Here is a 56,293-nt window from a genome sequence, read left to right on the forward strand (position 1 = left end):
CAGGCCCAGCGGGTTGGGCTTTTGCAGACCGGTCAATTGCACTTTGCCGTTGGACGATTGCGCCCCGGCGAACCACTCGTAGGCGTTGATGCCTTCTGGCATCGGGTAGTGCGTGTCGCGGAATTCAGCGGCACCGACTTCCAGCCCGCCGCGCGCGGCGAACTCCCATTCGACTTCGGTTGGCAGGCGCAGAAAGCCTTGCGCGCCGTCTTCCTTGGGCAGCTTGCCGGCGGCGTTTTTGCGCAGCCACAGGTTGTACTTGTCGGCGGCTTCGATGGCTTGCACCCAGCTGATCGCCGTTTGCGGCAAGCGCATCTTGGTGGCGGCGGTGGGGCAGGTTGCTTCGGTCAGCGCGGCGTATTGCAGTTGACTCATCTCGTACTTGGCCATCAGGTAGTAGCGGGATTTGTCGTTCTTGGCCCCGGTAAAACTGCCGGCGATAAAGGTCGGACGGGTCTGTTCGACATAGCCGTATTCCGCGCCGTCCTGACCGATGTTGATTGGGTAGTCATCCAGGGGACCTGCGACCGGAATGAACACCTTGCGAAACACCATAGAGCCTTCGCAGGGCATCGGCAGCACGACGTCGCTAGCCTCGGGCATCGGGTTGTAATACTTCTCTTCCCAGCCCGCCGCCGAGGCGTCGAGCAAGTAGCCGAGGCTCAGGGGTAACAGCAAGCCAAAACGTTTATAGCTCACGCAGACTCTCCGCAGGTTGGATGTTGATGGCTCGCAGGGCGCCGATCACGGCCACCAGTGCAGCGACCAAAAAGGTCAGGAGCAGGGCGGCCAGGCCATGCCAAACAGTGATGTGGCAAACAAAGGTACCGGTGGCCCGACTGCTGCCGAGCAAGTAGTCGAACAAATGACTGCCAACGGCATAAAACCCCAGCCCGCCAACGTAGCCGGCCAGGCTCAGCGCAAGCGCTTGCAGAATCACGAAACCGCCGACAGCCCTGCGTTTGAAACCCAGCAGACGCAGGACCGCCAGGCTTTTGCGTTTACGGTCGATGTTGGCCAGGAACGCACCGACCATCGACGCCACGCAGCCGATAAGTGCCGCCACAGCGATCACACCGAAGATCAGCCCCAGCACATGGTTGATGGCTTTGACGTTGTCGATGTCGGCCAGTCGACTCGAAGTTTCGATGTGTTGTTCGTTGAGCCAGTGTTCCAGCGGTGCGACCTGATCGATGTCGCGCGCATACACGCGGGCGCGGGCATACAGCGGTTGCAGATTACCCTGAGGCTTGCCGGTGTCAACGCCGAACCCACTGACCTGATAACCGTCGCGAAAGCGCTCCAGATCCAGCAGCAGCGGCGGGGCGACAAACCCGGCAGCGCGACCGAAGCGGGCACCGTCGAGCACGGCCAGTACCGTCAGCGTCATCTCGCCGCGTTCATTGACACCTTCCAGGCGGCGCAAGGCCCGCAGCTGCACGCTGTCGCCGGCCTTGGCCTGCAAGCGTTGCGCTGCGCTGGCGCTGAGGATCACTTGATTGCCGACGGGGTTGAGTGGTGCCAGGTTCAGTTGTGGGTCGCCGGGCTCAGTGGCGATGATTTCCGCGCCTTCGACAAACCGTTGCATGCCGATCAGCAGGTCAGCCTGGGTATTGAGCGAGCGGGTCTGGCCGAGGGCAAAACCGGTCTCGGGGCGCAGGCGTAAACGCTCGATCCAGGCCGTGTCGTAGTTGCCGTTGCTGAGCATCTTCACTTCAAGGTTGCGCGGGTCGCGCAGCAGTTCGTCCTGCAGCTGGCTGACCACCCCGTGTTTGAGCCCGAACAGCAACAACAACGGCGCGATCACCGCCACCAGGGAGGCGGCGATACACAGCGAGACCTTGCGGTCGTGCCAGAGGTCTTGCAGTGCCAGTGAGCCCAGCAGGCGCAAGCGATCAGTCCATCGGTTCAAACAGAGTCTCTCCCTGATGGCTGATAGCGCCGAGTCGCGGCAAGCCGAAATCCTTCAGCAGGGCCCAGTCATGGGATACAACGAGTGCACTCAGGCCCATGCTCGACACCAGGCTCAGGAGCAACTCGAACAAACGCCGGGCACTGTGAGGGTCGAGCGCGGCGGTCGGCTCGTCGGCCAACAGCAGCAGCGGTTCATGGGCAATTGCCCGAACGCAGGCAACGCGCTGGCGTTCGCCAATCGACAAGGCCTGAGGTTGTTTATCCAGCAACCCTTGCAGGCGCAACACGTCAACGGCGTGGTCGATGTGATCGCTCTTCGCCGGCATACCGAGCAAACGGCGCGGCAGGCTGATGTTGTCTCGCACGCTCAGGAACGGCAGCAAGCCGCCGCTCTGCAAAATGAATCCCAAATGCCGTGAACGCACCGCTGCAAGAGCAGGCTGGTCGTCAGTGGCCAGCAGTTGGGCGATATCCTGAGCGTACGTCGGGCCCAGCCGGAAGCGCTCGAGTTCCACCGGCGCGAGCAACAGGCCGATGGCTTCGAGCAACGTGCTTTTGCCGCTGCCGCTCTCACCGGTGATGGCGAGGATTTCTCCGGCGCCGATCCGCAAGTGCGGCAGTCGCACGTGATGAGCCTGTGCGCCTTCACCACGGCGCACCAGCAGGTTCTTGATATCGAGCATGGGCGTCTCGTTAAGGCATCATTTCCAGTGGCACGGGGTAGACGTTGTCCCGCGCATCGCTGTCTTTGGCTAAAGCTACCCAACGGTCGACATCGGCGTTGTAACGCTGGTAATGCCGCAGTTTGGTGTTCAGTGTGCGGATGAATTTTTCTTGTGCCAGACCATCCCAGCTCTTCCAGGTCTCTTCATCCAGGTTCAGCACTTCACTCTGATAGGGCAGGTCTTCGAGGTATTCACCGAGGACGCCCATGTCCGCCAGTTTGGCGTTGCTGTTCTGTTTGAGCTGATTGGGATCGGCGCCCATGGTCGCCGCCACCGAGCGCAGGCGATCGAACATTTCCGTCGGCGAAATCAGGCCTTCGTTGGCGGCATCGAGAATCTGCTTCATCACGTCGCTCAAGTCGCTGAGCTGTGACTTGGTCAGCAGCACCCGCACGTCGGTGGTCGGGATGTTCTGCTTGATCAGGTCGCGGTCGGTGATCCATGCCTTGAACACTGGCGGGGCTTTGCTGTTGGTCTTCTCGCCGAGATAGGCGAGTTGCATGGCGTGACCGATCAGCGCCGCGTCTTCGAGCATTTTTTTCTCGGCCGGGTCCTGCTTGGCGTTCGCCGCACTGCCGATGGCGTCTTCTCCCATGTAGGCGGCTTTGACTTGTGTAGTGATCGCCCCGGCCAGTGCGTCGACCTTGCGCCCGAATTCCTGCACATCGCCAGCGTTCACCGGGTAGTACAGCGAGGTGTTGGTGCCCGGGTAGGTCGACAGGTTCTGGTACTGCGCCTCGGCCTTGGCGTGGTCCTTGGCCCCGGCCGGGGTTTTCAGGTGCAGGGTGTAAATCGCCACGCCCGGGTTGGCGGCTTCGATACGCACCTGTGCGGCGCTCAAACCGGTCTTCGACAGCTTGTCGTCGCCTTCGATGGCGCCTGCATCGGTGATCAGCACCACGTAGCGTGCGCCGAACTGGCTCCAATCGACCTTGTCGATGCTCTCCATGACGCCGGCAAACGAGTCTTCATCGAAGGTGCTGCTCGACACGGTGGCTTGTTTGAGGTCGGCGATCTTGGCGAAAAAGTCGGCGCTGTCTTTCACCTGTGTCGGGTCGGCGTACATCTTGGTGGTGTATTCCAGCCCCGGCACCGCCTGGGTGTTGGAGCGGAAAGCCACCAGGCCGAATTTGACCTGTTTGCCGAGATTCTGCGCTTCGATCTTCTGGTAAACCTTGCGGATCGCCTCGCGGGTGCGGTCGATGTAGGGGTCCATAGAGATCGTCGAGTCGATGACAAATACTACGGCCGCACTGAATTCCTTCAGCTGGTTGGCCTTTTTCTCTTCGGCTTCCTTGCTGCCGGCAGCGCTGTTTGCAGCACCGCCCTTGGCGTTCTTGTCATCCGGCTTGCTGACGGAGGCGACGTTGAGCAGGCGCGTGCGGAAACCGCTTTCGGTCATGACTTCTTCGCCACTGAGCACCGGCAGCAGGTAAAACTGCTTTTGCAGGTCGACGAAGTATTCCGGTTCTTCAGCCAGTACGCCCGGTGCTTGCTGGCCCTTTTTCAGCGTGGCCCGCAGCGGCGCGACTTTGCTGACCGGGTCCGGTGCATCAAGAATGCCTTCGACGGTGGCGCGGTCCTTGAAGAACAGCAGGCGGTCGCGGTTGGCCGGGTTGGTGAAAGCCAGCGTCAGCTGCATCTTCCAGTCGGTGGTGCAGCTGGCAGGCAGCCAGCCAATGGTTTTTCCGTAGCTGTCGGGGCCGACTTTCAGCCACTCGGCGTTGTTTGCTTGCGCGCGCTCGTACACATAAAAGCGGCTGAAGACCGGTTGTGCGTCGCCTGACGCACCGCCCGCCGCCGGGCTGATTTTGCAGCCCGGCGTGGTCAGCACGCGTTGGAACAGGGTCTTTTTACCGGCCTGGATCAGCGGTTTGTCATCGGCCTGGGACAGCGGGCTGATGCACAGCGCCAGTAATGCGGCACCGCTCAGCAGGAATCGACTCATGGGCGAACGCATCACTTCTGCAACTCCTCGAAGCGCTGCTTGGCTTCGGCGTTGTTCGGGTCCTGGGTGAGGATGGTTTCATACCAGTAGGCGGCGGTGGCGTTATCCGCGGCCGGGAAGCACTCGCTGGCCTTCAGGTATTTAGGGTCGTATTCGCGGGCATAGGCGTTGGCGATCAGAGCGTCACCGGCCTGGGCACGGTTGGCGTACAGGCGCTGGGCGACGCCGCAGTGCTTGCCGGCCTTGGCCTGGTTGATGATCTCCAGCAACCTGGCACTGTCGGGCGCAGCCTTGATGCAAGTCTGGACGAAGGTCAACTCGGGCAGGCTGTTCATGCTGTCGAGGGTGCAGGCTTGAGCGTCGGCGCCGGCGGGTGCGGCGGCAGTGGCTGCAACCGCAGGGGCCGGGGGACGTTTGTAGAACCAGAATCCTGCGCCCGCCGCCAGCAGCAACACCACAATCAACAGACCGATCAGGCCTTTGTTGCTTTTCTTCACCGGTGCGGGAGGCCGCGTATAGGCGGGCTCGGTGAGTACCGACTCCAACTCCACTTCTGGCTCGGCGGTAGACAGGGTCAGTTCAGGCAGCTCCGGGATCTCCGGTGCAGGTACGCTCGGCGCCGTCAGTTCGGCACCGCCGTAAGTCGAGCGTGTCTGGCCGCCGGCCGTGGACGGCAGCAAGCCGACGCCTGGCCGAACCACGCCTTTGTCGGCGTGGCCTTGGCTCTGTTCGCGCAGTTCGATCTGGAATTGCGAGTTGGCGCCGCCTTCCAGCAGCGGGTCGACCACGCCCGGGCCGACCTGCGTTTCCAAAGCTTCGCCGTTGGCCGTGTGGTTGAAACGCGAGACCTTGAACCAGAATGGATTGTTGCTCCACGCCTTGTGGTCCTGAAGGTAAAAACCGTCCTGGTTGCGCTGAATGGAAAACTCCAGCTGTTCCTCGCCACCCTGCCATTTCTTCACAGTGAGGCGGGCCTGGCCAGGCACATTGGGCTCTAACGCGAGCAGGTCGACACGAATTGGCATTGCTTATCTCGCTGCGAAGGCTGTGAGCACTTGGCCCAGCCGTTCGTTCTGTTCAGGGGTGATTTCACGTCCGGCCCCATGGCCGGCATTGTCCTGCGTGATGTAGGCCAGGCCCGAAAGCCAGTCGCCGAGATACAGCTGTGCCTGATTGGCCGGTTGCGCCGGCAGCACGGGCACTTGTCCCGGGCCAATGTCGGCGTAGAACGAAAATAAAGGCGCCTTGGCTCCGGCGCGGCTGTTCGGGCGCTCGTTCACCGGCTTCTGGAGGTAGCCGAACCAGGACACGAAATCGCGCAGCACACGTTGCACTTCCAATACCTGGCGTTCGACCAGTTGATCGCGCCGCGCGCCACTTTGTGCACGCTTGAGGACGGCGCGGCTCAGTTGCCCCGGCAAGTCCTGGCGATAGCCGGCGGTGATCAGTTCATCGACCACCGCTTCCAGCAAGGCCTTTTCCAGCCCCAGCAGGTTGAGCAGGCTTTGCCGGGTGGTCAGTTCACGCAGGTGCGCGATCCAAGCCTTGAAGGCCGCTTTGGCAAAACGGTGCTCGTTGCTTTGCAGTTCGGGCGCCGGGGCGCCGGTTTTGCTGCTGACTGGCGCGTCGTGGCTCAGGTCATCACTGAAATCGAAATCGAAACCGGCGTCGTTTCCGTAGAGACTCTGGCTCGGTGTCGGGGCGATCGGTTCGTCGTTCACGGCCGGCTCGTCATCGGTTTCGTACACGCCGCTGAGGTACAGGTCGCGCACCTCTTCGCTCGGCATGTCGAGTTGATCGATCAATTCGCCAAGTACCGCCGGGCGACGGCCCAGGCCCGTCAGAATCATTTGCGCCTTGGCTTTCTTGGCGGCTGCGGCGCCGTCGTCATCAGCGTGGTACCAGGTGTTCAGACCGTGAGTGGTCAGGCCTTCGAGGCATTCGCTCAATTGCTCGCGGATACGCTGCAATTTGAATTCGATATTGGCCACACCTTTGAAGCTGCCGCTGAAGTGGCTGATGCCACCGTCATCGTTGCGCAGCATTTCTGCCCAGGCGTTGGCCGGGCTCTTGATGTGTTTGCACACCAGAGCGTTGCTTGCGAAGCTGGTGCCCAACGCGCTGACACGTTCCTGATAGATGTCATTGAGGCCGGTTTCCGCACCGGTCGCGTCTTGCCCGATGAACGCCGCGTCCATACGCGGTTTGCGCACCAGGTAGGTGTTCTGGAACGGTGTGCCGGCCCAGTCGTTCATCCAGCTCAAGCTGCCGAAGCGCTCCAGCATGGTCAGCTTGACCATGCCGTTCCAGCTCTCGTCGTACTGATCAGGCGTCAGGCTCAGGGAGTTGGTGATGCGCAGGTCGAGCATGGTCAGCGCCCAGATCAGACCGGTGTCGCGTTTGCTGCGAGCAGCCGAGTCGGCGCCCTGGGTCTTTTCGATCCAGCGGGTCAGCACCGGGCCCACGTCGTTGACGTCGCTCTGCTTGGTCGAGCCTGTGCAGACCACCAGCGCGTTCATTTCCTGGTTGTCGGTGTAGCGTTCGAACAGGTAGGCGACCTTGCCGCGCAGGATCAGCTGGGAAACGGAGTTGTCCTTGGTGGTGGATTGCGGGTCGTTGGAATCGGCGATCTCGTGCAGCTTCTGGCGCCCGCGATAACCGGGGAAATCCAGCAGGTCGACCTGATTGACGATGTCATCTACCGGCGCTTCGATCAGGCGGAAGGTCATTTCGGCGGTCAGTGCCGCCAGTTGCGCGACCGGAATCGCCTGACTGTTTTGCAGGCGATCGCCAACCAGCGGTCGAACATCGATCGGCAAGTCCAGCGGGCTGCCGAAGCGTTCGAGGATGTCGACGTTCATGATGCTGTCGCGCTGGCTGTAGGTGTCGTTTTCGAAACTCACCAAGGCCTTCAACGGTGCGAACACGGTCTCGGGCAGACCCAGCCTGTGCAGCGCGCCGGCCAGTTGCTGGTACACGCGCGTCAACTCGCTTTGCTCACCCCAGAGGATCGAAAACAGCTCGGCCCGTTCCTGGAAATTCAGGCGTGGCGCCAATTGCAACGCTTTTGGCCAGTACAGGTGCTCAAGCTTCTTCACCGAGTTGCGGAAGTTGTCGCGCAGGTAATCCCACAGCGACACCAGATCGTCAGCATTGACCCCCGTTTGCAGCGGGCCGGTTTCGCGGCCTTCGAGCGGTTTGAGCACGCGCTGGATGCGCTCTTCGTCGATCTCGTAGGAAATCCGCTCAAGGTCGAAATCCTTGAACCAGGCGTTGGCGAGAATCTTCGCCAGCTCGATTTCCTTGAACAGCGTGAGTTCTACCGGGAAGTCCTTGTCTTGACTTTCCGTCGCTCGACGGCTGAAGCGCGTCACCAGGCCGGTGGCTTCCTTGCCACCACCCACCGGGTTGATGTGCTTGATGAAGTCCAGGTGCTGGCCGCCGAAATCGGTTTCCAGTTTGCCGTTCTGACCGGCGGCGAGGGCCGAAATCAGGTAGGACTTGCCGGCCTGGGACAAACCGAAAAAGCCAATGGTCATCGGCGTGCAGGCCACGCGACCGAGGCTTTGAGCCAGGTTGCGGGCGCGGTGCAGGCGGATGTTCAGGTTGTCGGCTTCGCTGTCCAGGCGCGGCGCATTGCCGCGCGTCTGGCCTATCCAGTCCAGCGCCTGACCGGCGCCTTCATAAACAGCGGCCCAACTGGCAGAGAGCTGAGTTTGATCGGGGGTCAGGTCTTTCATTTGCGTTTCACACTTCCACTGTCGAGCCAGTACTTGGTCTCGCTCAGGCCGGCGTCGAGCATGGTGTTGAGTTCCAGCTCGAGGTCGCTGCGCGGGTTGAAGTTGACGTTGTTACTGTTGGATTCGATGTCGCGAACCGAGAGGCGGTCGCTGACCAGATCCTGCTTGCGCGTGTATTTGTCTGCCGGTTTGACCTCAAACCGCACCTTGAGCAGCGGGGCGCTGCCGTTTTCACCGATTGCGCGGGAAAACTTCTCCCGACCCGCCTTGGTGAACCGCAAGGTGTACAGCGGCGAGGCGGCCCAGCGGTCGGCGGCCAACTGGCGGAAACCGAGGCGCAGATCGCCGCGCATTTCCAGCTGTGGCGTGTCGGCGGCGTCGCCCGTGCCGATTTCCGGCAGCTTTATTTTGTAGTCTTCGGACTGGATGTCGCGGTACAGCACGTCGGCATCCTTGATCACGTTGTTCAGGTCGATGACGCCGATGTGCTTGACCGTCGAATACGGCTTGAGCGCCGATGCCCGGAAGTAGAAGTTCGGCACGCTGTGGTTGGCGCACAAAAGGCAGAGCATGGCGCCGACCGAGGCGGTGCTTTTCGGGTCGTCGATCCGGCCGTTCTTGTGAAATGGATACCAGCCGCCGGTGCGGTAGTTTTGCAGCGCCAGAATGCGCCCCGGTGGCAGCGGCAACACCTTGCGAATGAACGCCTGGATGCCGGGCAGGCGCGAAGGGCGGCCGGTCAGCAGCAAGACATCACACGGGTAATGCGCGACCACTTCACACAGCGCACCAAGGATCTTGGTGATGTTGATCTGGTCGTTGAGGAACGCGGCGTGGAGCTTTTGCAGGTCGAAGCTGATCGGCGCGGCATACAGGTCGAAACCGCTCTGACCGCCGACATCGCGACGCACGGCGGCATTGACGTAGTCGAGTACGGTCTGGCTGATTGCGTTGTCACCGAGCAATTGGCGGTAGCTTTGCGGGGTGACTTCTTGCGGGACCTGCGGATCGTAATGCTCGTACGCCTTGAGTAGCGCCAGGCCCAGCGGGGCGAACACCTGGAGGTTCAATTGCTGACGCAGGATCATGTCCTGGGCGCTGACCGATTCATCGCCACACAGCCGTGACATCAGCGAATCCGCGGCTTTCACGCCAGCGTTCTGCAAGGCTTTTTCGAAACTCGGCAGGACGAAGTCCTGAATCACGTCCAGCAGGATGTCGTCGCCGGCCACTTTGAAGCCATCGCGAAAACGCTGTTCGGGCACGATGTGCACGTTGCTGCCGCTGCCGGTATTACCCGCGCGGTCGAGGCGATAGTCGGTGATCACCAGGTCGGTGGTGCCGCCGCCGATGTCGATGGTCGCGAGGGTGATGCGTTGGCGGTCGACCTTGTCCGGCCGGGCGATGGTGTCAAAAAACTCCTCCGGGTGACCGGCGAAGTTCTCGTTGACCTCGGTGTACAGGTACACCAACTGGCCGCAGGACGCTTCGTCCCATTCCACGCGGATACTCGGAATCGGCGTGCACGGGCTGACGGCCTGATCCTGATGTGGATCTTCCTCGCCGGCATGCCAGCCGAGGCTTTTCCACACCAGGCCGATGGCTTGCAGCATGCGTTCGTTGAGGATGCTGCGCTCGGCCTGTGGCATGCCCGGCGGCACGGTCAGGGTAATGCTGTTGAGCTGGCGCGGCACGCGGGTGTGACCCTGGCGCGAGCGCTGGGCCGGGCTGTTGATTTGCGACAGCGCCTGGGCCAGCACTTCGGCGAGCATGAAGGTCATTAGCGAGCTGCGTGAATAACGCGGCATGAACACCGGCAGACGATCGTCTTCTTCGAGGCTGTATAGCGCCTCGCCGGTTTCGTTGATCAGATGCGAGAACGGCGTGGCGGTGGCGTACGGCTCGTTGTCGGTCTTTATGTACGAGCAGTTGAAACGCCAGCCGTGGCCATAGGCGTTTTCGTCCCACAGATAGCGTTTCGGGCTGGACAGGCCAGTGGAGCCTTCGGTGCCGCGACGACGACTGGCCAGACGACTGGCCTCATTGCCGACACGGGCAATCGTCGCCCATTGGAACGCATCGTGACGACCGCTCTTGACCGAGCAGTGGTCCTTGCCGAAGTACGCTTGGGAGAACTCTACGCGGCTTTCGAACGGCAGGTTGTAGGTGTGTTCGGGGGTGATCAGGTCGCGCAGTTCCAGCACGTAATTCTGCTTCAGCCCGGAGCCGGCCTGACCGTGGTTTTCGATCAGGATGCCGCAGGTGCGTGAGTTGCCGACATCCAGCACCAGGTCCACCGGAATCGGTTTGACCAGGCCATTGCTGTCGTTGGCGACCACTTTCAGCTCGGGGATTTCAACTTTCGCCCGGGCCTTCGACTGCTGGGCGGCTGACGGTTTGCTCAACAGGCTGAGCAAGTTGAGGTAGTGCGCCAGGTGATAGTTAGCGCGGATATCGATGTCCAACTCTGCGCGCGAACGGTGGGCATTGCCCTCATTGAACACTTCCAGCAACCACTCGTTGACCCACGGCTGCGCCAGAAACCAGCGGGTTTCGCTAGCCTTGGTCGCCAGTTTGAAAGACACGCCGGAGCTGATGTCTTCTTCGTTTGGCGCCAGATATGCAGTGCCGTCACGCTTGGGCATCACACGGCTGTCGAACGCCATCGTCAGGCGGTGGGTGTTACCGTCGATGTCGGGAGTCGCCAGTTTCACCAAGCGCATGCGCGACCAGTTGGTCGGGCCTTCGTCGAAGCGATGCGGCGGCATGAAGCGGAAAAATGGGGTCGGCAGCCAGATACCGTCGAGCAAATCGAGGCTGCTTTTCATGTCGACGCTGAACGCAGGTTTGGCTTTTTCGACCTTTTCCGGTTCGGGCTCGTAGAAAAAGAAGTCTTTCTCTTCGTTGTACGCCAGGCGGCAGATCAGCCCGCTGATCATCGGTGCGAACTCGCCCGCCGGTTCCTTGCGGGGATCCAGGCGCAGGGCGAAATCCATGAACTGGATGCCGGTGTCGCTGACCAGCGTGACGGTGTCTTCGAATTGAGTGACTTCAGGCAACATGTCGGGTTATTCCGTTTTTATTCGGCCACTTGCCGCATGGACATGGGGAATTGTTCTTTTCCGTAACCGCCGGTGCAGTCCGCGACAGTGGTCGCCCCTTTGCGGCAGTTGACCTTGGGCATGTCGTAAGTGCTGCCATCGCCGCAAACGGCCTGGCCCTGGCTGTCAATGGCCAGGCTGCCACCCTTCATAGTAGCGCTCACCGGCCCGCTACATTTCGAGCCGTCGGCCTGGTGTACGGTGACTTGGCCCTTACCGTCCTTGAGCTGGTATTCCAGACGCAGCGGTTTGCCGGTTCGGCGATCCTGAATACCAGCTCCTGCGCGGTACTGACCGTCGAGGAACTTGGCGGCACCGTCGGCGGCGTCTGGCGGGATGCTCAGGGGAGGGCCGGGTTTTGTGGCGGCGGATTTTTCTGCCTCGGGCGATGTGACATTCGGCGGCGCGGTTTTGTTTTCGGGTGGCGCAGTTCTGTTTTCGGCTGCCGGGTCTTTGGCTGGGTCTTTGGTCAAGTCGGCGGGTGCTGCGTCAGCCTCGTTACCCTCGACGGCCGGCGATTCCACGCCTTGGGCTCCGGTCACGGCGGTGCCCGTTCCAGTGGTGGAGCCTATAACGGAGCCTGTCACCGGAACGCCATTGAGCGTCGTGACATTGCCGGGCAGTTGCGGCTCTTCCAGTTGTTTTTCCACCGGAACGATGCCCTCAGGCAGCAGGTCCACCGCCACTAATGGAATCGGGACGCAACCGCGCAGGCCGAGCAACAGCCACAAAAGGAGCAGCAGGAGCGGCAGCAACAGCCACCACCAGCGACGCCACCACGGACGAGCCACCACCGGCACGACGGGCGCAACAACAGGCGCTTCAACCACGGGTGGCAGCGGCGGAGCCTGATAGAGGCAGTGCAGGGGATCGCGATTGAGGTCGGTACCGGCGTGCTCGAAACCCCAAAAGGTCAGCACCGGTTTGCCTTGCACCAGGTAGACGAAGTTTTCGTCAGGGATATGAATGACGCGCTTGAGCAACTTGCCGAACACGGCTTTGTCGCCTTGCTGCTGTTCACCGGGATCAGTGCCCAGGAAACGCTGGCTCAATTCCTCGAGTGCAGTCTTGAGGGCTTCAAGTTGGCGCCGGGCAGGGGCGCGCTCTTCTTCGGTCGCGCTGCTCCACGGGATCACATCGCCGTCGAGGGCGCTGTACCAATCGATCTGGTTGCCGAGTTCATCGCTTTGAGGGATGGCCAGATGATCGACCAAATCGGGGTTCTTGCGGCGAATGGCTTCGCGCAATTGCAGAGCCGCCCGGTAGACCGGTTGACCTGTTTCACCGAGGGCAGTGAATGACCCGCTCTTACCGCTGCGTAATAGTGCCCCGCGCATTCAAACTCCATACGATCCGTTGCGCAAAAATGACAGACAAATGTGTCTGTACTTGCTCCTGCATTTAGCGGGCGACCTTAATGTCATCATGATATCGCCGTCAATCTGCCGGAGGTTCAAGCCTTATGAGACTAACGTAAGCGTGCGGAGGTTGCATAAGGTCAATTTTAATTGGCTTGGGAAGGCTCGGGCGTAAGCTTTTTATGCTTGCTGAATCGTTTCATCGGCGCTATAAAAAATGCACAATTCCAAGAAAGGCTTTCCCCATGACCTCGCTCAAACTCCTCGTTGTCCTTGGCGCGCTGTCCGCCTCTCACGCCATGGCTTGGGATTACGTCCTGCTCGACAGCGACAAAGCCGCGCAAAACTGGCAGATCACCAGCCAGCAACTCGGTGTGAAAACCGACCAACCCTTCTCCGTGACACTTCGTAACTTGCACGGCGGTCGGCAAGAGGGCGTCAGCATCGTCGACATCGATAACGGCGCGATGAAACTCTCGGTGGTGCCGACTCGCGGGATGAACGTGCTGCAGGCCTCGGTCGGTAATGTGCGCATGGGCTGGGATTCGCCAGTCAAGGAAGTGGTCAATCCGTCCTTCATCGAGCTCAACGGCCGTGGTGGCCTGGGCTGGCTGGAAGGCTTCAATGAACTGGTCACCCGCTGCGGCTACGAATGGGTCGGTCACCCCGGCATCGACAACGGCGAACTGCTGACTCTGCATGGCCGCGCCGCCAACATCCCGGCCAGCAAAGTTACCCTGCATATAGATGAGAAACCGCCTTACGCGATCAGCCTGCGCGGCGAGCTGAAAGAGCAGGCTTTCAAGAAAGTCGACTTCTCGGTCGCGACCGAACTGGTCACCGAGCCCGGCAGCGTAGCGTTCGCCCTCAACGACACCCTGACCAACAACGGCGACTATCCGAAGGAATACCAGGCGCTGTATCACAGTAACTTCAGCACCCCATTCCTGGAGCAGGGCGCCCGCTTCGCTGCGCCGGTGAAACAGGTGTCGCCGTTCAACGATAAAGCCAAAAGCGATTTGCCGGACTGGCAAACCTATCGCGGACCGACCAAGGACTACGACGAAACGGTTTACAACGTAGTGCCGTACGCCGATGCCAAGGGCGATACATTGACCGTCCTGCATAACAAGGCCGGCAGCCTGGGCGTCTCGGTCGGTTTCAACACTCAAACACTGCCCGTGTTCTCCCTGTGGAAAAACACCGATACCCAAGGGCAGGGCTATGTCACGGGGCTGGAGCCAGGCACGAGTTTTTCCTACAACCGCCGGTATCAGCGGCCACTGAACCTGGTGCCAATGATTGGGCCGAAGGAGCAGAAGCAGTTCCGCATCAGCTACGGCTTGCTGGCGGATAAGACCGCTGTGGATAAGGCGTTGAAGCAGGTGAGCGAGATTCAAGGTGGGCGGGAGACTGAGGTGCGGCAGACGCCGTTGGTTGACCTTACCAAGGGTTGATTTTCGCCATCTTTCCGAAAAACCGCTTATTGGTCGAAAAAAACACTTAGAAATGACGTTTTTCTCAAAAAAACACTTACAAATTTGAGCTACTGGCTTGTTGGCCGATATTGCAGCGCTTCGGCCAAGTGCTCGCGTCTGATCTCATCGACTTGTTCAAGGTCCGCAAGAGTGCGCGCTACTTTGAGCAGTCGATGGGCCGCTCGCAGTGACAAGGTCAGTCGTTCACACGCCGTCTCCAGCCAGGTTTCGTCTGTTGTGGATAACTTGCAGTGTCTGCGCAGGCCCGGCAAGTCGAGAAAGGCATTGGCACAGCCTTGGCGCTTTTGTTGCCGTTCTCGTGCATCGGCAACCAACTCGGCGGCGGTGGCAGTGTCGTCGCCGGGTTTTAACGCAGGATTCAATGCCGTGGCTTCGCGAGCAACCGTCAGGTGCAGATCAATACGATCCAGCAGTGGCCCCGACAGTTTGTTGCGATAGCGCTGAACCATGTCCGGCGTACAGGAACAACGGCCACTCGGTTCGCCAAGATATCCACAGGGGCAGGGATTCATCGCGGCGACCAGTTGAAAGCGCGCCGGGAAGCGTACGCGGTCCTTGGCGCGGGAAATCACGATGTGGCCGGATTCCAGTGGCTCTCTCAACACCTCCAATACCTTGCGATCAAATTCCGGGAGTTCATCGAGGAACAGCACGCCATGGTGAGCGAGGGTGATTTCGCCCGGTTGTGGTTTCGAGCCACCGCCCACCAGTGCCGGTCCTGAGGCGGAATGGTGTGGTTGTCGGAAGGGGCGCTGTGGCCAATGGCTCAGTGGCACACAACTGGCGACGGATTGAATCGCTGCGACTTCCAGTGCTTCGCTCTCGGCCAGGGGTGGCAGCAGCCCTGGCAATCGGCTCGCCAATAGCGTCTTGCCTGTACCCGGTGGCCCGCTGAACAGCAGGTTATGCGCACCCGCTGCCGCAATCAGCAGCGCACGTTTGGCCGCCATTTGCCCCTGAACTTCATTCAAATCAGGATAGGGTTTGCTGGCGTAGAGCAACCCGTTGGAAACATAAGGTTCGATGGGTGTATGCCCATTGAAATGCGCAACGGCCTCAAGCAGATGATCCACCGCAATCACTTTCAGTCCCGAGGCCAGGCACGCTTCCTCGGCGTTAGCTCGCGGCACCATCAACCAGCGCCCGGCCTTGCGTGCCGCCAGCGCCGCCGGCAGAACCCCACGAACCGCCCGCACGGCACCTGATAACGCCAACTCCCCAAGGCATTCCGCATCATCGAGCGTCAACGTAGGCACCTGCACGCTGGCCGAGAGAATCCCCAGGGCAATCGCCAGATCGAACCGCCCGCCATCCTTGGGCAAATCCGCGGGCGCCAGATTCAACGTGATCCGTCGCGCCGGAAATTGCAGTCCCGAATTGATGATCGCGCTGCGCACCCGATCCTTGCTTTCCTTCACCGCCGCCTCGGGCAGGCCGACCATGGTCAGAGACGGCAAACCGTTGGCCAGATGGACTTCAACAGTAACGGCTGGCGCCTCCACGCCGACCTGGGCGCGGCTGTGGACGATGGAGAGGGACATTGTCGTTCCTTGAGCTAAACGGGGGCTGCTTCCTGCGGGTTTTTGAAGGGTAGTTGTGTATTGGCGTTTTAGCGTGACGGCAGGGGTCGGGAAACTATCGCAGGATATTGCCTGCGCTGAAGTGCGAGACGATCAATGAAGGCATCGTGGAGTCGAGCAGGTAGTCCTTTTCCTAAAATATTGAGAGGTCACTGAGGGTCACGCCCTCTTTGTTGCATTTGGCAAGTCAGCTTATACACTCAAGATTAATGCATAACGTTAAGCTTTAAATTATGATCGTTAGCTTTAAGTGTTCTGAGACCGAGTACTTGTTTCGCAACGGTAAGACTCGTATGTGGTCAGCCATTCTGAGCGTCGTGGAACGAAAGCTGACGATGCTTGATGCTGCTGCCGTGCTGATAGACCTTCGATCCCCGCCGGGTAATCGCTTAGAGGCGCTGGAGGGAAATCGAAAAGGTCAGTACAGCATCCGTATCAACGCTCAATGGCGAATTTGCTTCATTTGGGGTCCTAACGGACCAGAGAATGTCGAAATCGTCGATTATCACTGAGGTGAGTAATGACTAAGAATGGTATGCGCCCGGTTCACCCTGGCGAGATCCTCAAAGAGGAATACCTGGAGCCTCTGAGCCTTACGGCTGCAGCGTTGGCCAGGGCGTTGAACGTTTCGACACCCACGGTGAACGATATCGTGCTCCAGCGTCGAGGTATCAGTGCTGATATGGCTCTCAGGCTTTCTATTTGTCTGGACACGACCCCTGAGTTTTGGCTGAACCTGCAATCGACTTACGATTTGCGCAAAGCCGAGATTGAACGAGGGGCTGCGATCCGGGATCAGGTTGAGCGACTTGCGCACTGCGCCTGATTGTTGTCTTGGATTTATTGAACCCCACGCCGAAAGCGTGGGGTTTTTTATTCAGAATGCGTGAAGCATCTTCGCGGCTCTTTTCCACCAAGGCGCATTGATAGCAGGCCTGGGAGTAACCTGATCAGGCAAAAGCTGCGGCACATCCTGCAACCGAATCCACGGCTGGTTGTTCCAGTGCAGCAGGCTCAACGACATTTCCGGCCAGTTGAGCAGGCTCAGTTGCGGGCGTTCGGTTGTAGTGGGGTATTGGGCATCTCGCAGGGCGGGAACAACTTCGTGGGTGAGCCATTCGCGTAAGGCACGGTATTCGGGGCAGTAGTGATAGACCAGTAATGCGTAAACGCCGGATTCGCTGATCAGCAGGATGTTTTCGATGTGACCGTGGATGAGGGTTTTGGCTGTTTGGTATTGGTCGGGATCGAGTTTTCGGAGTTGGCGGTCGTTGAGGTAGATGCGTAGCAGTCGGCCTAGGTCGCGGCCGCTGAACCAGGGTTGGTTTTGTATTAGGAGGGCGTGGAGGTGGAGTTTGTGGCGGGTGAAGATGTGGGGGATTAGGTAGTTTTCTTCCATCGTGCAGTTCTCGGGGTCGAGTGAAGAGAAACTGCCTCTGATCGTCGCCAAACGAAAAGGGTGGCAGCTATGCGCGGGTTGGCGAACCGGTGACGCCCGAAAAACCGGCAGACCCTAAGGTCTCCCACGCACAGCTGCCATAACTCAAGAGGGGGAAAATTCCCTATTCGAATTTGGTCGTAGTGCGTCGGGGTTTTTCTAGGTCGCCAAACCCAGTGCTGAGCATTCAGCTGGGGATGAGCTTAGAGACCGGATACCTGGCGACGCAATCGGACGGCGGTGTGATGTTTGTAGGACGTTGCCGAGATTGTTGCGGGGCTGAAGATCAAAAGATCGCAGCCTTCCGCAGCTCCTACAGGTGAAGCGCAAGGTCGTTCCGACCTTCAATCGCGAGCAAGCTCGCTCCCACAGGGGGCTGCATTTCACATCAGAATTTATTCGGTCGGTGGATTCAGCTTCGCTTCAAGCTCCGCCACCTTCGCCTCAAGGCTCTCCAACCGCGCCCGGGTGCGTGCCAATACAACCATCTGGCTATCGAACTCTTCCCGACTCACCAGATCCAGTTTGCTGAAGCCACTTTGCAGCAACATTTTGAACTGGCTTTCGATTTCAGCTTTCGGCAGAGGTGTGTCGCCGCTGAAGAGGCGGGAGGCGGTGCCGGTGAGGGCGTCGAGGAAGTCTTTGGGCGCGAGCATGGGCAATGTCCTGGAAACAATGGCGGGCAGTGTATCACGCAGTGTCTATAGTCATTTCCGCAGGCGAAGGGTGCACGCTTTTCGCGCATGGGGACGGACGGCGTCGCACCGTTATTGTGCGTAACCCGGCGAGTGTTGTTGCGATATAGCGGACATCTGCCGGCAAAAGATTGAAAACTATGAGTTTTGTGGAGATGGCAAGCTTTCTGCTTAGATGCTGGTAACCCATGCACTGATGCAGTCGCTGTGACGAATGCAGTGCGCCAGGCGGAACGCGGGGAGTGTTTCGCAGGGAGCGGTTAGCTGGCGTCGAACGGGCAGGTAAGGCCGACGATGCGTTACAAAGCCAGGCACTGCGCTTAGACTTGAGTCGGGTTTGTTTTCCTGGGGCAAGTCCACCAATTCGGGAGAGAGTTTTCATGAAGCTAGTCACTGCCATCATCAAGCCGTTCAAGCTGGACGACGTACGCGAGTCGCTGTCCGAGATCGGCGTGCAGGGCATTACCGTCACTGAAGTCAAAGGCTTTGGTCGGCAGAAGGGTCACACCGAGCTGTATCGCGGCGCGGAATACGTGGTCGATTTCCTGCCCAAGGTGAAGATCGACGTCGCTATCGACGACAAGGATCTGGACCGGGTAATCGAGGCCATCACCAAGGCTGCCAACACCGGCAAGATCGGTGACGGCAAGATCTTCGTGGTCAATCTGGAACAGGCGATTCGCATCCGTACCGGCGAAACCGATACCGACGCAATCTAAGCCGCCACAAACCCAACGCCCCAGGAGAAAACAATATGACTCTGCGTAAATTCGCAGGGCTAGGAGCCCTGTTGTCCCTCGTAATGCCCAGCCTGGCCATGGCGGCAGACGAAGTGGCGGCCCCAGTCCTCAACTCCGGCGATACCGCCTGGATGATGACCTCGACAGCTCTTGTGCTGTTCATGACCATTCCCGGCCTTGCGCTGTTCTACGGCGGCATGGTCCGGTCGAAAAACATTCTTTCCGTGATGATGCAGTGCTTTGCCATTACCGGTCTGATCAGCATCCTGTGGGTCATTTATGGCTACAGCATCGCGTTCGACACCACGGGCATGGAGCAGGGCGTCATCAACTTCAACTCGTTCTTCGGCGGCATGGGTAAGGCATTCCTCGCCGGCATCACGCCAGCCAGCCTGACCGGGCCTGCGGCGCTGTTCCCTGAGGCGGTGTTCGTCACCTTCCAGATGACCTTCGCGATCATCACCCCGGCGTTGATCGTCGGCGCCTTCGCCGAGCGGATGAAGTTCTCTGCGATGCTGGTCTTCATGGGCGTGTGGTTCACCCTGGTATATGCGCCGATTGCGCACATGGTCTGGTCCGGTAACGGCGGCCTGTTGTGGGACTGGGGTGTTCTGGACTTCGCCGGCGGCACCGTGGTGCACATCAATGCCGGTGTGGCTGGTCTGGTTGCCTGCCTGGTGCTGGGCAAGCGCAAGGGCTTCCCGACCACGCCGATGGCGCCGCACAACCTCGGTTACACCCTGATGGGCGCGGCCATGCTGTGGGTCGGCTGGTTCGGTTTCAACGCCGGTTCCGCCGCTGCGGCCAACGGCACCGCCGGCATGGCGATGCTGGTAACTCAAATCGCTACCGCTGCTGCTGCGCTGGGCTGGATGTTTGCCGAGTGGATCACCCACGGCAAACCTAGTGCACTGGGCATTGCTTCGGGCGTGGTTGCCGGTCTGGTGGCAATCACCCCGGCTGCCGGCACCGTTGGCCCAATGGGCGCGCTGGTCATCGGTCTGGCGGCTGGTGTGGTGTGCTTCTTCTGCGCCACCACCCTGAAGCGCAAGCTCGGCTATGACGATTCCCTGGACGCCTTCGGTGTGCACGGTATCGGCGGTATCCTCGGCGCAATCCTGACCGGTGTGTTCGCTGCTCCGTCCCTGGGTGGCTTCGGCACCGTGACCGACATCGCCGCACAAGTGTGGATTCAGTGCAAAGGCGTAGGCTTCACGGTGATCTACACCGCGATCGCCACATTCATCATCCTCAAGGTGCTGGATGCGGTCATGGGCCTGCGTATCAACGAAGAAGAAGAAGCGGTCGGCATCGATCTGGCGCTTCACAACGAGCGCGGCTACAACTTGTAAGCAAGCGCATAAAAAACCTGCCCGGCTTGCCGGGCATTTTTTTGTCTGGAATTTGTCATTGAAGGCTGAGCTGAAAGGTTTTTTCCTACAGGTTTTACGATGTTTACGTCGGGTGTTTTTGTGCGGTCAAAGGCTTACAGGATTGAAGGAATATTAGGGCCTTTGTTTTTTCCCAGAGCGCGCTAGAATGCGCCCCGAACGTGCGGAGAACTGTATGTGGCAACAGACTCTGATTACCTTGCGGGCGAGGCCCCGGGGCTTTCATCTGGTAACGGACGAGTTACTCGCCGGCCTGCCTGAACTCAAGGCGTGTCGGGTCGGTCTGTTGCATTTGTGGCTGCAGCATACCTCGGCGTCGTTGACCATCAACGAGAACGCCGATCCGGCGGTACGTCGCGACTTCGAACGATTTTTCAATCGTCTGATCCCACAAGGAACAGACGGCTATGAGCATAACGACGAAGGCCTGGACGACCTCCCGGCGCACTTCAAGGCCAGCGTGCTTGGCTGTCAGCTCAGTTTGCCGATTGCGGCAGGCCGGTTGGCGTTGGGGACCTGGCAAGGCGTTTATCTGGGCGAGCACCGTGATCATGGCGGTGCCCGTAAAGTCCTCGCCACCGTACACGGTGAAGAGGCATAGCCGCTGGTCAGCAGCGGCTGTTGATTTTTTTCCGGCAGCCTTCGACAGAGGGCAAAGCTGGGCTATAACTAATCTGCTTTTCGCAAGTCATGAGGTAGAACATGAGCGACGATGATCTGGAAAACGACGACCTCGAAGTAGGCGACGACGACGAAACCGAAGAAGGTCTGGAAGCAGCGGCGGAAGACGTCGCTGAAGACGACGGTGGTGATGCGCCGGTTCCGGCCGCCAAAGGCAAGGCCAAGGCAGCGGTATCGGTCGATGAGCTGCCGAGTGTCGAAGCCAAGAACAAGGAACGCGATGCTCTCGCGCGGGCCATGGAGGAGTTTTTGGCCAAGGGTGGCAAGGTGCAGGAAGTGGAGGCCAATGTGGTCGCCGATCCGCCCAAGAAACCTGACAACAAGTACGGCAGCCGGCCTATCTGAGCCTGCTACCCGCTTGCTGAAAAAGCCCGCCGTCGCCGCGGGCTTTTTCATGCCTGAAACAAAAATTTGAAACCTATGGTGATCCCTGTGGGAGCGGGCTTGCTCGCGAATGCGGTATGTCGGTCGATATTGATGTTGACTGACACGACGCTTTCGCGAGCAAGCCCGCTCCCACATTGGTTTTGTGTCAGGCCGAGGCCTTGTTCCAACTCGCCAGCAACGCCGGCAAATCGGTCAGGCTGCGAATCTCCGCATCCGGCAGTCGTTCTGCTTCCCAGACCTTGCCCGCCGGGTTGAACCAGATCGCCCGCATTCCCGCCTGCTGCGCACCGGCAATGTCATCGCCCGGATGATCGCCAATGTGCACCGCCGATTCAGCGGTCGCGCCACCGCGCTGCAAGGCCTCCTGGAACAATCGTGCGTCGGGTTTGGCGATGCCGATGTCTTCTGCGCACAGCGCAAACTTGAAGTAATCCGCCAGGCCCAGCCGGCGCACATCGGCGTTGCCATTGGTGACCACGCCGAGAGCGTAATGGTTGGCGAGGATTTCCAGGGTCGGTTCGACCTCCGGAAACACTTCGATCTGATGGCGAGCGTGCAGAAACACTTCAAAGCTCTTGTCCGCCAGATCCGACGCTTCGCTATGCCCGTAGCCAGACTCTTCCAGGGCGTGGAACAGGACCCGGCGACGCAACGCACTGATGCGGTGCTTGAGACCCGGTTCGTTAGCCAGTACTCGTTCGCGGATCAACCACAAATGCTCCACCGGCACCGCCCCCAGGTTGGGCGCGTGCTCGGTCAGCCATTCGCGCAAAACGGCTTCGGCGCTGACGATTACCGGGGCGGTGTCCCATAGGGTGTCGTCGAGGTCGAAGGTGATCAACTGAATGCTCATGAATCGTCGCCCTTAATGCGTTTGGCCCGTGGGTGGGCGCTGTCGTAGACCGTGGCCAGGTGCTGGAAGTCCAGGTGGGTGTAGATCTGCGTGGTCTTGATGTCCGAGTGTCCGAGCAGTTCCTGCACTGCGCGCAGGTCCTGGGAGGATTCCAGCAAATGGCTGGCGAAGGAGTGCCGCAACATGTGCGGGTGCAGATTCTGCCCCAGTTCGCGCTCGCCGGCAGCCTTGACCCGCACCTGGATCGCCCGGGGGCCGAGGCGGCGGCCTTGCTGGCTGATAAACACCGCATCGTCTGCCGGGTTGGCCATGGCCCGCAGTGGCAGCCACTGCTCCAGCGCTTCACGGGCCTTTTTTCCTACCGGCAGCAGGCGGGTCTTGCTGCCTTTGCCGAGCACCTGGACCATGCCGTCGGCCAAATCGAGTTGATCGAGATTCAGGCCCGTCAGTTCAGACAGTCGCAGGCCCGAGGAGTAGAACAACTCCAGAATCGCCTGGTCCCGGCGAGCCAAAAAGTCATCCTCGACACCACCTTCCAGCAATTGCAGCGCGCGGTCGGTGTCGAGGGTTTTCGGCAGGCGGCGTTCGCCTTTGGGCGGCGCGAGGCCATTGGCCGGATCGTGGTCGCACAGGCCTTCGCGGTTCAGGAAATGATAGAGCCCGCGAACGGCCGACAGCAATCGCGCCAGGCTGCGAGATGATTGACCTTGGGCGTGCAGACGGGCAATCAGGCTGCGCAGGCGCTGGATGTCCAGCGCCGTCCAGCTGCCGATATTCTGTTTGACGCACCAGCCCAGCACTTTATCGAGGTCGCGGCGGTAGGCCGACAGCGTGTGCGGCGACACCTGCCGCTCACTGCGCAGGTGTTCGCAGTAAGCGTCCAGTTGTCGTTCCATGTTCAGCGTACCGAGCGCAGGGAGTTGTTGACCCGTGGCAGCACGCGACCCATGACTTCAGCGATGTAGCTCAGGAACAAGGTGCCCACCGAGCTTTTGTAGTGCTGCGGATCGCGGCTGGCGATGGCCAGGATGCCGTGGATGCCTTGGTGGCTGATGGCAACGACCGCGGTGGAACCGATTTGCTTGCGCTGTTCTTCGCCGAACAGGAAGTCCAGTTCATGCTCGCGCAGGCTGCCACTGACGCTTTTGTCTTCCGAGAGCAGGCCGCCAATAGCCACTTGCGCTTCGGCGTGGGTGACCCAGCGGCCGACCGGCATGGCGTTGTCGCCGAGCAGGATGAGGCTGACGAAGGGCACCTGGAAGTCCTGACGCAGGCTGTCTTCGACGCACATCACCACGTCTTCCAGGCTGGCGGCATCCATTAACGCCAGCAGCAATCGACGGGTTTTTTCGAACAGGCGGTCGTTGTCCCGGGCCACGTCCATCAAATGCGACAGGCGATGACGCAGTTCAATGTTGCGGTCGCGCAGGATGGTCATCTGACGCTCCACCAGCGACACGGTATCGCCGCGCCGATGGGGAATACGCAGGGACGGGAGCAGTTCTTCGTGCTCGACGAAGAAGTCCGGATGAGCCTCCAGGTACGCGGCAACAGCCGCCGCCTCCAGGCTTTCGGACGGTGATTCGTCAGCTTGTCGTGCGGGTACCTGAGGCTTGTCGGTCATGGGTTTCGCTCACTCAAAGACGCACTTGTCCTTCATATACGCGCACTGCCGGGCCGGTCATCATCACCGGTTGACCAGGGCCTGCCCATTCGATGGACAAGCGCCCGCCAGGCAGGTCGATCAATAGCGGCGAATCCATCCACCCCTGGCTGATCGCGGCCACTGCGGCGGCACAGGCGCCGGTTCCGCAAGCCTGGGTTTCCCCGGCTCCACGCTCCCAGACGCGCAACTGCGCGCGGCTCCGGTCGATGACCTGGAGAAAACCGACATTGGCCCGTGCCGGGAAGCGCGGGTGATGTTCGATTTTCGGGCCCAGCTCATGCACCGGCGCGTTGTTGATATCGCTGACCCGCAGCACGGCATGGGGGTTGCCCATGGACACGGCGGCCAGATCGACCGGGGTGCCGTCGACGTCGACCTGATAACTCTTGGCCTGCTCCGGCGCCTGGAACGGAATATCCGCCGGCACCAGACGCGGGGCGCCCATGTTGACGCTGATTTGGCCGTCGTTTCGCACGTCCAGTTCGATGACGCCGCTTTTGGTCTCGACGCGGATCTGCCGCTTTGCGGTCAGGCGCTTGTCGAGCACGAAACGGGCAAAGCAGCGCGCACCGTTGCCGCACTGTTCCACTTCGGAACCGTCGGAGTTGAAGATCCGATAGCGGAAATCCACGTCCGGGTTGCTCGGCGCTTCGACGATCAGCAACTGGTCGAAACCGATGCCGGTGTGCCGGTCGCCCCATTGCTTGGCATGCTTGGGCAGAATGTGCGCGTGCTGGCTGACCAGGTCGAGGACCATGAAATCATTGCCCAGGCCGTGCATCTTGGTAAAACGCAGCAGCATGGTTTTACTCCGGCAGCAGGCTTTCGCCAGCAAACAACTCGGCTACCGTCTCACGGCGACGCACTTCAAATGCCTGATCACCGTCCACTAACACTTCTGCGGTACGGCCGCGGGTGTTGTAGTTGGAACTCATGACAAACCCGTAGGCACCGGCCGAATGCACGGCCAGCAGGTCGCCTTCTTCCAGGGCCAGTTGACGATCCTTGGCCAGGAAGTCGCCGGTCTCGCAGATCGGACCGACGATGTCGTAGGCGCGAGCAGCGGAGGTGCGCGGGCGCACGGCAGTGACGTCCATCCAGGCCTGATACAGCGCCGGGCGGATCAGGTCGTTCATGGCGGCGTCGACGATGGCGAAGTCTTTGTGCTCGGTGTGCTTGAGGTATTCGACCTGGGTCAGCAACACACCGGCGTTGGCGACGATAAAGCGGCCCGGCTCGAACACCAGCGCCAGATCGCGACCGTCGAGACGCTCGCGCACGGCCTTGATGTAGTCGGCAGCCAGTGGCGGCTCCTCGTCCTTGTATCGCACGCCCAGGCCACCACCGAGATCGATGTGGCGCAGGTAGATGCCGCAATCGCCGAGGCGATCGACCAGGCCCAGCAGGCGGTCGAGAGCGTCGATGAACGGCGGCAGGGTGGTCAGTTGCGAGCCGATGTGGCAATCGACGCCGACCACTTCCAGGTTCGGCAGCTGCGCGGCACGCACGTACACGTCTTCGGCGTCGGCGATGGCGATGCCGAACTTGTTCTCTTTGAGACCGGTGGAAATGTACGGGTGGGTGCCGGCATCGACGTCCGGGTTCACGCGCAGTGAAATCGGCGCGCGAACGCCCAGTTCGGCGGCGACCACTTGCAGGCGTTCCAGCTCGTCGGTGGATTCGACGTTGAAGCAGTGCACGCCGACTTCCAGGGCGCGACGCATGTCGTCACGGGTCTTGCCGACGCCGGAGAACACGATCTTGTCGGCGCTGCCGCCAGCGGCCAGTACACGTTCCAGTTCGCCACGGGAGACGATGTCGAAACCGGCGCCCAGACGTGCCAGGACATTCAGTACGCCCAGGTTGGAGTTGGCCTTGACCGCAAAGCACACCAGGTGCGGCATGCCGGCCAGCGCATCGGCATAAGCCAGGTATTGGGCTTCGATGTGTGCGCGGGAGTAAACGTAGGTCGGTGTACCAAAGCGCTCGGCGATGGCAGACAGGGCAACACCTTCCGCGAACAGTTCACCGTCACGGTAGTTAAAAGCGTCCATGAGGTTCCCTTATTATTGGTAGACGTCGTGCTTGTGTGCTTTGGAGGCAGGCTGCTGCGACGACTTGGCTTGTTCGGCAGGGTCCTGGTCTTCATCGGGCAGGTACAGCGGGCCTTTTTGACCGCAGGCCGACACAAGGCAGGCAACCGCGAGGAGCGCAGCGAGGGAGGAGATCAGGCGCTTCATGGCGAAATCCTTGAAAATGCATTAATTGCGCCGGAGTATACCGGCCACCCGGCAGCTTGCCTATGCAGCGGACCGCCCGTCCGGCGGGGCTTGGCCGCAAGCACATCGAACCCACAGGTCGTTATTCTTTGCAATCGACGGGGCTCGGTCGTATCTTGCGGCCCTTGAGCCTGATCAGACACTTTTTGAGGTTGCCGTAATGAGTTTGTCCGAAGCGCGTTTCCACGACCTGGTCGATGCCACCCAGCAAACCCTGGAGGACATCTTTGACGACAGCGACCTGGATATCGACCTCGAAAGCTCGGCCGGTGTGCTGACCGTCAAGTTCGAGAACGGCAGCCAGTTGATCTTCAGTCGCCAGGAGCCGCTGCGTCAGCTGTGGCTGGCGGCGGTGTCCGGTGGTTTCCACTTCGACTACGACGAAGAAAGCGAGCGCTGGATGTGTGACAAGAGCGAAGAGCAGTTGGGTGAAATGCTCGAGCGTATCGTCCAGCAACAAGCGGGTGTCGAGCTCGATTTCGAAGGACTGTGAGATCGTGACCCAGCCTGCGCCTGTCCGTGCGCCCAAGCCGCTCTACAGCAATGTCAGCCCGGCGGTGCCGTCGCCGTGCAGCGGAGTTTGCCGGCTGGATGAGCAGAAAGTCTGTCTGGGCTGCTTTCGCCATGTCGAAGATATTCGTGAGTGGCGTTCGGCCGACGATCAGCGTCGGCGGGTGATTTGCGAGCAGGCTGCCCACCGCAAAGTTTCAGCCTAGCGAGTCATTGTGGCGATCCGACAAGCCCCCTCGCCACAGGAGTTCTCTACAAGTCCATAGCGTCGGTTTGGCCATGACTTGTATATTTTTTGAGCTGTGATAGTGTCCAGAAACGCCTCCACCCATCGAGGCTTATGAAAACCCCGCCTTTTTCTGGCGGGGTTTTGCTTTTTTCGTGCAGAAGAAAGGAGTCTGCCCAGATCATGACCGCACCTTCCATCACCCTTACCCGTCTGGACGTCCAGCGTCTGGAGCGTCTGATCGACAGCCTGGACGACACGCTGCCGGGCGTTATTGCGCTGCAAACCGAACTGGATCGCGCCGATACCCTGGTCGGCCACGATGAAGTGCCGGCGGATGTCGTGACCATGAATTCCCGTGTGCATTGCCGCGAAGAAGGCAGTGGCAAGGACTACCACCTGACCCTGGTGTACCCCAAGGATGCGAATGCCGACGAAGGCAAGGTCTCGATCCTGGCGCCGGTGGGCAGCGCGCTGCTCGGCCTGAAGGTTGGCCAGCACATCGATTGGCCGGCTCCGGGTGGCAAGACCCTGAAGCTGACGCTGCTGGAAGTCGAATCGCAGCCGGCCAATGGCGGCGCATTCCCCGAGTGACATCCGCTCAGACCTGATCGAGCGCCTCGTTCAATGCGTGCTCAAGGTCAGCTTTGTAGCGCAGGTACAGATGGGTGGAACTCTGCCCTTCGCCCAGAAGGCCTGACAGGTCGAGGTCGGTGATGTAGCAGCGGTAGCGTTCGGTTTCCCGGCGCTGCCCGACGATTTCCCGGGCGACCACGCGGAACAACTGGTCGCCATGTTCCAGCTCGGAAAACTCCCGTTGATTGCAATACAACGTCACCTGCACCTGACCCGGTGCGGCTTTGCCGACGATCGCCTGCACGTCGTAGAACGGCTTGTTCACCGGCGTCTGCGGTACCGGCCGGGCTTCGATGCGGCGCGCCCGGCCAGGGCCTGACGGCAACAACTGGCAATACAGGGTGTCGAGGTTCAAGGGGTGGGCAGCATCCATTGGCAGCGGGGCATCGCGACGGTACTGGATCGATTGCAGGAAACGCTGCAGCGGCACCAGCAGGCTTTGCTCATCGTGCCAAGGCAGGCGTTGCTGCCACAAGGCATTGAACTCATCGAGCACGTAAAGCTCAGCCTGATCTTCGTTGACCCGATAGAACACTTGAATGCAGTCCGGCTGGCCCGTTGGCAGGAACAGCGCGAGGTCGTGCTCTTCCAGTGCCTTTGGGTCCAGGTGAAGCGGGCTGTAGCTGGCCATTTCCTCGCCCAGGTAATCGATCAGCGCCGGCAAAGTGGTCAGCGCGATGTGCTGGACCTGCCCCGGCACCAACTCCAGCACGTGGTAGTGCTGCTGGACCTGGATCAGGTAGCGATGGTTGAGCCGGCTCAGCAGCAGGTTCTGCGCGGTATCGAGGATTTCCTCGACCCGTTGGGCAATGAACTGCGCGCGGTTATGGCAGAAGCAACGCACCCTCAGCTTCGGCTGTTGTGGTCCCGCCGGCAGGTTGTTGAGGTAGTCGCGGATGCAGTCGAGCAGGGCGTGGGGGCCGTCGTAGCGGCCGACCAGCACTTCGTTCCAGCTATTGAGCGTGACCTGGTCCAGGGTCAGCACCAGATTTTCCCGGACACCGGCGTAGCTCAGGGAGTCGGTGCGTTCGGTGGTCATGAGGATGTTCAGGTCGCGATGGTGCTTGAGCGGATCGATGCTGACATTCACCAGGATCAGCACTTCACTCGGCACGCTGGCACGCAACAGAGGTTCTTCGGCGACGGTGGGCAAGGGCAGGGCGATGGTCTGTTGCAGGCTGCCGAGCAAGTTGAACAGTTCGAATTCGCTCAAGTCGCTGGTGCCGGGGTGCAAGGCCAGGCGGGTACTGCTGTCGATCACGCCATTGCGGTGGCACCAGGTCAGCAGCTCGAGCAAGTGGCGGCTGCGTTTGATCGGCGCGAAATGCTCCCACTCCAGTGCCGTCAGGCTGCCGTTGTACAAGCCCCACTGGCTTTGCCCCAGTTCTTTCTTGTTCGGTGCGTGCACCAGCGTCAAGGTGTCTTCAGCCAGGTCCGGGGCGATGCCGGGGTTGATGAATTCGACTTTGCCGGCCTTGCGCTCGAAAGCGGCGTACAGGCGACGGCCGAGGACACTCAGGTCGCGCTTGTTGATGCGGCTGACCGTTTGTTCGTGACGGGCGAACTGGGTGAGAAAGCGGTAGCTGTAGTTCAGCTCGTTGACCAGTGACCGCCGCTCGGAACTGACCTGGCGGACTTTCCACTGGCTGCGGCTGTCGAGCAGGGTCAGTTGGCGCTGGTCCCAGTGCCATTCATGGGCCAGGCGTTCGAGCAAAGTGCGTTGCCAGCTCTGGGTGCGGCTGTTGCCGGTGAGTTTGCGATTGACCTTCAGGTACAACGCGCGACGCACCAGTTCCAGGCGTTCCGGTTCGTTGCGGGCGATCAGGTATTCCTCAATGCGCCGGTACACCACGACGTACGGGTCCAGTTCGTCGAGGTCGAGTCGGTTGGCGAACACCGCTTGCTTGAAGCGCAGGCTCAGGCAATGGACCCTGGGGTGTTCACTGGCGTAAACCTCTGTCAGCAGCAGCTTGAGTACCGATTTGTAGGGCGACTCGATGCCCTTGAACAACTGCCAGAGCCCAGCGCCGATAAATTCGCCGGGCGGGATGTAGGCCAGGTTGCCGAGGTCGAGGGTTTCATCGGCGCGGATGAAGCGTTTGGAAATCAAGGTGTGGGTGTAACGGTCATAGCTCGACTCTTCGTAGACCGGCACCAGCCACCAGATCGGTGTACGACCGGCCAGCCAGATCGCGGTGCGGTAAAACTCGTCCAGCAACAGGTAGTGCTGGGTGGTGCCGCAATCCTCCGAACTCAGCTGGGTATCGCGCTCGCCGCGGACGAAACGGTTCGGGTCGATCAGGAAAAAATGTGCTTCGGCGCCTTGGCTGGCGGCCCAGGCTTCCAGCAACTGGCATTTTTTGCGCAGCTCGGCGAGTTCGTTCTCGGTCAGGTCCGGCCCATGGCAGACCCACACATCCATGTCGCTCTGGTCGGCCTGCGCCAGGGTGCCGAGGCTGCCCATCAGGAACAGTCCATGAATCGGTCGTGGCGGATTGCTGCCGTGGCGCGGTTTGTAGGAAAACGAGCGGGTCAGGCGCTGGGCTTCAGCGAGGACATTGGCATCCGGTTCGAAATTCGACAGCCCGGCCGGCGTACTGCCGGAAACGTAGCCGGGCAACAGCGGATGGTTAACGTGGAAAAACAGCGGCAGCAAGGTCAGGACCCCTTGCTGGCGGGTCGACAACCCTTCCATGGCGCGAGCCATGCGTCCTTCGTTGAGCTTCAGAAAGCGTGCGCGCAGCTGGCTGAGAACCTTGCGGTCGATTCCCTCGTCCAGATCGGGGCGGATTTCATGGGTGCGCGTCATGTCAGCTCAAACCGGCTCGCAGGGCTCGGACGTGGGGGCTCAGGTGAGGGGGAGTTTAGCGCCTGGGTCACGGGACTTTTAAGCTGATTTTGTATTTCTGGCGTCAGATTTCTATCGTGCGGCTACAGCGGGCATCAAAATGCGCCCGCGGAAATCCTTCAGCAGGGATTTCCGTGGGCGATGCGGGGGAATTCAGGCTGTTTCTTCGGCTCTCAGAATGGTGAGCACGGATTGCACATTTTGCGCGGCGTCACGACCCAGGCTGGTCAGATAGCCGCCATCAGGCTGGTCGATCAGATCTTTTTCAAATAGGCGTTTGGCAGCGGCAATAGCTTTCGGGGCAGCGGTCTGATGAATTTTCAAACCTTCCTGGGAACTGTCCAGGTTGAAGAGTGCGAGGATTTCCAGTTCGGCAACCAACTCAGGGGTAAGCGACATAAGGACTCCAGACTTTCTAGGAATTGGACGACAGCGCCCCTAAGGTGAACCCGCTTGTCCGGCATGTCCAGTGCTCGTGACAGGGTTTTTTTTCCTCTGTAGGAGCGAGCTTGCTCGCGAAGATCGTCAACGATGACGCGTAAACCAGATGCCCCGTGGCGCTCTCGGGTTTTTCGCGAGCAAGCTCGCTCCTACAGCGAGGGCGTGGGTTTATTGCTTTTCCGGCGGCAACTCGGGCAATGCCCGCAGCGCAGCCTCGTACCATTCGGTGTTGAATGCGCGGTCTTCTTCGAGGATTGCGTCGATTTCTACCGCCAAAACATGAGCCATCAAGTTGAGGATTTCTTCCCGCTCGTAACCCACCAGCGTCAGCTTGTTGAACGTCGCCTTGGCCGCTGGCGGGTTGTCGCTTTCGATCTGGTTTTCGATGGCCTGGATCAGGGTACTTTCGGCGAACTCTTCTTCGTCGTTGTCGATATCGTTCTGCTCGCTCATGGCAGGCTCCTCAGGGAAAGGTGGCCAGTTTACCCGCATTCAGTCGCGTGATGCTGCTGGCAAGAATCCCGGTAGCGTTCTATAAACAGGCACTGCCCACCCCGCACGGCCTGGAGGCTATGTGATGTTTAAACTTTATGGATTTTGTGTCAGCAACTACTACAACATGGTCAAACTGGCGTTGCTGGAAAAAGACCTGCCGTTCGAGGAAGTCATGTTCGTCCCGACCCGGGCCCCGGAGTCATTGGCGATCAGCCCGCGGGGCAAGGTCCCGGTGCTGGGCGTCGAGCAGGGCTACATCAACGAAACCAGTGTGATTCTCGAGTACATCGAACAAGCCCAAAAGGGCAAGCCGCTGTTGCCGAATGAGCCGTTCGAGCGCGCGCAGGTGCTGGCGTTGGCCAAGGAAATCGAGCTGTACATCGAACTGCCGGCGCGTGCCTGCTTCCCGGAAGCATTTTTTGGCATGACGGTACCGGAGGCGATTAAGGAAAAGAGCAAGGCTGAGTTGGTACTGGGGTTTGCGTCCCTGGCCAGGCACGGCAAATTCGCCCCTTATGTGGCTGGAGAAAGCTTGAGCATTGCCGACCTGTACTTCCAGTACAGCGTGTCACTGGCCAGTGCGGTCGGGCAGAAGGTGTTCGGGATTGATCTGCTGGCAGAAATGCCGGCGGCCAAGGCGTTGCTGGAGCGTCTGGGACAGAACCCCAACGTTCAGCGAATTGCTGCGGACAGAGAGGCGGCGATGCCGGCGTTTATGGCGATGGTCGCCAGCAAGAAGTAGGTTTTGTAGCGTTCTTGCGAATGTCATCGCGGGCAGGCCCGCTCCCACAAGGGTCACACTTAACCTGTGGGAGCGGCGGTGCGGCGATCCGACTTGCCCGCGATGCTTTTAGCTTTTAGCGGCTGGCCAGCAACGCCTGACCGCGAGCCACAGCAGCCTTCACCTGCGTCGGCGCGGTGCCGCCGATGTGGTTGCGGGCATTGACCGAGCCTTCGAGGGTCAGCACGGCGAACACGTCCTGATCGATCTGGTCGCTGAACTTGCGCAGTTCTTCCAGGCTCATTTCCGCCAGGTCCTTGCCGCTGTCCACGCCGTATTTCACGGCATGGCCAACGATTTCGTGGCAATCACGGAATGGCAGGCCGCGACGCACCAGGTAGTCGGCCAGGTCGGTGGCGGTGGAGAAACCGCGCAGGGCCGCTTCGCGCATCATCGCGTGCTTGGGCTTGATCGCCGGAACCATGTCGGCAAAGGCCCGTAGCGAGTCGCGCAGGGTATCGGCGGCGTCGAACAGCGGTTCCTTGTCTTCCTGGTTGTCCTTGTTGTAGGCCAGAGGCTGGCCTTTCATCAAGGTCAACAGGCCCATCAGCGCGCCGAATACGCGACCGGTCTTGCCACGCACGAGCTCCGGTACGTCCGGGTTTTTCTTTTGCGGCATGATCGAGCTGCCGGTGCAGAAACGGTCCGGCAGATCGATGAACTGGAACTGCGCGCTGGTCCACAGCACCAGCTCTTCGGAGAAGCGCGACAGGTGCATCATCGCGATGCTGGCGGCCGAGCAAAATTCGATGGCGAAATCACGATCGGAGACGTTGTCCAGCGAATTGCCGCCAACCGCGTCGAAACCCAGGAGTTGGGCGGTGTATTCGCGATCGATCGGGTAGGTGGTGCCAGCCAGCGCCGCGCTGCCCAGCGGCATGCGGTTGGTGCGCTTGCGGCAGTCGACCAGGCGCTCGTAGTCGCGGCTGAGCATTTCGAACCAGGCCAGCATGTGGTGCCCGAACGTCACCGGCTGTGCGGTCTGCAGGTGGGTGAACCCCGGCATGATGCTGGCGGCTTCGCGCTCGGCCTGCTCCAGCAGGCCTTTTTGCAGGCGGGTGATTTCGGCCAGGATCAGGTCGATCTCGTCACGCAGCCACAGACGGATGTCGGTGGCGACCTGATCGTTACGGCTGCGGCCGGTGTGCAGTTTTTTACCGGTCACGCCGATGCGGTCGGTCAGGCGCGCCTCGATGTTCATGTGGACGTCTTCGAGGTCGATGCGCCAGTCGAACTGACCGGCCTCGATTTCGCCCTGGATGGTGTTCAGGCCATCGATGATGCTGTCGCGCTCGGCATCGGTCAGCACGCCGACCTTGGCCAGCATGGTGGCGTGGGCGATCGAGCCCATGATGTCGTGGCGATACAGGCGCTGGTCGAAGGTGACGGAGGCGGTGAAGCGGGCGACGAAGGCGTCGACGGGTTCACTGAAGCGGCCGCCCCAGGACTGATTGGTCTTGTCAGTGCTCATGAATTCGCTCGTATCGGCTTGAGGTAAGAAGGCGTGGAACGCTGGCGCGGATAATAACAGGGTTGCCAATCCTGTCGCTGACACTGGTCGATACGTTTTTTTGGGGGGGAAGAGCCCAGGCCCGGGTAAGACCCGCGTATTTTTGCCGAACGATATTTTCCAATTGAGCTATATCGTCCCGGCAACCGTCTACAGTTGGACAGTAGGATCAGCGCACTTCTCGGTGCAGCCGCTGGCTATAAGAAGAGTGGGGTGTTCATATTGCGTATCAGCAAACCCTGTGGCGATGTGTCGCCAATGCGGACCTGGACCGCCAATCGCCCGGCAGATGAAAATTTAGCCGCCGGACCAGCGGCACTTTTTGACGCTCGCGCTAGTCTTAGCGTGGATCGCGGTGACGGACGTCACTTCACCTGTCTACGCTATCCTTGTGCGAGACTCACGCAGGAATCCAGCGCAATATGAATGTCCTGATCGTTGATGACGAACCCTTGGTCCGCGAGCGCCTGAGCCGAATGGTTGGCGAACTCGAGGGATACAGTGTCCTGGAGCCTAGTGCCACGAATGGCGAAGAGGCGTTGGCACTGATTGACAGCCACAAGCCGGATATCGTGCTGCTCGATATCCGCATGCCAGGCCTGGATGGCCTGCAAGTGGCTGCGCGGTTATGCGAACGCGAAACTCCGCCCGCCGTGGTGTTCTGCGCCGGGCCCGATGAATTTGCCGTGGAAGCCTTACAGGCCAGCGCCGTAGGCTATCTGGTGAAACCTGTGAGAACTGAACAATTACATGACGCATTAAAGAGAGCCGAGCGCCCCAATCGTGCCCAGCTCGCCGCCCTGACCCGCCCTGCTGCCGAAAGCGGCAACGGCCCGCGCAGCCATATCAGCGCCCGAACCCGTAAAGGGATCGAGCTGATTCCGCTGGATCAGGTGGTGTATTTCATTGCCGACCATAAATACGTGACCTTGCGCCACGAAAGCGGCGAAGTGCTGCTCGATGAGCCGCTCAAGGCCCTCGAAGACGAATTCGGTGACCGTTTCGTGCGTATCCATCGCAATGCACTGGTCGCCCGCGAGCGTATCGAGCGATTGCAACGCACACCCCTGGGGCATTTTCAGCTATTCCTCAAAGGCCTCAATGGTGATGCGTTGATCGTCAGCCGGCGTCATGTGGCTGGGGTACGCAAAATGATGCAACAGCTTTAAACAGCTGTTCGCAGGCGAATTTCACACCCGATTGCCGGACATCCGGGGCCAGGGAGGCCGAGTAGTATCTGATACAAGTCAAAGTGGATTTGGCTGAGCTGTTATTATCTACCGTATCTATTCAGTACGGATTGATCCATGTCCTCTCGCCAGATCCGCATCGCCACCCGCAAAAGCGCTCTCGCCCTGTGGCAGGCCGAATACGTCAAAGCCCGTCTTGAAGCAGCTCATCCGGGCCTGCTGGTGACCCTCGTCCCCATGGTCAGCCGTGGTGACAAGCTGCTTGACTCGCCGCTGTCGAAAATCGGCGGCAAGGGCCTGTTCGTCAAGGAACTCGAAACCGCGCTGCTGGACAATGAAGCCGACATCGCCGTGCACTCCATGAAGGACGTGCCGATGGACTTCCCCGAAGGCCTCGGTCTGTTCTGCATCTGCGAGCGGGAAGACCCGCGCGATGCCTTCGTTTCCAACACCTACACCAGCCTGGATGAGTTGCCCCAGGGCAGTATCGTCGGCACCTCAAGCCTGCGCCGCCAGGCTCAATTACTGACCCGTCGCCCGGACCTGCAAATCCGCTTCCTGCGCGGCAACGTCAACACTCGCCTGGCCAAGCTCGATGCCGGTGAATACGACGCCATCATCCTCGCCGCTGCCGGCCTGATCCGCCTGGGCTTCGAAGATCGCATCACCTCGGCCATCAGCGTCGACGACAGCCTCCCGGCCGGTGGTCAGGGGGCGGTGGGTATCGAATGCCGCAGCGCCGACAGTGAAATCCATGCGTTGCTGACACCCCTGCATCACCAGGACACCGCCACCCGCGTGACCGCCGAGCGAGCCCTCAACAAGCACCTCAATGGCGGCTGCCAGGTGCCGATTGCCTGCTACGCCGTGCTGGAAGGTGAGCAGGTCTGGTTGCGCGGACTGGTGGGCGATCCAGCCGGTGGCCTGTTGCTCAGCGCGCAAGCCCGCGCCCCTCGCGGCGATGCCGAGGCGCTGGGTGTGCGAGTAGCCGAAGATCTGCTCAGCCAGGGTGCCGACGCCATCCTCAAAGCGGTCTATGGCGAGGCTGGTCACGAGTGATCGGCTGGCGCTTGCTGCTGACGCGTCCCGCCGATGAGTCGGCGGCGCTGAGCAGTTTTTTGGCCGAACAGGGGATATTCAGTAACAGTCTGCCGCTTTTGGACATCGAGCCGATTGCGGCCACTGACACAATGCACCAGGTGATTGCGGCGCTGGATCAGTTCTGCGCCGTCATCGTGGTCAGCAAACCGGCCGCCCGGATCGGCGTCGAACTGCTCGAGCGGTATTGGCCTACACCGCCCGGTGTGAAGTGGTTCAGCGTCGGCGCGGCGACTGCGCAGATCCTCGAGGATCACGGGCTGGACGTGAGCTTCCCGGCAGAAGGCGATGACAGTGAAGCCTTGCTCGAACTTTCCCGACTGCGCGAGGCTATCGCACAACCCGATGCGCGAGTGCTGATCCTGCGTGGGGAGGGCGGGCGCGAGTTGCTGGCTGAACGTTTGCGTGAGCTTGGTGCTAGTGTCGAGTATCTGGAGTTGTACCGCCGGGGATTGTCGATTTATCCGCCGACACTGCTGCCGCAACGGATCCAGGCGGAACGCCTGAACGGGCTGGTGGTCAGCAGTGGACAAGGTTTTGAGCACCTGCACCAATTGGCCGGCGATGCCTGGCCGCAGTTGGCGCGGTTGCCGTTGTTTGTACCGAGCCCCAGGGTTGCCGAAATGGCGCGTGCCGCCGGGGCTAAAACAGTTGTGGATTGTCGCGGCGCCAGTGCCGCGGCCTTGCTGACGGCGTTACGGGAGCATCCCGTACCCGTTTTCTGATGCAAAGGATGGATACGTGAGCGAAACAGCCTTGCCTAAAGATGACGTGCGACCTGTGCTTGATGCACCTGTTGATGCTCCTGTTGATGAAATGCCGCCGCCGCCACCTGCTGCCGAGCAGCGTCGAGGCAACGGTCTGGCAATCATCGCGCTGCTGTTGGGTGCGGCTGGTGTCGCGGTGGGCGGTTGGGGTGTCTGGCAGGTGCGTCACCTTCAGGCCAATAATCAGCAGCAACTGAGCCAGGTGCAGGCGCTAAATGACCAGGCACAAAACCTCAAGCTCAATGAGGAACGCCTGAGCGCACGCCTGGCACAATTGCCTCCTGCCGATGAACTGGAAGCACGCAGCCGTCTGGTGATTCAGCTGCAAGGTGATCAGCAGCGGTTGAACCAACGGCTGGAAACCGTACTCGGCGCCAGTCGCAAGGACTGGCGTCTGGCCGAGGCCGAGCACCTGCTGCGTCTGGCCAGCCTGCGACTGTCCGCCTTGCAGGACATCAGCAGCGCCCAGGCACTGGTCCAGGGTGCCGACGAGATACTGCGTGAACAAAACGACCCGGGCTCCTTCGCTGCTCGCGAGCAGGTGGCCAAGACCCTGATCGCCTTGCGCAGCACCGAACAACCGGATCGCACCGGGCTGTTCCTGCGCCTTGGCGCGCTGCGCGATCAAGTGGCCAGCCTCACCGAGCTGGCGCCGGAGTACAAGGACCGTGGCGATTCGTTGCTGGGCCTGACCGCCGATGGCGACGGTGCCAGCCGCTGGGCGCAATGGTGGGATCAGATTTCCCGCTACATCCGTATCGATTTCAGTGCCGACAAAAACGTTCGCCCATTGCTGGCCGGCCAGAGCCTGAGTCAGGTACGCCTGGCCCTGAGCCTGGCGCTGGAGCAAGCGCAGTGGGCCGCACTCAATGGCCAGGCGGCGGTTTACTCCCAGGTGCTGGACGAAGCGCGGGACATCCTCAAGGGCAACTTCAACCCGGACAACGCACAAAGCAAAGTCATGCTTGAGCAGGTGGCCGAGTTGAGCAAGCAACCTGTCACCGTAGTCACTCCGGACATGACCGGCACCCTGAGCTCGGTGCAGGGGTATCTGGAGCGGCGCAACGTCAATGCCGAAGATTCGGTCAAGCCACTGGCCAGGCCTGCCGCGAACACCGCGCCGGAGGCCACGCCATGAAACGCCTCTATGTGATCGTGTTCCTCGTGATCGCCGCTGCCGCTGCGCTGGGGCTGGCGATTGCCGAACACTCCGGTTACGTGCTGATTGCCTACAAGACCTTCCGCTATGAGTCGAGCCTGTGGGCTACTTTGGCGCTGGTGGCTGTGCTCTGGCTGGTGATCTGGGGCATCAGGTCGTTGGTCGAACTGGTGATGGCTTCCAGTGGCGTGGTCAATCCGTGGTCTCGGCGCAACCGCAGCCGTCGGGTGCAGGTGGCGATCGAGCATGGTCAGCTGGACCTGGCCGAGGGTCGCTGGGCCAGCGCCCAACGGCACTTGCATCGGGCTGCCGAAGCCGAGCGCCAGCCGCTGCTTTACTACCTCGGCGCTGCCCGTGCCGCGAACGAACAAGGCAATTACGAAGAAAGCGACAACTTGCTGGAGCGCGCCCTGGAGCGTCAGCCTCAGGCCGAGTTGGCGATCGCCTTGAGCCACGCTCAGTTGCAGACCGATCGCGGTGATACCGAAGGCGCCCTTGCCACCCTGCAAGCCATGCGTGAACGCCATCCTCATAACGCACAGACCCTGCGTCAGTTGCAGCGCCTGCTTCAGCAGCGTGGTGATTGGTCGGCGGTGATTCGCCTGCTGCCGGAGCTGCGCAAGGACAAAATCCTGTCGGCGGCCGAACTCGCCGAGCTGGAGCGTCGGGCCTGGGGGGCGAACCTGTCTCTGGCGGCGCAACGAGAAGAAGACGGAGCGGTGGGGCAGCAATCGCTGGAACGTGCCTGGCAACAACTGACCTCGGCACAGCGTCAGGAGCCGCAGCTGGTGCTCGCGTATGCCGAACAACTGCGGCAACTTGGGGCTCAGGTCGAGGCCGAAGAAGTGCTGCGCACCGCTCTCAAACTCGGCTACGACAGTCATCTGGCACGACTCTACGGATTGGTTCGCGGCAATGATCCGACCCGCCAGTTGCAGGCCGCCGAAGGCTGGCTCAAGGACCATCCGGCTGATCCGGGCCTGCTGCTGACACTGGGCCGTCTTTGCCTGCAAAACAGTTTGTGGGGCAAGGCCCGGGACTATCTGGAAAGCAGCCTGCGTGTACAACGCAATCCGGAAGCCTGTGCGGAACTGGCACGCTTGCTGGCGCAAATGGGTGATACCGAGCGCAGCAACCAGCTGTTTCAGGAAGGCCTGGGGTTGTTGGATGAACGCTTGCTCGCGGCCCCTCTGCCAGTGCCAGTCCGCGCTTGACCCATTCGCTGGCGCCAGGTTCCGGCGTCTGAGCGATGACCTGCGGCGAGTGAGCAATCGCCCTCGCCGCAGTGCGTTGATTGGTTGAAATTCAGTCGCAAAATTTCGTCGCAGGCAAAGTCCTACAGAGGACTACATTTTATCCTCTCGCCTGCGTCGGGATTTCCCTACACCTGTGCTGAAGTCTCTGTGGGCACTTGCCTTGAAAGGCCGTCGCGCTTTCCTCTACCGTAATGGTCTGTCACTACTTTTACGGAAAAGCCATGTCTTTGGCCTGCTCACGCTCCTTGTTTTTCATGGCTTTCGTTGCGGGTGCCCTGGCGATGGGTGTTTCCTACTACCTGGAATATGCAGTCGGCCTGCGGCCTTGCGGCTTGTGTCTTGTGCAGCGGTTTTGCCTGGCGCTCTTTACCGGTGTCTGCCTGATGGCTTCGGTCCATGGCCCCGGTCGCATAGGCAACGTTCTGTATTGGCTGCTCAGTCTTTGTTGCAGCCTGGCTGGCACTGTCACGGCGTGGCGACAGGTCCTGCTGCAAAGCCTTCCGGCAGAACAGGGAGCGGCGTGCTCGACCCGTCTGGCGGACCTGTTGGCCAGTTCTCCGTGGCTATCGGTCGTACAGCAAATGTTCAAGGGGGCTGCCGATTGTGTGGAAATTTCCTGGACGCTGTTCGATCTGAGTCTCACAGAGTGGAGCCTGCTGTTCTTCGTCGCAATGATGATTCTGGCCGTTTACCAGTCGTTGCGACTGGTCTGGACCAGCTATCAGCGACCACTCAGCGGCGAGTCGTCGCACCGGGCCTTTGCCGGCGATTAAACACTTGTATGAACTTTATCGCCTGCGTACCTTGAAGCCAGTGTCGTGCGGGCATAATCTGGCCCGCACGTGTCATTGGAATTATGTTGCTCGATGACGCTCTGCCTGACCGCCCACCGACGTTACAAGAGGCGAGCGGGCATAGAGCAGCTGACCCACAAGGGAAGAGAGATCACCATGCTCGAAAGTTGTCAGAATGCTCAGGAACGCTGGGGCGGAGTGCACCTGCTGATCGATCGCTGGTTGCAGGAACGACACGAACTGATCGGGGCCTATGACGCTCTCGGCGCAAAGCCTGAGGCGCTGGGTGAGAACCGCAAGCCCTTGCAGGAATTCTGCGGCGTGCTGGTCGATTATGTATCGGCCGGGCACTTCGAGATCTACGAGCAGCTGACGGGGGAGGCCAAGGCCTTCAACGACCAGCGTGGCCTGGAGCTCGCCGAGACGATCTACCCGCGTATCGACGTCATCACCGAAAAGCTACTCGCGTTCAATGACCTGTGTGATGCAGGAAAGTGTGTCGCCGAAGAGTTCAAGACGCTCGGCGGACTGTTGCATGAGCGCTTTGAGCTGGAAGACTGCCTGATCGAAGTGCTGCACACCGCCCACAAGGAAACCGATTCGGTTCAGGCCTGAAGCACTTCCTGCAAGATCCCGAAACGGCGTGCCAAGGCACGCCGTTTTTCGTTTGCGTCCTCAACCGGTAGCACCGCGCAATTCGACTTCGAACACCAGTGGAGTGAACGGTGCGATCACGTCACCGGCACCATCGGCGCCATAGGCCTGAGCCGATGGAATCACCAGTCGCCACTTCGCCCCGACCGGCATGTTTTGCAGTGCGCTACGCCATCCGGCGATCACGCTGTCGAGACTGAACCATTGTGGCTGACTGTTCTGATCGAACACAGTGCCGTCGGGCAAGCGACCGATGTACAGCACCTGCACCTTGCCGTTCGGTCCGGCCTTGGCGCCAGTGCCTGGTGTCAACTCGGTCAGCAACACGCCATCAGCGAGTTCACGCACGCCGGGTCTGGCTTTTTCCGTGGCGAGAAAACGCTGTTCTTTTTCCAGTGCCATTTCGCTTTGCGGCTCGTCTGTTTGCATGGCGATCCGGGCTTCATGCTCGGTCAATATCTGCTGGATCTGCTCGTCCTTCAGCGCCAGCGGTTTGCCCTGATAGGCCTGCTGCAATCCTTCGACCAGTGCCTGGAGTTGCAGGTCGGGAGCCTCCTGGCGCAAGCGTTCGCCAAGGCTTGCACCCAGGCTGTAAGCGAGATCGTGGGCTTCATTTTCCTGTGTTGTTGCAGCGGCTTGAGCTGCTGAAAAAAACACGCACAGCGATAAAAAAAGGTAGCGCGACATGAGCACTCTCCGACCTGAAATGCGGGCGATTATGCCAGCGGGAATGCGCGCAACGGTGAACTGCTTTTGCGCCGAGGCAGAAGTTTTTCAATCCTTTGCAACGCAGCGCTTTCGATAGTGTCAACATGCCCTAGCGGCGGTTGCAGCAGAGGTCTAGTATGAGCCGCACTCACTTCAGCCAGGAGGTAAACCATGTCGGCCACCAAGAAGCCAGTAAACACTCCATTGCACCTGCTCCAACAACTCTCGGGCAGCTTGCTCGAGCATCTGGAAACCGCTTGTTCCGAAGCCTTGGCTGATGCTGAAAAGTTGCTCGCCAAACTGGAAAAGCAGCGCGGAAAAGCGCAAGAAAAACTGCACAAATCCCGCACCAAATTGCAGGACGCTGCGGCGGCCGGAAAAGCCAAGGCACAAGCCAAGGCCAAGGACGTAGTGGCCGATCTTGAGGAGCTGCTCGATGCCCTCAAAGATCGTCAATCGGAAACCCGCGGCTACATTCTGCAACTCAAGCGCGATGCTCAGGAAAGCCTGAAACTGGCCCAGGGCGTCGGTCGTGTACAAGAGGCTGTCAGCAAGGCGTTGTCCCTGCGTGCGGCCAAGCCAGCTGCGGCACCTGCGAAGAAAGCCGCTGCCAAACCGGCTGCTGCAAAAGCACCGGCCAAGCCTGCTGCTGCCAAGCCAGCCGCTGCCAAACCAGTCGCTAAAACTGCCGCAGCCAAACCTGCTGCCAAACCGGCTGCGAGAAAACCGGCTGCTGCCAGCGCTGCAAAACCTGCGGCTAAAACCACGGCTGCCAAACCAGCCGCTGCACGACCTGCCGCTGCACGAGCCACTGCTGCCAAACCAGCCGTGGCTAAAACCGCCGCCGCTAAACCGGCTGCGAAACCAGCTGCAAAACCAGCTGCCCGCACCGCTGCGGCGAAACCTGCTGCCAAGCCGGCTGCAAAACCTGTCGCTGCAAAACCGGCAGCCAAACCAGCAGCCAAGCCAGCGGCAAAACCTGCCGTAAAAGCGGCTGCAAAACCTGCTGCTAAACCAGCTGCAAAACCAGCTGCAGCGAAACCAGCCGTTGCCGCCAAACCAGCCGCTGCCAAGCCAGTTGCCGCCAAACCGGCTGCTGCAAAACCAGCGGCCAAACCTGCAGTGAAAAGGCCGGTTGCCGCCAAGCCAGCCACCGCGCCGGTTGCCAAGCCAGTCGCTCCGGCTGCGCCAGCAGCAACCACCTCGACAGCCGCGCCAGCGCCAACGCCTGCCGTAACTTCGAGTGTTGCAACCACCCCAGCCAGCGCTTCCTAAGTGCCGGTTACCGCGACGCGCAGCTGATGCAGCGCGTCGCGGTGCAGGTGGGCGGCCTCAGCCGTCGCACCTTCCAGCCAGGCCGATAGATCGGCCCCGGCATCTTGCGGCCAACTCTGCGCCGCTCTCTCCAACCGCAACAACAGATGCCGTTCGGCCTCCAGCTCCAGTGCCTTCACTTGTTCACGCAAGGTATGCAAATCGGCGTCTTCCGTGGCCGCGGCTTTCCACTGTGTGCGCAAGGCGCGTAACGGCCGCACGACATCGGTGTCCCAGGCGACAGCCACGCTGCGTAGTTGCTGCAAGCGCTGCTCATCGCAGGCCACACCTCGTTGTCCCAACCACGCACCGCACAGCAACAGGCACACATTGACCCCCGCCGACTGCAATTGCAGGCATGCCTGCTCAACGCCCGGACGGGCGTAAGTGGTCAGGGAAAAGCTCCACAGGTCAGAGGACATAGTGCTACTCGCGCCAGTTGCGAGCGAAGCTGGTAGACTCCGCCGCCATTATGATTCGACTTCAGAACCTGACTTTACAGCGTGGCCCGCAACGTCTGCTAGAAGACGCCGAGCTGACGCTGCACGCCGGCCAGAAAGCCGGCCTCATCGGTGCCAACGGCGCCGGCAAATCGAGCCTGTTCGCCTTGCTTCGGGGTGAGTTGCACCCGGACTCGGGTGATTGCTTCCTGCCGGCCGACTGGCGTATCGCCCATATGCGCCAGGAGGTCGATACCCTCGAACGCCTGGCGGTCGACTACGTGCTCGATGGCGACCTGCGCCTGCGCCAGGTGCAACGCGACCTGGCGGTAGCCGAAGCGGCCCATGACGGTGCCGCTCAGGCCCGCCTGCACTCGGAACTCGACAGCGCCGACGGTTACACCGCAGATGCTCGGGCGCGCAAGTTGCTGGCCGGCCTTGGGTTCACCAACGAGCAGATGGATCGTCAAGTCGGGGATTTCTCCGGTGGCTGGCGGATGCGTCTAAACCTGGCGCAGGCCTTGATGTGCCCATCGGACCTGCTGCTGCTCGACGAACCGACCAACCACCTCGACCTCGACGCCATCATCTGGCTCGAAGAATGGCTCAAGAGCTATCCGGGCACCCTGATGCTGATCTCCCACGACCGGGACTTCCTCGATGCCGTGGTCGATCATGTAGCCCACGTCGATCAGCGCAAGATCACCCTGTACCGCGGTGGCTACAGTGCCTTCGAGCGCGCCCGTGCCGAACGCCTGGCCCAGCAACAGCAGGCGTACGAGAAGCAGCAGGTGCAACGTGCGCACATGGAAAGCTACATCGCCCGCTTCAAGGCCCAGGCCACCAAGGCCCGTCAGGCCCAGAGCCGGATCAAGGCACTGGAGCGGATGGAAGAGCTGACCGCTGCCCACGTCGACTCGCCATTCGATTTCGTTTTTCGCGAATCGCAGAAAATTTCCAGCCCGCTGATCGACCTGTCCGATGCCCGCCTGGGTTACGGCGACAAAGCCGTGCTGGAGAAGGTCAAGCTGCAACTGACCCCGGGTGCGCGAATCGGTCTGCTCGGTCCGAACGGCGCCGGTAAATCGACCCTGATCAAGAACCTTGCCGGTGAGCTCTCGCCATTGGCCGGACGCTTGACCCGTGGTGAAAACACCGTCGTTGGTTACTTCGCCCAACATCAACTGGACTCGCTGGATTCCAAGGCCAGCCCGTTGCTGCACTTGCAGCGTCTGGCGCCGATCGAGCGCGAGCAGACCCTGCGCGACTTCCTCGGCGGTTTCGACTTCCGTGGTGCGCGAATCGACGAGCCGGTACTGAATTTCTCCGGTGGCGAGAAAGCGCGCCTGGCGTTGGCCTTGATCGCCTGGGACCGACCGAACCTGTTGCTGCTCGACGAACCGACCAACCACCTGGACCTGGAAATGCGCCTGGCGCTGACCATGGCCCTGCAGGAATTCAGTGGTGCGGTACTGGTGGTCTCTCACGATCGCCACTTGCTCAAAAGCACCACCGACAATTTCTATCTGGTGGCGGACGGCAAGGTCGAGGAGTTCGACGGCGATCTGGAAGACTACACCCGCTGGCTGGTGGAGTATCGCCAGCGCAACGCCCCGGTCAGCAACACGCCGGTCAACCCGGACAAGACCGACAAGAAAGCCCAGCGTCAGGCTGCTGCTGCGTTGCGCCAGCAACTGGCACCACACAAGCGCGAGGCTGACAAGCTTGAAGCCGAGCTGGGCAAGCTCCACGAAAAACTGGCGAAGATCGATGCCAGCCTCGGCGACAGCGACATCTACGAGCAGGCGCGCAAGAACGAATTGCGTGATCTGCTGGCCGAACAGGCCAAGCTGAAGGTGCGTGAGGCGCAGCTGGAGGACGCGTGGATGGAAGCCCTGGAAATGCTGGAAGGCATGCAGGCGGAGCTGGAGGCACTGTCCTGATGGACGCCTTCAAGCTGCCACTGCCGGCGGTGTGGGTCGAGCCGATCTGGCTCGGCGTGCAAATCCTGCTGATCCTGCTCGCCGGTTACATCGCTCAGCGCTTTGTTGCCAAATGCCTGACTCGTCTCGGTGAGCGCTACCCGTTTCCGCCGCAGTTGCTGATGCCGCTGCGCGGGGGGCTGCGCTGGCTGATCATGGGCAGTGCGTTGATTTTCGTGCTGGAGCGACTCGGTGTATCGGCCACGGTACTCTGGACCGCGTTGTCCGGTTTCGTCGCAGTCGCGGCGGTGGCGTTTTTCGCCATGTGGAGCGTGCTCTCCAATCTTCTCTGCGCGATTCTGATCTTTACCGTCGGCCCGTTCCGCCTCGGTGACGTGGTCGAGTTGGTAGACACCACCGACAAGCCCGGCGTCAAAGGTCGGGTGGTGGCGATCAATCTCCTTTACACCACGCTGATCGAGGCCGAAGAACTCGGCACTGGTAGCGCCATGGTGCAAGTGCCCAACAGTTTGTTCTTCCAGCGTTCGGTGCGGCGCTGGCGCGGGACGGATGTGTTTCCTTCCAGCGGGTTTGAAAAGTAAGCCTGCTGCTGCCTGATACACCGCTTTCGTCGGAACGCCGCCCGGAGCAAGCTCGCTCCCACAGTAAATCTTCAGTGGCCACAAATCTTGTGAACGACACGGGCTTAATGTGGGAGCGGGCTTGCTCGCGAAGAGGCCCTCAAGCCGCAAACGCTGGTCGGCCGCCGACACATCCTGCAAAAAATCGGTAGTCATCCAACCAAAGCCGCATTAGCTTAGACGTCTGTCACGAGTCTGAGTCGAGGTGTGCAATGGAGCTTCAAACATGGCTGGCGTTTTTTGCCGCCTGCTGGGTGATCAGCCTGTCCCCCGGTGCCGGCGCCATTGCGTCGATGTCCAGCGGCCTGCAATACGGTTTCTGGCGCGGCTACTGGAACGCCCTGGGCCTGCAATTGGGCCTGGCTTTGCAGATCGTCATCGTCGGTGCCGGTGTCGGCGCCATTCTCACGGCTTCGGCCACGGCCTTCTACGCAATCAAATGGTTTGGCGTAGCGTATCTGGTTTACCTCGCGATCAAGCAATGGCGTGCGCTGCCCAGCGATATGAGCGATGACGCGGCAGTGCGCCAGATCGGCAAGCCGATAGCCCTGGTGTTCCGTGGTTTTCTGGTGAACATCAGCAACCCCAAGGCGCTGGTGTTCATGCTGGCGGTGTTGCCGCAGTTCATCGACCCGCATGCGCCGCTGTTGATCCAGTATCTGGTGATCGGCGTGACCATGATCTGCGTCGACCTGATCGTCATGGCCGGCTACACCGGTCTGGCGTCCAAAGTGCTGCGTCTGTTGCGCACACCGAAACAGCAAAAACGCATGAACCGAACCTTTGCAGGGCTGTTCATCGGGGCGGCGGCGTTCATGGCGACGTTGCGTAGGGCCGCCGTGTAAAACGGCGACTTACAAAAAAGGCGACCCTGGTGGTCGCCTTTTTCGTTTGGGGAGCAGCTCCCGAAACAGATGCAATTACGAAGAAGTCCCAACAAAGCTTGAGCGAAACCTGATGGGCGATAACAATATGTAACTTCGTTTTTCAAATTGAGATTCATTCATGATTGCCCCCTCCCGTTTCCTGGCCTGGCTGTTGCTGCCGCTGTTGGCTGCGTGCAGCTTTCAACTGCTGGCCGCTCCCGCCGAAGGTGCGCCGCAGGCGCTGCACTTGCTCGATTGCATCGGCGCGGATTACCCGGACACGGTGCAGGCGGGCAGCATCACGGACCAGGCCGGATTTCGCGCGCAGCAAGAATCGGTCAAGACGCTGGGAAGTCTGATTGCAGCCATGCCGGCCAAGCCGGAAAAAGCCGCGCTGGAGCAAAGCCTGACCGCGCTGGGAAATTCCATCGACGCCCGTCAGGACGGTGCCGACGTCGCGCGCCAGGCCCGGCAACTGGGTGCGAAGCTGGCCGTAGCCTATGAAGTCAGCCAGGCCCCGGTCATTACGCCGGACCCGGTGCGTGGCGCGCCGCTGTACGCTCAGCATTGCTCGGTTTGCCATGGCGATACAGGGGCCGGCGACGGCCCGGCAGGTGTCGGCATGACGCCACCGCCATCCAATCTGCGTGACACCACACGACTGGATCGACTGAGCCTCTACGCGATCTACAGCACCCTGGGCCTGGGGGTCGAAGGGACTGACATGCCGGCCTTTGCCGATCAACTGGATGATCGTCAGCGTTGGGACCTGGCCACCTATATCGCCAGCTTCAGTGTTGACCCGGCGACGGCCAAGGCTGAAAAGACCTACAACATCGCCGACCTGGCTCGTCAGACCCCGGCCGAAGTGCTGGCCGCCGAAGGCCCGCAAGCCGCCGCGACCTTCCGTGCCCAGCGGGCGCAACCGCCGCAGGTCAAGCGTGGCCCGGCACAATTGCTCGACTACACAGCTGCCACTCTGGACAAGAGCATCGCGGCATATCGTGCCGGTGAGCATGATCAGGCTTATGACTTATCCGTAGCGGCGTATCTGGAAGGCTTCGAGCTGGTTGAGAGCTCGCTGGATAACATTGACGCCAACGTGCGTAAAGACACTGAAAAATCCCTGATGGCCTACCGTCAGTCGTTGCAGGATGGTCTGCCGGTGAGCGAGGTCGAGCAGCGCCTGGACCTGGCCAAGGACAAGTTGAAGGCATCGGCCGGCCTGCTCGGCAACGACGGTTTGAGTTGGTCGCTGAGTTACATTTCCGGCCTGCTGATTCTGCTGCGCGAAGGTCTGGAAGCGATTCTGGTGCTGGCGGCGATCCTTGCTTTCCTGCGTAACACGGGTCAACAGGCGGCGGTGCGCAGCGTCAATGTCGGTTGGGGCCTGGCGTTTGTGGCGGGGCTGGGCACTTGGGCGCTGGCAGCCTATGTGATTGATGTCAGCGGTTCGCAGCGCGAATTGCTCGAAGGCGCGACGGCGTTGTTTGCCAGCGTCATGGTGCTGTGGCTGGGCGTGTGGATGCATGACCGTCGTCACGCGGCGGCCTGGCAGGATTACATCAAGACCAGCCTGGTGGGCGGCGGCGGGCGTTTCGGTTTTGCGACCCTGGCGTTCTTCTCGGTGTATCGCGAGCTGTTCGAAGTGATTCTGTTCTACGAAACCCTGTGGTTGCAGGCCGGTCCCGCGGGGCACAACGCGGTGCTGGCCGGTGGGGCCACGGCGCTGGTGCTGCTGGTCGGCCTGGCCTGGGTGATTTTGCGCGGTTCGGCGAAGTTGCCGCTGGCGCTGTTCTTCAGCATCAACGCAGGTCTTTTGTGCGCCTTGTCAGTGGTGTTTGCCGGGCATGGCGTGAAAGCGCTGCAGGAAGCCGGGATTTTCGGCACGCGACCGGTGCCGTTCTTTGACTTTGAATGGCTGGGGATCCATGCCGATGCGTATTCGTTGAGCGCCCAGGCTGTGGCGATCATTGCGATTGTCGTGTTGTACGGTCGTAGCCGGGTGGTTGAGAGGCAGCGGGTGCAGGTTTCTTAAACGGCATTCGCTTCGCTCACTTTCGCGGGCAAGCCACGCTCCCACAGGTTTAGCGTTAACCTGTGGTGCGTGGCTTGCCCGTGATGCTTTTCAACAGAGGAAAATTCAATGCGTGTGTGGATCGATGCCGACGCCTGCCCCCGGGCAGCCAAGGATCTGGTGGTGAAGTTCGCCCTCAAGCGCCAGTTCGAAGTGGTGTTGGTGGCCGGGCAACCGCAGATCAAGCCGGGGCTGGCGCTGGTCAAGCTGATCGTGGTGCCGAGCGGCCCGGATGCGGCCGATGACTACCTGGTGGAACACGCGGTGCCCGGTGAGCTGGTGATCTGCAGCGATGTGCCATTGGCCGACCGTCTGGTGAAGAAGGGCGTGGCTGCGCTCGATCCACGAGGCAAGGAGTTTGATGCGCAGAACATGGGGGAGCGGCTGGCGGTGCGCAACCTGTTCACCGATTTGCGCGAACAGGGGCAAATGGGTGGTGGACCCGCACCGTTTGGCGACCGTGAGAAGCAGGCGTTTGCCAATGCGCTGGACCGGATCCTCACACGGCTGGCCCGCAAACTGTAGGAGCGAGCTTGCTCCGGGCGGCGCTCCGACGATGGACGTCAACGATGATGAGTGCTGGCTGGATGAACGCGGCGCTCTCACGTCTTTCGCGAGCAAGTTCGCTCCTACAGTCAACCGTGTCAGGCGTCGTTTTCGTGGGTCAGTTCGAGCACACGGTCGACCAGTTTGTTGATTCCGGACGCCACCTCACTGATCGATTGCGCCAGCATGTAAGCCGGTGTGCTCACCAGTTTGCGTGCCTTGTCCTCGACGATGTCACTGACCGCGCAATCGGTATGGGTCGCGCCCATCTTGTTCATCGCGGCAGCGGTGTCGGTGTCGTTGCCAATGGTGCAGGTGACGCCAGGCCCGTAGATTTTTGCCGCCAGGGCTGGGGAAATGCACATCAACCCCACCGGTTTGCCGGCCTCGGCAAAAGCTTCGGTCAGTGCCAGGACATCCGGTTGAACGGTGCAGCCGGCGCCTTCGATGGCAAAGTTGGACAGGTTCTTGGCCGAGCCGAAGCCGCCGGGCACGATCAGCGCATCGAACTCATCGACGTTAGCGTCACGGATATCCTTGATGTTGCCCCGGGCGATCCGCGCCGATTCCACCAGCACGTTGCGCGATTCGGGCATTTCTTCGCCGGTCAGGTGGTTGATCACATGCAACTGCGCGATGTTCGGTGCGAAACACTGCACCTGGGCACCGCGTTGGTCCAGGCGCAGCAAGGTGATGACGCTCTCGTGGAGCTCGGCGCCGTCGTACACGCCACAACCGGAAAGGATCACTGCAACTTTTTTGCTCATGGGCTTTTCTCCAGATTCATGGCGTTAAATGTCCACTAATTTGTCACTCGTTGCCATAGGGTTAATTCACGGCTACACATAGCATCTGTCCTCAAGATTCCGATCAGGGCGCGTCATGGACTTCATTCTGTATGCGGTGCCGTTCTTCTTTGTGCTGATCGCCGTCGAGCTGCTGGCCGACCGTTGGCGCGGGGTGAGCAATTATCGGGTGGCGGACGCGATCAACAGCATCAGCACCGGCGTGCTGTCGACCACCACGGGCCTGTTGACCAAGGGTGTGGGTCTGGTGACCTATGCGTTTGCCCTCAAGCACCTGGCGCTGTTCGAACTGTCGGCCGACAGCGTCTGGACCTGGGTGTTTGCCTTTGTCTTCTACGACTTCTGCTACTACTGGCTGCACCGCATGGGCCACGAGCGCAACATTCTCTGGGCCGCCCATTCGGTGCATCACCAGAGCGAGGACTACAACCTGTCCACGGCGTTGCGCCAGACCAGTACCGGATTTCTGTTGAGCTGGATCTTCTATCTGCCGATGGCGGTGTCCGGCGTGCCGCTGCTGGTGTTCGTCAGCGTCGCGGCGCTGAACCTGCTGTACCAGTTCTGGGTGCACACGCGGCACATTCCCAAGCTTGGCTGGTTCGAATGGTTCTTTGTCACGCCGTCCAATCATCGGGCTCACCATGCACAGAACGCTCTCTACATGGATCGCAACTACGGCGGCGTGTTCATTATTTGGGACCGTCTGTTCGGCTCGTTCCAGGAAGAGGACGACAACGAACCGGTGATCTTCGGCGTGACCACGCCACTGGCGAGCTGGAACCCCGTGTGGGCGAACGTGCAGTTCTACGCGCAGTTGTGGGCAGATGCGCGAAGTGCCGAAAGCACCTGGGACAAGCTGCGGATCTGGTTCATGCGCACCGGCTGGCGCCCGGCGGACGTGGCGGCCAGATACCCGATGAACAAGCCGGACCTGAGCCAGTTCCGTAAATTCGAAGTAGCACTGGACGGGCGTCAGCAGCTCTACGTCCTCTTGCAGTTCTGCGTCTATATCGCACTGGGCAGCTACTTGATGAATCTTGAACCGAAGCTGCCAGTCGCCGCCCTGGTCTTGGGCTGGGGAGCGGTGGCGCTCGGTTTGTTTGTGCTGGGCGTAGCCCTGGAGAATCGCCCGTGGGCGTTGAAGCTGGAACTGGTGCGGCTGGCATCGAATCTGCCATTGGTATGGCTGGCCCCGATGGTGGGACTGTGGCCGGCCAGCGCGGTGGGCTGGGTCGGCCTGCTCAGTTACAGTCTGTTGAGCGGCATCGGTCTCTACTGTTGCAGAGACCGTATCACTCGGCTGGCGTCGTAGGGCCTTCGGCCTTGGTTCGCTCGGCCTTCAGGGCTTGTTCGTCGGCGTAGACCTGCTTGGCCAGGCGGGCATTCTTGAAGCGCCGGCGCAGCCACAGCACGAAGCCCAGGACCAGCAGTGCACCGAGCACCCAGAGTTCGTACTTCTTCACACTGCCGAGCATGCCTTCGAGCACTGCGCCGAAATGGTACGCGGCCGCCGCCAGGGCTGCGGCCCAGATCGCTGCACCAATTCCGTTGAGCAGCAGGTAACGGCCCGGCGGATAGCCTGACAGCCCGATGGCCACCGGCATCACCGTGCGTAAACCGTAGACGAAACGGAAGCTCAACACCCAGATGTCCGGATGCTTGCGAATGTGTTCCAGCGCCCGGTCACCCATCATCTGCCAGCGCGGCTTGCGCACCAGCAGCTTGCGGCCATGTTTGCGCCCCAGAAAGTACCACAGCTGGTCACCGGCATAGCTGCCGAAGAAGGCCACGACCACCACCAGGTTGATGTCCATGTATCCACGGAACGCGAGGAAGCCCGCGAGTACCAGGATGGTTTCGCCTTCGAAGAACGTGCCTAGAAAAAGGGCAAAATAGCCGAAGTCATGCAGAAATTGTTGGAGCATTGTCTGGGTGCTGGCGAAATGAACGCGCAGCCTAACCCTTCGGACACATTCAGGAAAGTGTCCAAATGTGTCTCGACGTGAACATTTCCTACAATGACAATGGAATGCGGCTATAGGGGGCGTTCTCAATTAGTTTCCCCGCCGCGCCGGGTCTGCTGTTGTGCAGGGCAAGGCGCGAGAAGCACAGTTTGGTCATTCCAAATCAGCTTCGAGCAACGCAGCCCTGCACAACAGCAGGCCCGGCCCTTCGGGTTGTGCCTTAAAGCGGGCCAGGCTGCGTTGCAGGCCTTGGAAAGGGAACAACCATTCCCAGCGGCCTGCGCCTTGCCTGGCCCGCTTTAAGGCGACAACGCGGCGGGGAAACTAATTGAGAACGCCCCCTAGTCACAGGGATGCGCACAACTGTAATACGTTCGTCATAATGGCCGCTTATAACTGTCACGCTCGCCCGTAAGCGCGGGCTCAGGAGTCTGCCGTGAGCTTTACCCCCGCCAACCGTTTGTTCCCCGCAACCCGCCTGCGCCGCAATCGTCGTGACGACTTCTCGCGTCGTCTGGTCCGTGAAAACGTCCTGACTGTCGATGACCTGATCCTGCCGGTGTTCGTTCTGGACGGTGAAAACCGTCGCGAAGCGGTGGCTTCGATGCCGGGCGTCGAACGCCTGACCATCGACCTGTTGCTGGAAGAAGCGGCCAAGTGGGTCGAGCTGGGGATTCCGGCGCTGGCGCTGTTCCCGGTGACACCGGCGGAACTCAAGTCGCTGGACGCCGCCGAAGCGTGGAACCCCGAAGGTATCGCCCAACGCGCGACCCGTGCGCTGCGTGCACGATTCCCTGAGCTGGGTGTGATCACCGACGTTGCCTTGGACCCGTTCACCACCCACGGCCAGGACGGCATTCTTGATGAAGAAGGCTACGTGCAGAACGACATCACCGTCGACGCACTGGTCAGGCAAGCCCTGTCCCACGCCGAAGCCGGCGCTCAGGTCGTGGCCCCATCGGACATGATGGACGGTCGCATCCAGGCGATCCGCGAAGCCCTCGAAGTGGCCGGTCACGTCAACGTGCGGATCATGGCCTACTCGGCCAAGTACGCCAGCGCCTACTACGGCCCGTTCCGCGATGCGGTCGGTTCGGCGCTGAACCTGGGCAAGGCCAACAAGGCCTCCTATCAGATGGACCCGGCCAACAGCAACGAAGCCCTGCACGAAGTGGCGGCGGACTTGTCAGAAGGTGCAGACATGGTCATGGTCAAGCCAGGCATGCCGTACCTGGACATCCTGTGCCGGGTAAAAGAAGAATTCAAAGTGCCGACGTTTGTTTATCAAGTCAGCGGCGAATACGCCATGCACATGGCGGCGATCCAGAATGGCTGGTTGAGCGAAGGGGTTATCCTCGAGTCCCTGACCGCTTTCAAACGTGCAGGGGCTGATGGCATCCTGACGTACTTTGCCGTTCGTGCTGCTCAATTGTTACGAGAGCAAAAATAGCCCTCCCAGGAACATTCGATGAATACCGAAGTCCTCACTGAAGTTGCCGTAAAAGACGCTCAACCTGTGGTGGAGCAAGTCGACGAGACCCCGCCGGAGCTGGAGCCAGCTCCGCCCGCGGCGGTCGTCGAAACCGCCGTGACAGCGCCAGCGCCAGCGCCAGCGCTGGCCATTCCCGGCCTGGATGACAGCAGCCTGTACATCCACCGCGAGCTCTCGCAACTGCAGTTCAACATCCGCGTGCTGGAGCAGGCGCTGGACGAGTCCTATCCATTGCTGGAGCGGCTGAAGTTTCTGTTGATCTTCTCCAGCAACCTGGACGAGTTCTTCGAAATTCGCGTCGCCGGCCTCAAGAAGCAGATCACCTTCGCCCGTGAACAGGCCGGCGCCGATGGTCTGCAACCGCATCAGGCGCTGGCGCGCATCAGCGAACTGGTCCACGGTCACGTCGATCGCCAGTACGCGATCCTCAACGACATTCTGTTGCCGGAGCTGGAAAAACATCAGGTCCGCTTCATCCGTCGCCGTAACTGGACGACCAAGCTCAAGACCTGGGTCCGCCGCTATTTCCGTGACGAGATCGCACCGATCATCACCCCGATCGGCCTCGACCCGACGCACCCGTTCCCGTTGTTGGTGAACAAGAGCCTGAACTTCATCGTCGAGCTCGAAGGCATTGACGCCTTTGGCCGCGATTCCGGTCTGGCGATCATCCCGGCGCCACGCCTGCTGCCGCGCATCATCAAGGTGCCGGAAGAAGTCGGTGGCGCTGGCGACAACTATGTATTCCTGTCGTCGATGATTCACGCTCACGCCGATGACCTGTTCCAGGGCATGAAGGTCAAGGGCTGCTACCAGTTCCGCCTGACCCGGAACGCCGACCTGGCGCTGGACTCCGAAGACGTCGAAGACCTGGCCCGCGCCTTGCGCGGCGAACTGTTCTCCCGTCGCTATGGCGATGCAGTGCGTCTGGAAGTGGCCGACACGTGCCCGAAACACCTGTCCGACTACCTGCTCAAGCAGTTCAACCTGAGCGAGACGGAGTTGTATCAGGTCAACGGTCCGGTGAACCTGACGCGGCTGTTCAGCATCACCGGCCTGGACAGCCAGCGCGAGCTGCAATACCTGCCGTTCACCCCGCAGATTCCGAAACTGCTGCAGAACAGCGAGAACATTTTCAGCGTGATCAGCAAGCAGGACATCCTGCTGCTGCACCCGTTCGAGTCGTTCACTCCGGTGGTCGACCTGCTGCGCCAGGCCGCCAAGGACCCGCACGTGTTGGCGGTGCGCCAGACCCTGTACCGTTCCGGCGCCAACTCGGAAATCGTCGATGCGCTGGTGGATGCGGCGCGTAACGGCAAGGAAGTGACTGCGGTGATCGAACTGCGTGCGCGGTTCGACGAAGAGTCCAACCTGCAACTGGCCAGCCGTCTGCAAGCGGCCGGTGCGGTGGTGATCTACGGTGTGGTCGGCTTCAAGACCCACGCCAAGATGATGCTGATTTTGCGTCGCGAAGCCGGTGAAATCGTGCGTTACGCGCACCTTGGTACGGGTAACTACCACGCCGGCAACGCCCGCCTGTACACCGACTACAGCCTGCTGACCTCCGACGACGCCTTGTGCGAAGACGTCGGCAAACTGTTCAGCCAGTTGATCGGCATGGGTAAGACGCTGCGCATGAAGAAACTGCTGCATGCGCCGTTCACCCTGAAAAAGGGCATGCTCGACATGATTGCCCGCGAAACCCAGTTCGCCCTCGACGGCAAACCGGCGCACATCATCGCCAAGTTCAACTCGCTGACCGATCCGAAGATCATCCGCGCGCTGTACAAGGCCAGCCAGTCAGGTGTGCGCATCGATCTGGTGGTGCGTGGCATGTGCTGCCTGCGGCCGGGCATCGCCGGGGTTTCCCACAACATCCATGTGCGTTCGATCATTGGCCGCTTCCTGGAACACACCCGGGTCTTCTACTTCCTCAACGGTGGCGACGAGCAGATGTACCTGTCCAGTGCCGACTGGATGGAACGCAACCTCGACAAGCGCGTCGAGACTTGCTTCCCGGTGGAAGGCAAGAAGCTGATCATGCGGGTCAAGAAAGAACTGGAGTTGTATCTGACCGATAACACCCACAGCTGGAGCCTGCAGTCGGACGGTCGATACATCCGTAACACGCCGACCGGCAACCAGAACCCGCGCAGCGCCCAGGCGACATTGCTGGAGCGTTTGGGCAGCCCGATACTGGCTGTGCGGTAACAGGAGTCAGCGGGTGAAAAAAAGGGCGATCCAAATGGATCGCCCTTTTTCGTTTTCACTATATTCCTGTGGCGAGGGAGCTTGCTCCCGTTGGGCTGCGCAGCAGCCCCAAAATCAGTGACCAGATATTTTCTGATTACCTGCAAGCGCGGAGGGGGCGCTTCGCACCCCAGCGGGAGCAAGCTCCCTCGCCACAGGGGTTGGCTTCATTTCTGGTGTTTCAGCGAGCGCTCAACACGATATCGACCCGGGTCAGCCATTGCGCTTCAATTTCGAAGTCGGCCTGGGTCAGCTGGTTTTCGTCCAGCCAGTTTTCCGGGAACACCACTTCGAGGCTGTTGCCATGGGCGTTCAGCTCCACCTGGGGCATTTGCTGGGTGCCACGGATGTGGTGGAACAGGATCGCAAAGCGCAGCAGCGCGCACAGGCGAATCAGCTTGATGCCGTCGTCGCCGAAATCGGCGAACCTGTCCTTGGGAATGTTGCGGCGGTGACCGCGTACCAGCAGCGCAAGCATCAACTGGTCTTCGCGGGAGAACCCGGCGAGGTCCGAATGCTCGATCAGGTAGGCACCGTGCTTGTGGTACTGGTAGTGAGCGATGTCCAGGCCCACCTCATGGACCTTGGCCGCCCAGCCGAGCAGTTCGCGCCAGACGCCGTCTTCCAGATCCCAATCCTCCGCCACTTGGTCGAACGCATGCAGCGCCTTGCGCTCGACCCGTACCGCCTGTTCCTGGTCGACGTGGTAGCGCTCCATCAGCGAAGTGAGGGTGCGCTCGCGCACATCTTCGTGATGATGGCGGCCCAGCAGGTCATAGAGCACGCCTTCGCGCAGGGCGCCTTCGCAGTGATCCATGCGTTGCAGTTCGAGGGCGTCGAAGATCGCTTCGAGGATCGCCAGGCCGGCCGGGAAAATCGCCCGGCGATCCGGTTTGATGCCTTCGAA

The 56,293-nt window shown here is 60.6% G+C and carries 53 protein-coding genes and 1 pseudogene (2 of these 54 cut by a window edge); 28 read left to right on the forward strand and 26 right to left on the reverse strand.

The window, feature by feature from the left end; all coding sequences use genetic code 11:
• The 8 genes in view from KGA85_RS14000 to KGA85_RS14035 are tightly spaced (at most 17 nt apart) and all read right to left on the reverse strand, a layout consistent with a single transcriptional unit that may run on beyond the window.
• Positions 1–699: the 5' portion of an SUMF1/EgtB/PvdO family nonheme iron enzyme gene (locus KGA85_RS14000; RefSeq protein WP_223455347.1), read on the reverse strand. 846 nt of this gene lie to the left of the window's left edge; the window shows 699 of its 1,545 coding nt (coding positions 1–699); its start codon is at positions 697–699; its stop codon lies off the left edge, out of view.
• The gene (locus tag KGA85_RS14005; protein WP_223455349.1) at positions 689–1,912 is read right to left on the reverse strand and encodes an ABC transporter permease; all 1,224 of its coding nucleotides are present in this window, start codon (positions 1,910–1,912) and stop codon (positions 689–691) included. The genes KGA85_RS14000 and KGA85_RS14005 overlap by 11 nt, the downstream gene beginning before the upstream one ends.
• Complete coding sequence (locus KGA85_RS14010; protein ID WP_223455351.1) at positions 1,896–2,597, reverse strand: ABC transporter ATP-binding protein; 702 nt, start codon at positions 2,595–2,597, stop codon at positions 1,896–1,898. Before KGA85_RS14010 ends, KGA85_RS14005 begins: the two co-directional genes overlap by 17 nt.
• 10 nt (positions 2,598–2,607) lie before the next feature.
• Positions 2,608–4,587 carry a vWA domain-containing protein gene (locus KGA85_RS14015; protein ID WP_411741743.1) on the reverse strand — a complete coding sequence of 660 codons (1,980 nt, stop codon included), beginning with the start codon at positions 4,585–4,587 and terminating at the stop codon, positions 2,608–2,610.
• Between the two features lie 11 nt (positions 4,588–4,598).
• Positions 4,599–5,612, reverse strand: a complete 1,014-nt coding sequence (locus KGA85_RS14020; protein ID WP_223455353.1) for a hypothetical protein — start codon at positions 5,610–5,612, stop codon at positions 4,599–4,601.
• 3 nt (positions 5,613–5,615) lie between these two features.
• Positions 5,616–8,327, reverse strand: coding sequence for a putative virulence factor (locus tag KGA85_RS14025; RefSeq protein ID WP_223543181.1), 2,712 nt, complete (start codon positions 8,325–8,327; stop codon positions 5,616–5,618).
• On the reverse strand, positions 8,324–11,389 hold the full coding sequence (locus KGA85_RS14030; RefSeq protein WP_223455357.1) for a virulence factor SrfB: 3,066 nt from the start codon (positions 11,387–11,389) through the stop codon (positions 8,324–8,326). Before KGA85_RS14030 ends, KGA85_RS14025 begins: the two co-directional genes overlap by 4 nt.
• A 17-nt stretch (positions 11,390–11,406) precedes the next feature.
• A complete protein-coding gene (locus KGA85_RS14035) occupies positions 11,407–12,765 on the reverse strand; it encodes an SrfA family protein (RefSeq protein ID WP_223543182.1) in 1,359 nt (452 codons plus the stop codon).
• 266 nt (positions 12,766–13,031) lie between these two features.
• Here KGA85_RS14035 and KGA85_RS14040 point away from each other — a divergent pair, with 266 nt between their 5' ends.
• The gene (locus tag KGA85_RS14040; protein ID WP_223543183.1) at positions 13,032–14,243 is read left to right on the forward strand and encodes an aldose 1-epimerase family protein; all 1,212 of its coding nucleotides are present in this window, start codon (positions 13,032–13,034) and stop codon (positions 14,241–14,243) included.
• A gap of 89 nt (positions 14,244–14,332) precedes the next feature.
• Here KGA85_RS14040 and KGA85_RS14045 read toward each other — a convergent pair whose 3' ends face one another.
• The gene (locus KGA85_RS14045) at positions 14,333–15,826 is read right to left on the reverse strand and encodes a YifB family Mg chelatase-like AAA ATPase (RefSeq protein WP_223455364.1); all 1,494 of its coding nucleotides are present in this window, start codon (positions 15,824–15,826) and stop codon (positions 14,333–14,335) included.
• A 272-nt stretch (positions 15,827–16,098) separates the two neighbouring features.
• Here KGA85_RS14045 and KGA85_RS14050 point away from each other — a divergent pair, with 272 nt between their 5' ends.
• Together KGA85_RS14050 and KGA85_RS14055 are read left to right on the forward strand one after the other, a co-directional pair.
• On the forward strand, positions 16,099–16,377 hold the full coding sequence (locus KGA85_RS14050; protein WP_007980828.1) for a type II toxin-antitoxin system RelE/ParE family toxin: 279 nt from the start codon (positions 16,099–16,101) through the stop codon (positions 16,375–16,377).
• Between the two features lie 8 nt (positions 16,378–16,385).
• Positions 16,386–16,691 (forward strand): HigA family addiction module antitoxin, encoded by a 306-nt coding sequence (locus KGA85_RS14055; RefSeq protein WP_223455366.1) that lies wholly within the window; start codon positions 16,386–16,388, stop codon positions 16,689–16,691.
• A gap of 51 nt (positions 16,692–16,742) precedes the next feature.
• Here the strand turns inward: KGA85_RS14055 and KGA85_RS14060 are convergent, their stop codons facing one another.
• A complete protein-coding gene (locus tag KGA85_RS14060; protein WP_223455368.1) occupies positions 16,743–17,264 on the reverse strand; it encodes a Bro-N domain-containing protein in 522 nt (173 codons plus the stop codon).
• 434 nt (positions 17,265–17,698) lie between these two features.
• Positions 17,699–17,959, reverse strand: a complete 261-nt coding sequence (locus tag KGA85_RS14065) for an accessory factor UbiK family protein (RefSeq protein WP_046038993.1) — start codon at positions 17,957–17,959, stop codon at positions 17,699–17,701.
• 419 nt (positions 17,960–18,378) lie between these two features.
• Here KGA85_RS14065 and glnK point away from each other — a divergent pair, with 419 nt between their 5' ends.
• From glnK to sutA, 4 genes are all read left to right on the forward strand, one after another.
• Positions 18,379–18,717: a P-II family nitrogen regulator gene (gene glnK, locus KGA85_RS14070; protein ID WP_002555808.1), complete on the forward strand. Its 339-nt coding sequence runs from the start codon at positions 18,379–18,381 to the stop codon at positions 18,715–18,717.
• Between the two features lie 35 nt (positions 18,718–18,752).
• Positions 18,753–20,090, forward strand: a complete 1,338-nt coding sequence (locus KGA85_RS14075) for an ammonium transporter (protein WP_223455370.1) — start codon at positions 18,753–18,755, stop codon at positions 20,088–20,090.
• A 214-nt stretch (positions 20,091–20,304) separates the two neighbouring features.
• Complete coding sequence (locus KGA85_RS14080; RefSeq protein ID WP_150724915.1) at positions 20,305–20,730, forward strand: secondary thiamine-phosphate synthase enzyme YjbQ; 426 nt, start codon at positions 20,305–20,307, stop codon at positions 20,728–20,730.
• Positions 20,731–20,831: 101 nt separating this feature from the next.
• Positions 20,832–21,155 (forward strand): transcriptional regulator SutA, encoded by a 324-nt coding sequence (gene sutA / locus KGA85_RS14085; protein WP_046038997.1) that lies wholly within the window; start codon positions 20,832–20,834, stop codon positions 21,153–21,155.
• 187 nt (positions 21,156–21,342) lie between these two features.
• Here the strand turns inward: sutA and KGA85_RS14090 are convergent, their stop codons facing one another.
• The 6 genes from KGA85_RS14090 to lptM are packed head-to-tail and all read right to left on the reverse strand — an operon-like array spanning position 21,343 to position 25,956.
• Complete coding sequence (locus KGA85_RS14090) at positions 21,343–22,050, reverse strand: HAD family hydrolase (protein WP_223455372.1); 708 nt, start codon at positions 22,048–22,050, stop codon at positions 21,343–21,345.
• Positions 22,047–22,946: a tyrosine recombinase XerC gene (gene xerC / locus KGA85_RS14095; protein WP_223455374.1), complete on the reverse strand. Its 900-nt coding sequence runs from the start codon at positions 22,944–22,946 to the stop codon at positions 22,047–22,049. Before xerC ends, KGA85_RS14090 begins: the two co-directional genes overlap by 4 nt.
• Positions 22,947–22,948: 2 nt before the next feature.
• Positions 22,949–23,674: a DUF484 family protein gene (locus tag KGA85_RS14100; protein WP_223455376.1), complete on the reverse strand. Its 726-nt coding sequence runs from the start codon at positions 23,672–23,674 to the stop codon at positions 22,949–22,951.
• Between the two features lie 13 nt (positions 23,675–23,687).
• Positions 23,688–24,518: a diaminopimelate epimerase gene (gene dapF, locus KGA85_RS14105; protein ID WP_223455378.1), complete on the reverse strand. Its 831-nt coding sequence runs from the start codon at positions 24,516–24,518 to the stop codon at positions 23,688–23,690.
• 4 nt (positions 24,519–24,522) lie between these two features.
• Complete coding sequence (gene lysA / locus KGA85_RS14110; RefSeq protein WP_223455380.1) at positions 24,523–25,770, reverse strand: diaminopimelate decarboxylase; 1,248 nt, start codon at positions 25,768–25,770, stop codon at positions 24,523–24,525.
• Positions 25,771–25,782: 12 nt separating this feature from the next.
• Positions 25,783–25,956: an LPS translocon maturation chaperone LptM gene (lptM, locus tag KGA85_RS14115; protein WP_223455382.1), complete on the reverse strand. Its 174-nt coding sequence runs from the start codon at positions 25,954–25,956 to the stop codon at positions 25,783–25,785.
• A 199-nt stretch (positions 25,957–26,155) separates the two neighbouring features.
• Here lptM and cyaY point away from each other — a divergent pair, with 199 nt between their 5' ends.
• From cyaY to rnk, 3 genes are all read left to right on the forward strand, one after another.
• Positions 26,156–26,488 (forward strand): iron donor protein CyaY, encoded by a 333-nt coding sequence (gene cyaY, locus KGA85_RS14120; protein WP_007980802.1) that lies wholly within the window; start codon positions 26,156–26,158, stop codon positions 26,486–26,488.
• A gap of 4 nt (positions 26,489–26,492) precedes the next feature.
• Entirely contained in the window at positions 26,493–26,711 is a 219-nt protein-coding gene (locus tag KGA85_RS14125) for a DUF1289 domain-containing protein (protein WP_223455384.1), read from the forward strand.
• A 203-nt stretch (positions 26,712–26,914) separates the two neighbouring features.
• Positions 26,915–27,325, forward strand: a complete 411-nt coding sequence (gene rnk, locus KGA85_RS14130) for a nucleoside diphosphate kinase regulator (protein WP_008050852.1) — start codon at positions 26,915–26,917, stop codon at positions 27,323–27,325.
• Positions 27,326–27,332: 7 nt separating this feature from the next.
• Here rnk and KGA85_RS14135 read toward each other — a convergent pair whose 3' ends face one another.
• The 3 genes from KGA85_RS14135 to KGA85_RS14145 all read right to left on the reverse strand — a co-directional run bounded on the left by KGA85_RS14135 (position 27,333) and on the right by KGA85_RS14145 (position 31,109).
• Entirely contained in the window at positions 27,333–30,176 is a 2,844-nt protein-coding gene (locus KGA85_RS14135; protein ID WP_223455386.1) for a class I adenylate cyclase, read from the reverse strand.
• 192 nt (positions 30,177–30,368) lie between these two features.
• On the reverse strand, positions 30,369–30,614 hold the full coding sequence (locus KGA85_RS14140) for a TIGR02647 family protein (protein ID WP_223455388.1): 246 nt from the start codon (positions 30,612–30,614) through the stop codon (positions 30,369–30,371).
• Positions 30,615–30,824: 210 nt separating this feature from the next.
• The gene (locus tag KGA85_RS14145) at positions 30,825–31,109 is read right to left on the reverse strand and encodes a hypothetical protein (RefSeq protein WP_223455390.1); all 285 of its coding nucleotides are present in this window, start codon (positions 31,107–31,109) and stop codon (positions 30,825–30,827) included.
• Between the two features lie 124 nt (positions 31,110–31,233).
• On the opposite strand from KGA85_RS14145, the gene KGA85_RS14150 reads away from it, so the two are divergent.
• Positions 31,234–31,893 carry a glutathione S-transferase gene (locus KGA85_RS14150; protein WP_223455392.1) on the forward strand — a complete coding sequence of 220 codons (660 nt, stop codon included), beginning with the start codon at positions 31,234–31,236 and terminating at the stop codon, positions 31,891–31,893.
• A gap of 115 nt (positions 31,894–32,008) precedes the next feature.
• On the opposite strand, the gene argH is transcribed toward KGA85_RS14150, so the two are convergent.
• Positions 32,009–33,403, reverse strand: coding sequence for an argininosuccinate lyase (gene argH, locus KGA85_RS14155; protein WP_223455394.1), 1,395 nt, complete (start codon positions 33,401–33,403; stop codon positions 32,009–32,011).
• 342 nt (positions 33,404–33,745) lie between these two features.
• Between argH and KGA85_RS31405 the strand changes: the two are divergent.
• The 8 genes and pseudogenes from KGA85_RS31405 to rsd all read left to right on the forward strand — a co-directional run.
• Positions 33,746–33,868: pseudogene (locus tag KGA85_RS31405) on the forward strand (sensor histidine kinase); the annotation flags it as partial.
• Positions 33,865–34,611, forward strand: coding sequence for a LytR/AlgR family response regulator transcription factor (locus KGA85_RS14160; RefSeq protein WP_150724927.1), 747 nt, complete (start codon positions 33,865–33,867; stop codon positions 34,609–34,611). The pseudogene KGA85_RS31405 and the gene KGA85_RS14160, both read left to right, overlap by 4 nt.
• A gap of 138 nt (positions 34,612–34,749) precedes the next feature.
• A complete protein-coding gene (hemC, locus tag KGA85_RS14165; protein ID WP_223455395.1) occupies positions 34,750–35,691 on the forward strand; it encodes a hydroxymethylbilane synthase in 942 nt (313 codons plus the stop codon).
• Positions 35,688–36,455 (forward strand): uroporphyrinogen-III synthase, encoded by a 768-nt coding sequence (locus KGA85_RS14170; RefSeq protein WP_223532353.1) that lies wholly within the window; start codon positions 35,688–35,690, stop codon positions 36,453–36,455. The genes hemC and KGA85_RS14170 overlap by 4 nt, the downstream gene beginning before the upstream one ends.
• A gap of 16 nt (positions 36,456–36,471) precedes the next feature.
• Positions 36,472–37,635 (forward strand): uroporphyrinogen-III C-methyltransferase, encoded by a 1,164-nt coding sequence (locus KGA85_RS14175; RefSeq protein WP_223543184.1) that lies wholly within the window; start codon positions 36,472–36,474, stop codon positions 37,633–37,635.
• Positions 37,632–38,870 carry a heme biosynthesis protein HemY gene (locus tag KGA85_RS14180; RefSeq protein ID WP_223455401.1) on the forward strand — a complete coding sequence of 413 codons (1,239 nt, stop codon included), beginning with the start codon at positions 37,632–37,634 and terminating at the stop codon, positions 38,868–38,870. The genes KGA85_RS14175 and KGA85_RS14180 overlap by 4 nt, the downstream gene beginning before the upstream one ends.
• A gap of 263 nt (positions 38,871–39,133) precedes the next feature.
• On the forward strand, positions 39,134–39,685 hold the full coding sequence (locus KGA85_RS14185) for a disulfide bond formation protein B (protein WP_223455403.1): 552 nt from the start codon (positions 39,134–39,136) through the stop codon (positions 39,683–39,685).
• Between the two features lie 177 nt (positions 39,686–39,862).
• On the forward strand, positions 39,863–40,321 hold the full coding sequence (gene rsd, locus KGA85_RS14190; RefSeq protein WP_223455405.1) for a sigma D regulator: 459 nt from the start codon (positions 39,863–39,865) through the stop codon (positions 40,319–40,321).
• A 60-nt stretch (positions 40,322–40,381) separates the two neighbouring features.
• Here rsd and KGA85_RS14195 read toward each other — a convergent pair whose 3' ends face one another.
• Positions 40,382–41,047, reverse strand: coding sequence for an FKBP-type peptidyl-prolyl cis-trans isomerase (locus KGA85_RS14195; RefSeq protein ID WP_223455407.1), 666 nt, complete (start codon positions 41,045–41,047; stop codon positions 40,382–40,384).
• A 192-nt stretch (positions 41,048–41,239) separates the two neighbouring features.
• Here KGA85_RS14195 and KGA85_RS14200 point away from each other — a divergent pair, with 192 nt between their 5' ends.
• Entirely contained in the window at positions 41,240–42,343 is a 1,104-nt protein-coding gene (locus KGA85_RS14200) for an AlgP family protein (protein WP_223455409.1), read from the forward strand.
• On the opposite strand, the gene KGA85_RS14205 is transcribed toward KGA85_RS14200, so the two are convergent.
• Positions 42,340–42,804 (reverse strand): TIGR02444 family protein, encoded by a 465-nt coding sequence (locus KGA85_RS14205; RefSeq protein WP_223455411.1) that lies wholly within the window; start codon positions 42,802–42,804, stop codon positions 42,340–42,342. The genes KGA85_RS14200 and KGA85_RS14205 overlap by 4 nt on opposite strands.
• A gap of 50 nt (positions 42,805–42,854) precedes the next feature.
• On the opposite strand from KGA85_RS14205, the gene KGA85_RS14210 reads away from it, so the two are divergent.
• The 5 genes from KGA85_RS14210 (at position 42,855) to KGA85_RS14230 (ending at position 48,853) form a co-directional block, all read left to right on the forward strand.
• Positions 42,855–44,765, forward strand: a complete 1,911-nt coding sequence (locus tag KGA85_RS14210; protein WP_223455412.1) for an ATP-binding cassette domain-containing protein — start codon at positions 42,855–42,857, stop codon at positions 44,763–44,765.
• Positions 44,765–45,346: a mechanosensitive ion channel family protein gene (locus KGA85_RS14215; RefSeq protein ID WP_223455415.1), complete on the forward strand. Its 582-nt coding sequence runs from the start codon at positions 44,765–44,767 to the stop codon at positions 45,344–45,346. Before KGA85_RS14210 ends, KGA85_RS14215 begins: the two co-directional genes overlap by 1 nt.
• A gap of 251 nt (positions 45,347–45,597) precedes the next feature.
• A complete protein-coding gene (gene rhtB / locus KGA85_RS14220; protein WP_223455417.1) occupies positions 45,598–46,230 on the forward strand; it encodes a homoserine/homoserine lactone efflux protein in 633 nt (210 codons plus the stop codon).
• A gap of 160 nt (positions 46,231–46,390) precedes the next feature.
• Complete coding sequence (locus tag KGA85_RS14225) at positions 46,391–48,289, forward strand: cytochrome c/FTR1 family iron permease (RefSeq protein WP_223455419.1); 1,899 nt, start codon at positions 46,391–46,393, stop codon at positions 48,287–48,289.
• 108 nt (positions 48,290–48,397) lie between these two features.
• Entirely contained in the window at positions 48,398–48,853 is a 456-nt protein-coding gene (locus tag KGA85_RS14230; RefSeq protein ID WP_223455421.1) for a YaiI/YqxD family protein, read from the forward strand.
• 119 nt (positions 48,854–48,972) lie between these two features.
• Here the strand turns inward: KGA85_RS14230 and elbB are convergent, their stop codons facing one another.
• Complete coding sequence (gene elbB, locus KGA85_RS14235) at positions 48,973–49,641, reverse strand: isoprenoid biosynthesis glyoxalase ElbB (RefSeq protein ID WP_110657862.1); 669 nt, start codon at positions 49,639–49,641, stop codon at positions 48,973–48,975.
• Positions 49,642–49,756: 115 nt separating this feature from the next.
• On the opposite strand from elbB, the gene KGA85_RS14240 reads away from it, so the two are divergent.
• Complete coding sequence (locus KGA85_RS14240) at positions 49,757–50,992, forward strand: sterol desaturase family protein (protein ID WP_223455422.1); 1,236 nt, start codon at positions 49,757–49,759, stop codon at positions 50,990–50,992.
• Here KGA85_RS14240 and KGA85_RS14245 read toward each other — a convergent pair.
• Positions 50,973–51,605 (reverse strand): DedA family protein, encoded by a 633-nt coding sequence (locus tag KGA85_RS14245; RefSeq protein ID WP_223455424.1) that lies wholly within the window; start codon positions 51,603–51,605, stop codon positions 50,973–50,975. The two genes, KGA85_RS14240 and KGA85_RS14245, sit on opposite strands and share 20 nt — an antisense overlap.
• A gap of 475 nt (positions 51,606–52,080) precedes the next feature.
• On the opposite strand from KGA85_RS14245, the gene hemB reads away from it, so the two are divergent.
• Both hemB and ppk1 read left to right on the forward strand, forming a co-directional pair.
• Positions 52,081–53,094 (forward strand): porphobilinogen synthase, encoded by a 1,014-nt coding sequence (hemB, locus tag KGA85_RS14250; RefSeq protein ID WP_046039035.1) that lies wholly within the window; start codon positions 52,081–52,083, stop codon positions 53,092–53,094.
• An 18-nt stretch (positions 53,095–53,112) separates the two neighbouring features.
• A complete protein-coding gene (gene ppk1, locus KGA85_RS14255; protein WP_223455426.1) occupies positions 53,113–55,347 on the forward strand; it encodes a polyphosphate kinase 1 in 2,235 nt (744 codons plus the stop codon).
• A gap of 220 nt (positions 55,348–55,567) precedes the next feature.
• Here the strand turns inward: ppk1 and ppx are convergent, their stop codons facing one another.
• A protein-coding gene (gene ppx / locus KGA85_RS14260; protein WP_223455428.1) for an exopolyphosphatase crosses the window boundary here: on the reverse strand, positions 55,568–56,293 show its end. 777 nt of this gene lie beyond the right edge of the window; the window shows 726 of its 1,503 coding nt (coding positions 778–1,503); the start codon falls outside the window, past its right edge; its stop codon occupies positions 55,568–55,570.

The organism is Pseudomonas sp. GL-B-12 (assembly GCF_019955895.1).
Taxonomy (GTDB): Bacteria; Pseudomonadota; Gammaproteobacteria; order Pseudomonadales; family Pseudomonadaceae; genus Aquipseudomonas.

Excerpts from the sequence above, each read along its gene's own strand:
- KGA85_RS14145 (WP_223455390.1), bottom strand. The coding sequence starts at position 31,109 with ATGAGCGAGCAGAACGATATCGACAACGACGAAGAAGAGTTCGCCGAA.
- KGA85_RS14020 (WP_223455353.1), bottom strand. The coding sequence starts at position 5,612 with ATGCCAATTCGTGTCGACCTGCTCGCGTTAGAGCCCAATGTGCCTGGC.
- KGA85_RS14040 (WP_223543183.1), top strand. The coding sequence starts at position 13,032 with ATGACCTCGCTCAAACTCCTCGTTGTCCTTGGCGCGCTGTCCGCCTCT.
- KGA85_RS14100 (WP_223455376.1), bottom strand. The coding sequence starts at position 23,674 with ATGACCGACAAGCCTCAGGTACCCGCACGACAAGCTGACGAATCACCG.
- KGA85_RS14015 (WP_411741743.1), bottom strand. The coding sequence starts at position 4,587 with ATGAGTCGATTCCTGCTGAGCGGTGCCGCATTACTGGCGCTGTGCATC.
- KGA85_RS14090 (WP_223455372.1), bottom strand. The coding sequence starts at position 22,050 with ATGAGCATTCAGTTGATCACCTTCGACCTCGACGACACCCTATGGGAC.
- rnk (WP_008050852.1), top strand. The coding sequence starts at position 26,915 with ATGACCGCACCTTCCATCACCCTTACCCGTCTGGACGTCCAGCGTCTG.
- KGA85_RS14065 (WP_046038993.1), bottom strand. The coding sequence starts at position 17,959 with ATGCTCGCGCCCAAAGACTTCCTCGACGCCCTCACCGGCACCGCCTCC.
- rsd (WP_223455405.1), top strand. The coding sequence starts at position 39,863 with ATGCTCGAAAGTTGTCAGAATGCTCAGGAACGCTGGGGCGGAGTGCAC.
- KGA85_RS14185 (WP_223455403.1), top strand. The coding sequence starts at position 39,134 with ATGTCTTTGGCCTGCTCACGCTCCTTGTTTTTCATGGCTTTCGTTGCG.
- KGA85_RS14215 (WP_223455415.1), top strand. The coding sequence starts at position 44,765 with ATGGACGCCTTCAAGCTGCCACTGCCGGCGGTGTGGGTCGAGCCGATC.
- KGA85_RS14195 (WP_223455407.1), bottom strand. The coding sequence starts at position 41,047 with ATGTCGCGCTACCTTTTTTTATCGCTGTGCGTGTTTTTTTCAGCAGCT.
- KGA85_RS14200 (WP_223455409.1), top strand. The coding sequence starts at position 41,240 with ATGTCGGCCACCAAGAAGCCAGTAAACACTCCATTGCACCTGCTCCAA.
- KGA85_RS14075 (WP_223455370.1), top strand. The coding sequence starts at position 18,753 with ATGACTCTGCGTAAATTCGCAGGGCTAGGAGCCCTGTTGTCCCTCGTA.
- KGA85_RS14205 (WP_223455411.1), bottom strand. The coding sequence starts at position 42,804 with ATGTCCTCTGACCTGTGGAGCTTTTCCCTGACCACTTACGCCCGTCCG.
- glnK (WP_002555808.1), top strand. The coding sequence starts at position 18,379 with ATGAAGCTAGTCACTGCCATCATCAAGCCGTTCAAGCTGGACGACGTA.
- lptM (WP_223455382.1), bottom strand. The coding sequence starts at position 25,956 with ATGAAGCGCCTGATCTCCTCCCTCGCTGCGCTCCTCGCGGTTGCCTGC.
- cyaY (WP_007980802.1), top strand. The coding sequence starts at position 26,156 with ATGAGTTTGTCCGAAGCGCGTTTCCACGACCTGGTCGATGCCACCCAG.
- KGA85_RS14025 (WP_223543181.1), bottom strand. The coding sequence starts at position 8,327 with ATGAAAGACCTGACCCCCGATCAAACTCAGCTCTCTGCCAGTTGGGCC.
- KGA85_RS14060 (WP_223455368.1), bottom strand. The coding sequence starts at position 17,264 with ATGGAAGAAAACTACCTAATCCCCCACATCTTCACCCGCCACAAACTC.
- KGA85_RS14045 (WP_223455364.1), bottom strand. The coding sequence starts at position 15,826 with ATGTCCCTCTCCATCGTCCACAGCCGCGCCCAGGTCGGCGTGGAGGCG.
- sutA (WP_046038997.1), top strand. The coding sequence starts at position 20,832 with ATGAGCGACGATGATCTGGAAAACGACGACCTCGAAGTAGGCGACGAC.
- rhtB (WP_223455417.1), top strand. The coding sequence starts at position 45,598 with ATGGAGCTTCAAACATGGCTGGCGTTTTTTGCCGCCTGCTGGGTGATC.
- KGA85_RS14050 (WP_007980828.1), top strand. The coding sequence starts at position 16,099 with ATGATCGTTAGCTTTAAGTGTTCTGAGACCGAGTACTTGTTTCGCAAC.
- KGA85_RS14030 (WP_223455357.1), bottom strand. The coding sequence starts at position 11,389 with ATGTTGCCTGAAGTCACTCAATTCGAAGACACCGTCACGCTGGTCAGC.
- KGA85_RS14080 (WP_150724915.1), top strand. The coding sequence starts at position 20,305 with ATGTGGCAACAGACTCTGATTACCTTGCGGGCGAGGCCCCGGGGCTTT.
- KGA85_RS14180 (WP_223455401.1), top strand. The coding sequence starts at position 37,632 with ATGAAACGCCTCTATGTGATCGTGTTCCTCGTGATCGCCGCTGCCGCT.
- dapF (WP_223455378.1), bottom strand. The coding sequence starts at position 24,518 with ATGCTGCTGCGTTTTACCAAGATGCACGGCCTGGGCAATGATTTCATG.
- xerC (WP_223455374.1), bottom strand. The coding sequence starts at position 22,946 with ATGGAACGACAACTGGACGCTTACTGCGAACACCTGCGCAGTGAGCGG.
- KGA85_RS14150 (WP_223455392.1), top strand. The coding sequence starts at position 31,234 with ATGTTTAAACTTTATGGATTTTGTGTCAGCAACTACTACAACATGGTC.
- ppk1 (WP_223455426.1), top strand. The coding sequence starts at position 53,113 with ATGAATACCGAAGTCCTCACTGAAGTTGCCGTAAAAGACGCTCAACCT.
- KGA85_RS14245 (WP_223455424.1), bottom strand. The coding sequence starts at position 51,605 with ATGCTCCAACAATTTCTGCATGACTTCGGCTATTTTGCCCTTTTTCTA.
- KGA85_RS14210 (WP_223455412.1), top strand. The coding sequence starts at position 42,855 with ATGATTCGACTTCAGAACCTGACTTTACAGCGTGGCCCGCAACGTCTG.
- KGA85_RS14010 (WP_223455351.1), bottom strand. The coding sequence starts at position 2,597 with ATGCTCGATATCAAGAACCTGCTGGTGCGCCGTGGTGAAGGCGCACAG.
- elbB (WP_110657862.1), bottom strand. The coding sequence starts at position 49,641 with ATGAGCAAAAAAGTTGCAGTGATCCTTTCCGGTTGTGGCGTGTACGAC.
- KGA85_RS14135 (WP_223455386.1), bottom strand. The coding sequence starts at position 30,176 with ATGACGCGCACCCATGAAATCCGCCCCGATCTGGACGAGGGAATCGAC.
- KGA85_RS14140 (WP_223455388.1), bottom strand. The coding sequence starts at position 30,614 with ATGTCGCTTACCCCTGAGTTGGTTGCCGAACTGGAAATCCTCGCACTC.
- KGA85_RS14160 (WP_150724927.1), top strand. The coding sequence starts at position 33,865 with ATGAATGTCCTGATCGTTGATGACGAACCCTTGGTCCGCGAGCGCCTG.
- argH (WP_223455394.1), bottom strand. The coding sequence starts at position 33,403 with ATGAGCACTGACAAGACCAATCAGTCCTGGGGCGGCCGCTTCAGTGAA.
- lysA (WP_223455380.1), bottom strand. The coding sequence starts at position 25,770 with ATGGACGCTTTTAACTACCGTGACGGTGAACTGTTCGCGGAAGGTGTT.
- KGA85_RS14240 (WP_223455422.1), top strand. The coding sequence starts at position 49,757 with ATGGACTTCATTCTGTATGCGGTGCCGTTCTTCTTTGTGCTGATCGCC.
- KGA85_RS14225 (WP_223455419.1), top strand. The coding sequence starts at position 46,391 with ATGATTGCCCCCTCCCGTTTCCTGGCCTGGCTGTTGCTGCCGCTGTTG.
- KGA85_RS14035 (WP_223543182.1), bottom strand. The coding sequence starts at position 12,765 with ATGCGCGGGGCACTATTACGCAGCGGTAAGAGCGGGTCATTCACTGCC.
- KGA85_RS14230 (WP_223455421.1), top strand. The coding sequence starts at position 48,398 with ATGCGTGTGTGGATCGATGCCGACGCCTGCCCCCGGGCAGCCAAGGAT.
- KGA85_RS14055 (WP_223455366.1), top strand. The coding sequence starts at position 16,386 with ATGACTAAGAATGGTATGCGCCCGGTTCACCCTGGCGAGATCCTCAAA.
- hemC (WP_223455395.1), top strand. The coding sequence starts at position 34,750 with ATGTCCTCTCGCCAGATCCGCATCGCCACCCGCAAAAGCGCTCTCGCC.